44 protein-coding genes (1 of these 44 running past the window's edge) are annotated in these 57671 nt (G+C 46.2%); 17 read left to right on the top strand and 27 right to left on the bottom strand.

From position 1 onward, the window contains the following. Positions 1 to 72 carry the 5' portion of an OsmC family protein gene (locus LZG72_RS20815; protein ID WP_233876729.1) on the bottom strand. 357 nt of this gene lie to the left of the window's left edge, so only the first 72 of its 429 coding nucleotides appear in the window; it begins with the start codon at positions 70 to 72; its stop codon lies off the left edge, out of view. Between the two features lie 171 nt (positions 73 to 243). Between LZG72_RS20815 and LZG72_RS20810 the strand changes: the two genes are divergently transcribed. From LZG72_RS20810 to LZG72_RS20780, 7 genes are read left to right on the top strand one after another with little or no spacing between them, the layout of a single operon-like run. After that, positions 244 to 675, top strand: a complete 432-nt coding sequence (locus LZG72_RS20810) for a hypothetical protein (RefSeq protein ID WP_233876728.1) — start codon at positions 244 to 246, stop codon at positions 673 to 675. Positions 676 to 698: 23 nt separating this feature from the next. Beyond that, complete coding sequence (locus tag LZG72_RS20805) at positions 699 to 941, top strand: 4a-hydroxytetrahydrobiopterin dehydratase (protein ID WP_233876726.1); 243 nt, start codon at positions 699 to 701, stop codon at positions 939 to 941. Between the two features lie 45 nt (positions 942 to 986). Further along, a complete protein-coding gene (gene rsmI / locus LZG72_RS20800) occupies positions 987 to 1700 on the top strand; it encodes a 16S rRNA (cytidine(1402)-2'-O)-methyltransferase (protein WP_233876724.1) in 714 nt (237 codons plus the stop codon). Next, positions 1684 to 2889 carry a DUF4105 domain-containing protein gene (locus tag LZG72_RS20795; RefSeq protein WP_233876722.1) on the top strand — a complete coding sequence of 402 codons (1206 nt, stop codon included), beginning with the start codon at positions 1684 to 1686 and terminating at the stop codon, positions 2887 to 2889. Before rsmI ends, LZG72_RS20795 begins: the two co-directional genes overlap by 17 nt. A gap of 5 nt (positions 2890 to 2894) precedes the next feature. Then, on the top strand, positions 2895 to 3689 hold the full coding sequence (locus LZG72_RS20790) for an inositol monophosphatase family protein (RefSeq protein ID WP_233876720.1): 795 nt from the start codon (positions 2895 to 2897) through the stop codon (positions 3687 to 3689). Positions 3690 to 3732: 43 nt separating this feature from the next. Then, positions 3733 to 4269, top strand: a complete 537-nt coding sequence (locus LZG72_RS20785) for a YfiT family bacillithiol transferase (RefSeq protein WP_233876718.1) — start codon at positions 3733 to 3735, stop codon at positions 4267 to 4269. A 17-nt stretch (positions 4270 to 4286) separates the two neighbouring features. Next, positions 4287 to 4430 (top strand): FeoB-associated Cys-rich membrane protein, encoded by a 144-nt coding sequence (locus tag LZG72_RS20780; protein WP_233876716.1) that lies wholly within the window; start codon positions 4287 to 4289, stop codon positions 4428 to 4430. A 59-nt stretch (positions 4431 to 4489) separates the two neighbouring features. Here LZG72_RS20780 and acs read toward each other — a convergent pair whose 3' ends face one another. Next, entirely contained in the window at positions 4490 to 6379 is a 1890-nt protein-coding gene (acs, locus tag LZG72_RS20775) for an acetate--CoA ligase (RefSeq protein WP_233876714.1), read from the bottom strand. A gap of 77 nt (positions 6380 to 6456) precedes the next feature. On the opposite strand from acs, the gene LZG72_RS20770 reads away from it, so the two are divergent. Next, on the top strand, positions 6457 to 7656 hold the full coding sequence (locus tag LZG72_RS20770) for a class I SAM-dependent methyltransferase (RefSeq protein WP_233876712.1): 1200 nt from the start codon (positions 6457 to 6459) through the stop codon (positions 7654 to 7656). On the opposite strand, the gene LZG72_RS20765 is transcribed toward LZG72_RS20770, so the two are convergent. Together LZG72_RS20765 and LZG72_RS20760 are read right to left on the bottom strand one after the other, a co-directional pair. After that, a complete protein-coding gene (locus tag LZG72_RS20765; protein ID WP_233876710.1) occupies positions 7649 to 8005 on the bottom strand; it encodes an ArsC family reductase in 357 nt (118 codons plus the stop codon). The genes LZG72_RS20770 and LZG72_RS20765 overlap by 8 nt on opposite strands. 324 nt (positions 8006 to 8329) lie before the next feature. Next, positions 8330 to 9721, bottom strand: a complete 1392-nt coding sequence (locus LZG72_RS20760; RefSeq protein ID WP_233876708.1) for a dicarboxylate/amino acid:cation symporter — start codon at positions 9719 to 9721, stop codon at positions 8330 to 8332. Between the two features lie 341 nt (positions 9722 to 10062). Between LZG72_RS20760 and LZG72_RS20755 the strand changes: the two genes are divergently transcribed. From LZG72_RS20755 to LZG72_RS20745, 3 genes are read left to right on the top strand one after another with little or no spacing between them, the layout of a single operon-like run. After that, entirely contained in the window at positions 10063 to 10914 is an 852-nt protein-coding gene (locus LZG72_RS20755; RefSeq protein ID WP_233876706.1) for a universal stress protein, read from the top strand. 9 nt (positions 10915 to 10923) lie between these two features. Next, positions 10924 to 12054: a magnesium/cobalt transporter CorA gene (gene corA / locus LZG72_RS20750; RefSeq protein WP_233876704.1), complete on the top strand. Its 1131-nt coding sequence runs from the start codon at positions 10924 to 10926 to the stop codon at positions 12052 to 12054. Further along, positions 12045 to 14501 carry a bifunctional UDP-N-acetylmuramoyl-tripeptide:D-alanyl-D-alanine ligase/alanine racemase gene (locus tag LZG72_RS20745; RefSeq protein ID WP_233876702.1) on the top strand — a complete coding sequence of 819 codons (2457 nt, stop codon included), beginning with the start codon at positions 12045 to 12047 and terminating at the stop codon, positions 14499 to 14501. Before corA ends, LZG72_RS20745 begins: the two co-directional genes overlap by 10 nt. Before the next feature lie 2 nt (positions 14502 to 14503). Here the strand turns inward: LZG72_RS20745 and ppk1 are convergent, their stop codons facing one another. From ppk1 to queG, 13 genes are all read right to left on the bottom strand, one after another. Beyond that, positions 14504 to 16816: a polyphosphate kinase 1 gene (ppk1, locus tag LZG72_RS20740; RefSeq protein WP_233876700.1), complete on the bottom strand. Its 2313-nt coding sequence runs from the start codon at positions 16814 to 16816 to the stop codon at positions 14504 to 14506. A gap of 168 nt (positions 16817 to 16984) precedes the next feature. After that, a complete protein-coding gene (gene gyrB, locus LZG72_RS20735) occupies positions 16985 to 18940 on the bottom strand; it encodes a DNA topoisomerase (ATP-hydrolyzing) subunit B (protein WP_233876698.1) in 1956 nt (651 codons plus the stop codon). A 128-nt stretch (positions 18941 to 19068) separates the two neighbouring features. Next, complete coding sequence (locus LZG72_RS20730) at positions 19069 to 20712, bottom strand: hypothetical protein (RefSeq protein WP_233876696.1); 1644 nt, start codon at positions 20710 to 20712, stop codon at positions 19069 to 19071. Positions 20713 to 20793: 81 nt separating this feature from the next. Further along, positions 20794 to 23352 (bottom strand): beta-galactosidase, encoded by a 2559-nt coding sequence (locus tag LZG72_RS20725; RefSeq protein ID WP_233876694.1) that lies wholly within the window; start codon positions 23350 to 23352, stop codon positions 20794 to 20796. Between the two features lie 281 nt (positions 23353 to 23633). After that, a complete protein-coding gene (locus LZG72_RS20720) occupies positions 23634 to 26810 on the bottom strand; it encodes a PVC-type heme-binding CxxCH protein (protein WP_233876692.1) in 3177 nt (1058 codons plus the stop codon). A 40-nt stretch (positions 26811 to 26850) separates the two neighbouring features. Continuing rightward, positions 26851 to 27729 (bottom strand): ThuA domain-containing protein, encoded by an 879-nt coding sequence (locus LZG72_RS20715; RefSeq protein ID WP_233876690.1) that lies wholly within the window; start codon positions 27727 to 27729, stop codon positions 26851 to 26853. 117 nt (positions 27730 to 27846) lie between these two features. Continuing rightward, entirely contained in the window at positions 27847 to 28272 is a 426-nt protein-coding gene (locus LZG72_RS20710) for a DUF6157 family protein (RefSeq protein WP_233876688.1), read from the bottom strand. 46 nt (positions 28273 to 28318) lie between these two features. Continuing rightward, entirely contained in the window at positions 28319 to 29044 is a 726-nt protein-coding gene (locus tag LZG72_RS20705; RefSeq protein WP_233876686.1) for an outer membrane beta-barrel protein, read from the bottom strand. Between the two features lie 144 nt (positions 29045 to 29188). After that, entirely contained in the window at positions 29189 to 32488 is a 3300-nt protein-coding gene (locus LZG72_RS20700) for a VCBS repeat-containing protein (protein ID WP_233876684.1), read from the bottom strand. Between the two features lie 114 nt (positions 32489 to 32602). Beyond that, entirely contained in the window at positions 32603 to 34150 is a 1548-nt protein-coding gene (locus LZG72_RS20695) for a SusD/RagB family nutrient-binding outer membrane lipoprotein (protein WP_233876682.1), read from the bottom strand. 19 nt (positions 34151 to 34169) lie between these two features. Then, entirely contained in the window at positions 34170 to 37262 is a 3093-nt protein-coding gene (locus tag LZG72_RS20690) for a SusC/RagA family TonB-linked outer membrane protein (protein WP_233876680.1), read from the bottom strand. Positions 37263 to 37641: 379 nt separating this feature from the next. After that, entirely contained in the window at positions 37642 to 38055 is a 414-nt protein-coding gene (locus LZG72_RS20685; RefSeq protein ID WP_233876678.1) for a DUF1761 domain-containing protein, read from the bottom strand. Positions 38056 to 38131: 76 nt separating this feature from the next. After that, positions 38132 to 39079 carry a tRNA epoxyqueuosine(34) reductase QueG gene (queG, locus tag LZG72_RS20680; RefSeq protein WP_233876676.1) on the bottom strand — a complete coding sequence of 316 codons (948 nt, stop codon included), beginning with the start codon at positions 39077 to 39079 and terminating at the stop codon, positions 38132 to 38134. A gap of 111 nt (positions 39080 to 39190) precedes the next feature. Between queG and LZG72_RS20675 the strand changes: the two genes are divergently transcribed. From LZG72_RS20675 to LZG72_RS20665, 3 genes are all read left to right on the top strand, one after another. Continuing rightward, the gene (locus LZG72_RS20675; RefSeq protein WP_233876674.1) at positions 39191 to 39808 is read left to right on the top strand and encodes a nucleotide exchange factor GrpE; all 618 of its coding nucleotides are present in this window, start codon (positions 39191 to 39193) and stop codon (positions 39806 to 39808) included. A 41-nt stretch (positions 39809 to 39849) separates the two neighbouring features. Then, positions 39850 to 41013 (top strand): molecular chaperone DnaJ, encoded by a 1164-nt coding sequence (dnaJ, locus tag LZG72_RS20670; RefSeq protein ID WP_233876672.1) that lies wholly within the window; start codon positions 39850 to 39852, stop codon positions 41011 to 41013. A gap of 106 nt (positions 41014 to 41119) precedes the next feature. Then, a complete protein-coding gene (locus LZG72_RS20665; RefSeq protein WP_233876671.1) occupies positions 41120 to 42298 on the top strand; it encodes an endonuclease/exonuclease/phosphatase family protein in 1179 nt (392 codons plus the stop codon). 66 nt (positions 42299 to 42364) lie between these two features. Here LZG72_RS20665 and LZG72_RS20660 read toward each other — a convergent pair whose 3' ends face one another. From LZG72_RS20660 to LZG72_RS20625, 8 genes are all read right to left on the bottom strand, one after another. Beyond that, positions 42365 to 45337: a DUF2723 domain-containing protein gene (locus tag LZG72_RS20660; RefSeq protein WP_233876669.1), complete on the bottom strand. Its 2973-nt coding sequence runs from the start codon at positions 45335 to 45337 to the stop codon at positions 42365 to 42367. Between the two features lie 141 nt (positions 45338 to 45478). After that, positions 45479 to 46804 carry an ABC transporter permease gene (locus tag LZG72_RS20655; RefSeq protein WP_233876667.1) on the bottom strand — a complete coding sequence of 442 codons (1326 nt, stop codon included), beginning with the start codon at positions 46802 to 46804 and terminating at the stop codon, positions 45479 to 45481. A 32-nt stretch (positions 46805 to 46836) separates the two neighbouring features. Further along, entirely contained in the window at positions 46837 to 47751 is a 915-nt protein-coding gene (locus LZG72_RS20650; protein WP_233876665.1) for an ABC transporter ATP-binding protein, read from the bottom strand. A 167-nt stretch (positions 47752 to 47918) separates the two neighbouring features. Continuing rightward, positions 47919 to 48353, bottom strand: coding sequence for a hypothetical protein (locus LZG72_RS20645; RefSeq protein ID WP_233876663.1), 435 nt, complete (start codon positions 48351 to 48353; stop codon positions 47919 to 47921). Positions 48354 to 48508: 155 nt separating this feature from the next. After that, positions 48509 to 48913: a hypothetical protein gene (locus tag LZG72_RS20640; protein ID WP_233876662.1), complete on the bottom strand. Its 405-nt coding sequence runs from the start codon at positions 48911 to 48913 to the stop codon at positions 48509 to 48511. A 414-nt stretch (positions 48914 to 49327) separates the two neighbouring features. Next, positions 49328 to 50554 (bottom strand): alanine dehydrogenase, encoded by a 1227-nt coding sequence (locus LZG72_RS20635; protein ID WP_233876660.1) that lies wholly within the window; start codon positions 50552 to 50554, stop codon positions 49328 to 49330. 38 nt (positions 50555 to 50592) lie between these two features. Then, positions 50593 to 51009, bottom strand: coding sequence for a tRNA (adenosine(37)-N6)-threonylcarbamoyltransferase complex ATPase subunit type 1 TsaE (gene tsaE, locus LZG72_RS20630; RefSeq protein ID WP_233876658.1), 417 nt, complete (start codon positions 51007 to 51009; stop codon positions 50593 to 50595). 143 nt (positions 51010 to 51152) lie between these two features. Continuing rightward, positions 51153 to 52436, bottom strand: coding sequence for a Gfo/Idh/MocA family protein (locus LZG72_RS20625; protein ID WP_233876657.1), 1284 nt, complete (start codon positions 52434 to 52436; stop codon positions 51153 to 51155). Positions 52437 to 52677: 241 nt separating this feature from the next. Here LZG72_RS20625 and LZG72_RS20620 point away from each other — a divergent pair, with 241 nt between their 5' ends. Together LZG72_RS20620 and LZG72_RS20615 are read left to right on the top strand one after the other, a co-directional pair. Further along, positions 52678 to 53634, top strand: a complete 957-nt coding sequence (locus LZG72_RS20620; RefSeq protein WP_233876655.1) for a sugar phosphate isomerase/epimerase — start codon at positions 52678 to 52680, stop codon at positions 53632 to 53634. Positions 53635 to 53655: 21 nt separating this feature from the next. After that, complete coding sequence (locus LZG72_RS20615; protein WP_233876653.1) at positions 53656 to 55755, top strand: PQQ-binding-like beta-propeller repeat protein; 2100 nt, start codon at positions 53656 to 53658, stop codon at positions 55753 to 55755. A 15-nt stretch (positions 55756 to 55770) separates the two neighbouring features. Here the strand turns inward: LZG72_RS20615 and LZG72_RS20610 are convergent, their stop codons facing one another. Both LZG72_RS20610 and LZG72_RS20605 read right to left on the bottom strand, forming a co-directional pair. Further along, a complete protein-coding gene (locus LZG72_RS20610) occupies positions 55771 to 56166 on the bottom strand; it encodes a type II toxin-antitoxin system VapC family toxin (RefSeq protein ID WP_233876651.1) in 396 nt (131 codons plus the stop codon). Further along, entirely contained in the window at positions 56166 to 56366 is a 201-nt protein-coding gene (locus LZG72_RS20605; RefSeq protein ID WP_233876649.1) for a hypothetical protein, read from the bottom strand. Before LZG72_RS20605 ends, LZG72_RS20610 begins: the two co-directional genes overlap by 1 nt. Positions 56367 to 56502: 136 nt before the next feature. On the opposite strand from LZG72_RS20605, the gene LZG72_RS20600 reads away from it, so the two are divergent. Next, entirely contained in the window at positions 56503 to 57540 is a 1038-nt protein-coding gene (locus LZG72_RS20600; protein ID WP_233876647.1) for a Gfo/Idh/MocA family oxidoreductase, read from the top strand. Positions 57541 to 57671: the final 131 nt, after the last annotated feature.

Here is a 57671-nt window from a genome sequence, read left to right as displayed (position 1 = left end):
TACTTTGATTTCAGAGGAGCCAGAACCTTCGAAATGGAAGGCGTCATTTACACGTACTAATTCAACTTTCATAGAGTTCTCTCCTGCTACCGGCAGAAGTCAATTGGTTTAAATTGGTAAGGATTTCTACCAAAACAAAGTTCAAATATACTGACCAAAAAGCGATTCGGACAGCATTTGCCCCATTTAAAAACAAGGATAAACCCGTATATTCGTTCACCAAACTTACAGCCCTGTTCCGCCATGATCAAATCCTTTACCGCTGTTCTTTTTTCTATCGTTCTGCTTTGCTCCTGCAAGAAAGATACTGAACAGGCACCGCCCGTAGTAGAAGAGAAAAATGTGGAGAAAGAACTGGCCGGTACATACGAAGGCTTTAAATTCTTCAATAAATCGACCAAAGATTCGCTGGCGGTAACACTCAAAGTGAGCTGGGTCGCTGATAAAAAACTGGATCTGGAAGAAATAAAACCATTTAATCATTTCAAAAAACTGGACTTGAATGGCATGGATTTTACTTATGATCGCGGCACCGGGGAAGATGATTGCGGACGTATTTCCATGAAGGGAACCGGCAATTTTAAAGGGAGCCGTTTATACGTGATTGAAACCATTACCTGCACCAGCGGAAATGCTGCCGACAAGTTTGTCGAGTACAAGGTTACCAAAATTTAGTTTTTACCTAAACAGCGGGAAAAATGTGGAAGGAAGAGGATAATAAACTAAAAAAGGACTTCACCTTTAAAGACTTTAAAGAAGCTTTCTCGTTTATGGAGGAAGTCGCGGAAACCGTCGATGAAATGGACCATCATCCGTTCTGGACAAACATGTATAATAAGGTCACGTTCGAACTCAATACCCATGATGCCGGCGACATTGTGACGGATAAAGACAAAAAGCTGGCAGCCGCGATAGATGCAATCTTTGAAAAAAAGAAATAAATTACACGCCGGCTTTCTCAACCATTGTGCACCGGTCAGATTTAAATGAAACTTTATATTGTTCCCACGCCCATCGGCAACCTGGAAGACATTACACTTCGCGCCATTACTATTTTGAAAAGCGTGGATGTGGTTTTAGCCGAAGATACCCGTACATCGGGCACTTTGCTGAAACATCTCGGGATCTCAAAACCGATGCACAGTTATCACATTCACAATGAACATCAGACCGTTTCGCGGGTTGTTGACCGTATTTTGAAAGGTGAAACCATGGCATTGGTATCCGACGCCGGCACTCCCGCCGTTTCCGATCCCGGCTTTTTACTTGTCCGTGAATGCATTAAGCAGGGCATTGTGGTGGAATGCCTGCCCGGGCCAACCGCGTTCGTTCCCGCATTGGTCAACTCGGGGTTACCCAGCGACCGGTTTACTTTCGAAGGTTTTTTACCTCACAAAAAAGGCCGGCAAACCCGGTTACAAAATCTTGTTTCCGAAGAACGGACGATGATCTTTTACGAATCGCCGCATCGGTTGATCAAAGCATTGCAGCAGTTTTCCGAGTATTTTGGCGCCGATCGCCAGGTGAGCGTTTCCCGGGAGTTATCGAAAATTTATGAAGAAAATATCCGGGGAACGCTGGAAGAAGTGATTGCTTATTTTTCCCAAAAAACAATAAAAGGCGAGATTGTGATCGTGCTGGCAGGTAAGGCAGAAGAAAAGAAAAAAACTGATAAATATGAGGATGAAGATCCTGACTGATATGAACCCGAACTACCGACGTTTCGTCTTAATTATTGCATTGATCCTGAGCGCAAACCTTTCCACATTTGCGCAGTTTGGCACATTAAGCCCGGAGACCAAAGTCAGCCTGGTCACATTTGGCCCGGGGACGGAGCTTTATTCCGGTTTTGGGCACAGCGTGCTCTGGATTTACGATCCCGTGCAGCGCATCGACAGAGCGTATAGCTACGGAACATTCAGTTTCGACAAAGGTAATTTCTATGTCAATTTTATGCGGGGCTACTTGCCTTACAGCATTTCAGTCGCACCGATGGCGCCGCAATTTGAGTATTACCGTTCAGAAAACCGTTCCATTGCCGAGCAGGTATTGAATCTGAGCCAGACACAAAAACAGCGGTTATTTAGTTATCTGGAGACCAATTATCTGCCCGAGAACCGGGTTTATAATTACCGGTTTTTCTACGACAACTGCGCAAGCCGGCTCGGATTGGCCGTTCAGGAAGCCTGCGGCGACAGCATTATTTACAAAGGTTATACTCACGAAAAACTGAGCTTCCGGCAATGGATCGACCGTTATGCTTATAAACAAAATCCCTGGGCCGATTTTGGAATGGACCTGGCGCTCGGAAACCCGGCTGACGTGATCGCGACACCGGAACAAGCCACGTTTTTGCCGGATAATCTGAGTACCGCATTCAAAGATGCGCGCGTGAAAACCGCCAACGGGCTTGCGCCGCTGGTACTCTCTACCCATGACTATTATGAGGCTGAACCGATCGTTTATGCCGGCATATTCACGCCGACCGTCGTTTTCTGGGCACTGGCGATCATCACGCTGGCATGGACTTATTGGCAGACCAGCAAGGAAAAGGTAAACTTCACTTTTGATAAAGTGCTTTTCTCTGTGGTTGGACTGGCAGGCTGGCTGCTGGCATTGTTATGGTTTGCGACGGAACATGCGGATACGAAATGGAATTACGATCTGCTTTGGGCATTTCCATTCTGGATGCCGGCGATTTTCTTCATTTCGGAAAAGAAGAAACCTTACTGGTTTCAGTTCTTGTTGATTTTTTATGGATTTCTCTTACTTTGCGCAACTGGCAACGTTATGAAACATAACTATGTGGTAATACCCATTATATTGACATTGATTATCAGGGTTTATTACATCAATAACTCACTTTCTAAAATCCCCCAAAAAGGATAATATATATGGATCTGGAATTGCTGACACAGAAAGCGATAGAAATAGTAAAGCAGGCTTCAACTTTCATCCAACAGGAAGCTGCCCTTTTTTCAAGAGATAAAATTGAATATAAAGACCTCAACAATCTGGTTTCTTATGTTGATAAAGAGGCTGAAAAGCTTCTCGTTGCAGGTCTAAGCGAACTGTTGCCCGAGGCCAGCTACATCACCGAAGAAGGCACCACGGGTACTGAGCCGGACCCGACTGCATTAAACTGGATCATCGATCCGCTCGACGGAACCACCAACTTCATCCATGGGATACCGGTTTACTGCGTAAGTGTGGGGCTTGCCCGGGGCAAAGAGTTACTCGTGGGGATCATCCACGAACCCAGTCTGGACGAATTATTCTATTCGTGGAAAGGCGGCGGTGCCTGGTGCAATGGCAAGCAGATCCATGTTTCGAATGTGCCGAACTTACAGGATAGCCTGATCGCTACCGGCTTTCCGTACTATAAATTCGAAAAGCAGAAACGGTACATGTATATTTTGGAACTGCTGATGCAGAGAACGCATGGTATCCGTAGAATGGGTGCGGCGGCAGTGGATCTGGCGTATGTGGCGGCGGGACGTTTTGATGGTTTTTATGAATATAACCTCAATTCCTGGGATATGGCGGCCGGTGTGTTACTGATCAAAGAAGCCGGAGGAAAAGTAACCGATTTTAATGGCGGCGACAACTACCTTTTCGGCGGAGACATCATTGCGACGGCCGGAGCCCAGCACGAAGAGCTTGTTGGTGTCATTAAGGAAAATTTTTGATTCCCGTTCCACGGCGGACTCATTCACTCATTCAAAATTGACAATGGACATCGAACAGCTTAAATATCCGATCGGGAAATTCATACACCAGGATTCATACACTCCGGCGGAAGTAAGGTCGAACATTCAGATCATCAGTGCATTACCTTCTAAATTCATCAATCTGCTTGCGCATTGGGAAGACGACCGGCTGAATACTCCTTACCGTCCCGACGGCTGGACGGTCCGGCAGCTGATTCACCACGTGGCTGATAGCCATATCAATGCCTACACGCGTTGCAGGCTGGCTTTGACGGAGGACAACCCGGTTATCAAGCCGTACGAGGAACAATTATGGGCGGAGTTACCCGATGCAAAAACGGCGCAAATCGATCTGTCGATTCAATTGCTTCGGTATGTGCATTTACGCTGGGTTCTGTTGTTGAATTCAATGGATGAAACGGATTTGGCGAGGACGTATACTCATCCGGCAACAGGCCGAGTTTTCAGGATGGATGAAGTGATCGCGAATTATGCGTGGCATAGTGAACATCATTACCAGCATGCCTATCAGCTGGCGGCGCGGAACAATTGGGTGTAGGTGAATGTTTCTAAATCATGACCGGACAAGAGATCATCATATTAGCATTATTCATCATGGCAGCTGGCTACATTGGCTGGCGCTTTTGGAAGAATTTTGATAGTCGGAATAGTGGCGGGTGCGCGAAAGGGTGCGGCTGCGCCGCGGATAAGGCTGTTTAATAGGAAAGAGACTTACCAAGTCTAAAAAGACTTGGCAAGTCTTCCCTTCCATCCTCCAATTACAACGCTCCTTTTTTAATATCCTCAACTACCGCTGGATCGAGCAGCGTTGAAATATCTCCAAGATTACTCATATCACCCTCTGAAATCTTTCTCAAAATCCGGCGCATGATTTTCCCGGAACGGGTTTTAGGTAAACCTGTCACAAACTGAACTTTATCCGGTTTTGCGATCGGCCCGATGATCCGGGAAACCGTAGCAGCAATGTCTTTTCTGAACATTTCAGCATCGTGTACCTCGTTTTCCACAATTACATACGCGTAAATGCCCTGGCCTTTAATGTCATGCGCATAACCCACCACAGCCGATTCTACCACACCCAAATGCATGTTGATCGCGTTTTCCACCTCCGCCGTTCCAATCCGGTGGCCTGAAACATTCAACACATCGTCCACACGTCCGGTAATGCGGTAGTATCCGTCTTCGTCACGCAGACAGCCGTCGCCGGTGAAATACATACCGGGATAAGTAGAAAAATAGGTTTGTTTAGCACGCTCGTGGTCGCCATAAGTAGTGCGGATGATGCCCGGCCAGGGAAATTTGATACAAAGGTTTCCACTCACATCATTTCCCTCGATTACGTTTCCGTTTTCATCGACAAGTACCGGCTGGATTCCCGGCAATGGTAATGTGGCAAATGTTGGCTTTTCGGGCGTAATGCCTGCGAGCGGGGAGATCATGATCCCGGCAGTTTCCGTCTGCCACCAGGTATCAACCAATGGACAATGATCGCCGCCGATATTGGTTTTGAACCAATGCCACGCTTCTTCATTAATCGGCTCTCCTACCGAACCTAGTTTTGTCAGTGACGAAAAATCATGTCCATTTACATAATCCAGACCAAAGCTCATCAGCGAGCGAATGGCAGTTGGAGCAGTGTATAGAATGTTAACCTTGTGTTTTTCGACAATTTTCCACAAACGGCTGGCGTCGGGATAGGTGGGTACACCTTCAAAAATTACGGAAGTAGCGCCGTAACAAAGCGGACCATATACAATGTAACTGTGACCGGTGATCCAGCCGATGTCGGCGGTACAGAAATGGATTTCTCCCGGCTCATATTGAAATACATTTGCAAATGTGTAGGTCGCAAAAATCATATATCCGCCGCAGGTATGCACCACACCTTTTGGCTTGCCGGTCGAGCCGGAAGTGTAAAGAATGAAAAGCATATCTTCCGCGTCCATCGGCTCCGCAGGGCAGATCGAATCCACGTGCTTCACCTCTTCCTCCCACCATAAGTCCCTGCCTTTGAGCATCGAAACCGGCGTGCGGGTACGGGTCATCACGATCACATTCTCCACGGTATCGCATTGTACCAATGCTTCGTCCACCGTTGCTTTCATCGGAATTACCTTATTTCCTCTGAATGCTCCGTCGGAAGTGATCACCATGGTGCAGGCTGCATCATTAATACGATCCGCAATGGATTTGGCTGAAAACCCCCCGAAAACCACCGAATGCACAGCTCCGATACGGGCGCAGGCAAGAATGGCGACAGTCAGCTCGGGAACCATCGGAAGGTAGATACAAATACGGTCGCCTTTTTTCACCCCGTGCTTTTTCAATACGTTGGCAAACCGGCAGACCTGGTCAAATAGTACGCGGTAGGTAATGGAAACGGCTTTATCCTCGGGATCGTTCGGCTCCCAGATCAGCGCGACCTGATCGCCTTTTGTTTCCAGGTGCCTGTCGAGCGCATTTTCGGTAATGTTCATCACACCACCTTCAAACCATTTTACATTCGCCTCGTTAAAGTCCCAGTTCAGGACTTTTTTCCATGGTGTACGCCACTGAAATTGTTGGGCTACTTCGGCCCAGAAACCTTCGGGATCGTCTACACTGTGTTTGTAGGCAACCTGATACTCTTCAAAGGTCTTAATTCTCATGATAAATTAAAGGTTAACTTAGGGAAACAGGAAATTGGAGGACAAGTTATAATTTTGGTTTGGATAAAAGAATTGAAATGGAAGAAACCAGCCTCTCAGAAGCGGAGATCGCATTTATCAGAAACCACCGACACGAGCAGGCAAGTCAGCTGATACTAAAAGCCAATCAGTTTAAAGGATTGGATATCAAGAAGCTCGCCGGTCAGATATTATCACGGCAAAAAGCGGCAAAGAAGCTGCCCGACTGGTATGCCAATGAAAAACTGATCTTCCCTCCCGCACTGTCGGTAGAACAATGCTCGTCGGAAGCCACAGCTCTTTACAAGGCAAGTTTGGTTTCCGGGCAAACTCTCATTGACATTACCGGCGGAATGGGCGTCGATTGCTTTTATATGAGTCAAAAATTCAATAAGGCGCATTATTTCGAAATGCAGGAAGTAGTTGCCGAAACCGCTCATTATAATTTCCGGCAGCTTGCTGCAGATAACATTCAGGTTCACGCATTGGATTCACTCGTCGCATTGCAGGAAAATAGCATTGTCGCTGACTGGATTTACGCCGATCCGGCGCGGAGAAATGAGCAGCGGGAAAAGGTAGTACTTCTGTCGGATTGTACGCCGGATGTAGTTTCAAATCAAAAGCTTTTGTTTGCACATGCACCCCATATTTTATTAAAAACTTCTCCATTGCTGGACATTGATCTGGCATCGAGGGAACTGGAGAATCTGAAAGAAGTACATGTGATCGGTTATGAGCAGGAATGCAAGGAATTGCTTTTTGTTTTAGACCGGGATCATCAATCCGAAGATTTTACCATTCACGTCCGCATTCTGGATGAAAAAGGTTCAGCATTTAAATCGCTTGATTTTAACCGGGAAACGGAACGAAATGCGATTGCTACTTATTCAGACCCTGCGCATTATCTCTACGAGCCGCATGCAGCAGTTTTAAAAGCAGGTGCATTTAAAACCATTTGTAAAAGATATAATATGAATAAACTGGCTGTGAACAGTCAGCTTTATACTTCCGAAAACCTGGCCGAACATTTTCCCGGACGTTCGTTTAAAATCGTCGCCGTTTGCAAACCGGATATGAAGGAAATTTCAAAATACATTGGCGGCGATAAAGCCAATCTTACCACCCGCAACTTCCCCGCAAAAACGGAGGATCTGAGAAAGAAATGGAAATTAAGGGAAGGTGGTGATTACTATCTGTTCGCCACCACCCTCGCCGACAACTCAAAAGTGGTTATCGTGACGGTAAAGCCTGCTATTTAAGAAAAGTCTCTTCGTAGATTTTCTCGGAAAATCCAAGTGTAACCGCTTTTCCGGATGCATCTTCAATTACCGGACGTTTAATGACAGTGGTATGCGCCACAGCGAGTTTAGCGGCTGATTTTTCGTCGGTCACCGCCAGCTTTTCTTCGTCTGAAAGTTCTTTCCAGGTGGTGGAAGCCTTGTTAATCACTTTCTCCCAGGGAAAAACTTTGAACCACTTTTTAACTTTATCGGTGCTGATACTTTCCTTCCGGTAATCGTAGAAAGTGTATTCAATGTGGTTCTTTTCCAGCCAGGTCCGGGCTTTTTTAATGGTATCGCAATTAGGTATTCCGTAAACGGTTATCATGATTGATGGAAAGGGTGAAAGGTGTGAGGTGTGAGATGTTAAATGTGAAAGGTGAAAGGTGAAAGGTGAGATGTGAGATGTGTGAGATGCGAGATGTGTGAGGTGTGAGGTGTGAGATGTGAAAGGTGAGATGTTAAATGTGAAAGGTGAGATGTTAAAGGTTAGATGTGAAAGGTGAAAGGTGAGATGTGAAACATAAAAAGGCAAGATTAATTTAGCCGTCTATAAGCCTTCTCACATCTCACATCTCACATCCCACATCTTACATCTTACATTTTACATTTTACATTTTACATTTTACATTTTACATCTCACATCCCACACCTAAACAACCGCATCGTCTTGTACCAAATCCGAATTGTGCATTTTCTCATCATCCAGCTCACCTTCCCAGCGAGCGATTACCGCAGTAGCCAGGCAGTTACCGGTCACATTTACCGAAGTCCGGGCCATGTCCATTAGTTCATCAATACCCATAATCAAAAGTACCGGCCATTCGGGCATTCCAAAATTCGCGATCGCGCCAAGTAAGATCACCAGCGTGGCGCGGGGAATACCTGCGACACCTTTACTGGTTAACATTAACAATAAAACCATCGTCAATTGCTGCCCGATCGACATTTCGGTGCCGGTAGCCTGGGCCACGAATACGGTAGCGAGTGCCAGATAAAGCGTGGAACCGTCGAGGTTGAAGCTATAACCTGTCGGCATTACAAACGAAACGATCTGCCTCGGAACACCGAATTTCTCCATTTTCTCCATCGCTTTCGGCAATGCAGATTCTGAGCTCGTGGTAGCAAAAGCAATCGATACCGGCTCGAAAATGGCTTTGGCAAACTTGATTACCGGGATCCGGGCGAACAATGCAATCGGAATAAAAACAATGAGAATGAAAACGATCAATGCGCAATATAACGTAGCCAAAAGCAATGCAAGGTTCTTCAAAACGTCAATACCCATGTGCCCCACCGTTTCTGCGATCGCTGCACCTACTCCGATCGGCGCGAAATACATGATGAGTTTGGTTAGTTTGAACATCACCTCAGCCAGAAGCTCGACGCCATGGACAAATTTTTCTTTCTTCACACTCGGTAACAAAGCCAGACTAATGCCGAAAAGCACGCTGAAAACGACGATCTGCAACACCTCTCCGTGGTAAATCGACTTCGCTATATTTTCCGGAAATGAATGCAGCACAATATCCTGCCAGGTTTGCTCAGCTACTTTCGGAAGCGCCGCATTCAATGTTTCAGGAGGGATAATGCCAACGCCCGGCTTAAACCAGTTCGCAAAAAACAGACCGATCAGCAATGCAAATGTGGTTACTACCTCAAAATACAAAAGTGATTTCCAGCCCATCCGGCCCACTTGTTTCAGATCCGAATGGCCGGCGATACCCGTTACCAGTGTCGCGAAAAGCAATGGAGCGATCACCGTTTTGATCATCTGTAAAAATATCTGTCGCAGGAAATGCAGCTCAGTCCCCATTTTCGGGAAATCATAACCGATCTCAGTACCGATCAGCATGGAGATCAGGATCGAGGTAGTCAGGTTTTTTTTGAAAAACGCAAATACGATAAGCCCGGCCAACGCTAACCAGCGAAGCCCTACCAGAACCGGATCAGAGATGGCGATGACATCGTAAGCATTTAAAACCGTGGCGATAGCCGCAATGGTAATCAGTACAAAGTTGATGATGGTAATTTTGCTCTTCATATAAAGAATCAGGATGAGGATCAGTTTGTGATAGTAAACTTATAAAAAATCAACTGAAGGCCAACTATCGCGATGATTGGTAGCCGAGCCAAATACAAAATTTAATATATGTTCAACAGATAATTATTGAATGAATATATTAAACAACCTTTACTTTTTAGAATAAACAATGGTTTTTGAGTTGTGAAAGATACAATGGGTAACACGGCACAAAATTTGTCAATCCATTTTAAATTACTGTTATGTTCGCCGAATTTCTCAAAAGCCTGACCAAAATCCTTGGTTTCAGCACCTAAAATCGATATGTTCGGAAATCAATCAAACGCAATCACCTACCCGATATGAACCGCATACTTATTCCGATTGATTTCTCCGAAAACGCGGAACGCGCGCTTGCAGCCGCCAAAATCATTGCCGATAAAGAAAGTTCAGAATTACTTGTCCTGCACGCATACCAACCCTACATCGCCGACGTAAACCTGACGCCAGGAAATGTATTACCCAACATCGGAGGTTCTGATTTTTTAACCATGACGGGCGAACTGGAAGAAGAATTTCAGAAAAAACTGGATCAGTTTACTGACACGCTTGTGGCTGAGGGATACCGGGCAAAGTCCATATGGGCATTCGGCAGTGTAAATTCGGCTGTGGATGAGGCAATCAAAGAACACAACCCATCGATGGTCGTGATCGGCCGCACCGGCACCGGCGGTTTTCTGGACAAGCTGATCGGAAGTTCGGCAACTCACATTGCCCTCCATGCTACCTGCCCGGTACTTGTGATCCCGCCTCAGATCAATCCGGGAAAGTTCAGCAAGGTCGTATATGCCACTCAGTTTGAATACGATGAGCAGGATATCCTGAGAGAAGTATTTGTGCTGATGAACCGTTTGGGCGCAAGTCTTACCCTATTAAAAATCCATTCCGATTCTCAGCCTGATATTCAGCCGGATAACCAATATATCGATGATATAAAAGGCGCATTTGACATTTCCGAGGGGCAGATCGTAGTCAAAAAAGCAAAACATGTGTTGGATGGGATTGAAGATTACTGCGACGAGGTGCGGGCGGAATTACTGATCATGTCGTCACGCGAGCGTTCTTTCATCGAAGAATTCCTGATCAATCCGAGCGTGACGAGGAAGTTGATCATCGATACACACGTTCCGCTGCTTGTTTTTCATCTTAAGTAACCTTTCGTTTTGGATCAGAAAGACAACATCCAGCCTTCGGGGCCGAAAAAACCGGAACCGATCATCAGCAGGTCAAAGCGCTACAAACGTCGGAACCTGCTGACTTCCCCGGGTACGCTGACTTACATTGGTCCGGAGATTGCGCTTAAAACCCAGGCGCGGAGGATCCAGTATAACGACAAAGTGTTTCGCGACGAAAAAGTAAAGTCTCTCGCGGATTGCATTCCTGCGTCGCCGGATGAAAACATCATTACCTGGCTGGACATCGATGGGATCCATGAAATTGAATTAATTGAAAAACTGGGGAAGCTTTATAAACTTCATCCGCTCCTGCTGGAAGATGTTGTCAATACCGAGCATAAACCCAAGCTCGAAATGTACGATACCGGGCATTTGTTCGTGACGCTCAAAATGTTGCACGTAGAGACAGAATCGCCCATTTGCATTTCTGCGGAGCATGTGAGCTTTGTTTTGGGCAACAATTACCTGCTTTCCTTTCAGGAAGAGCTGAGTAATGACATTTTTGAACCGGTATTGAACCGGCTCGCAGCGTCGGTCGGCAAAACCCGGCGAAATGGCCCGGATTACCTGCTGTTTGCATTGCTGGATGTGGTGGTTGACAATTACTTTATCATTCTCGAAAAGTTCGGCGACAGTCTCGACCAGGCTGAGGATCAGATCATCACGGGTGCAGAGGATTTATCCCTCAAAGACCTGTATAGCCTGAAACGGGAGCTTACTATGGCCCGGCGCGTGATATGGCCACTGCGGGATATGATCAACCAGATGCTCCGGGAAGATAATTTTCAGATCAGCAAAGAAGCAATCCCCTACTACCGCGATCTGTATGACCATGTAATGCAGGTTTTGGACACCATCGATTCGTACCGGGAACTCGTCGCCAGCCTTGCAGATGTGCATTTATCCACGATGAGCAACCGGATGAATTCGGTCATGAAAACGCTCACAATTTTCTCTGCGGTGTTCATGCCACTCACATTCATAGTCGGTATTTACGGAATGAATTTTGACTATATGCCCGAACTAAAGTGGCATTATGGCTACTTTTACGTCTGGGGACTGATGGTCGTCGTTACCATCGGGATGATATTTTATTTCAAGTCAAAAAAATGGATGTAGGTTCCTTACCGCAAACTGCTCACCTTCTTACCGATAGCCGTCAAGTTTCATTTCCAGAACAAAGTATATTTTTCGCCATTAAAGGTGAAAGGCACGATGGTCATCAATTCATCCAGGATTTGTACGCGCAAGGTGTCCGGACATTTGTCGTAGAAGATGCGGACTGGGTGGAAAAAAATCGGCAGGAGACTGCGGCCTGGACGGATGCAAAAATCCAAATCGTACCGTCGAGCATTCGAGCCCTGCAAAAGCTGGTGACGGAAAAAAGAAAACAGTTCAGCATTCCGGTAGTAGGCATTGCGGGAAGTAATGGAAAGACAATCGTGAAAGAATGGCTGGTGCAACTTCTGGCTCCCGGGCAACGCATTGTTGCTAGCCCCAAGAGTTATAATTCGCAGATCGGGGTTCCATTATCAGTCTGGAACATGGGCGCTGAACATACCCTGGGAATTTTTGAAGCCGGGATTTCGCAGGCGCACGAAATGGAATATCTACAGCCTGTAATGCAGCCTACCCTCGGGATTTTCACCAACATCGGTTCCGCACATGATGATGGATTTAAAAGCCGGAAGCAAAAGATCACCGAAAAGCTGCGTCTTTTTACCAAAGTCAAAAAACTCATTTACCGGAAAGATTATAAAGATATTGATGCAGAGATAAGCCTGATCCTCAGACCAGTAAATCCTTTCCTCGAAACAGTTAGCTGGGGAGCGGCGAATTCCGGTGCGAATGTTCAGGTTAGTTATGAGTTAACGGGTGAAAAAGCGGCGATTTCGCTGAAAGGGAAATTTGGTAATCATACTTTTGAAACTGCATTCCGCGACGAAGCTTCTCTCGAAAACCTGACACATTGCATTGTTTTCATGCTTGATTTTGGTTTGAATGCAGCAACCGTACAAGATCGGATACTGCTTTTGAAACCGGTTTCGATGCGACTGGAACTAAAAGAGGGCATTAATCACTGTTATGTGATCAACGACGCTTATAATAATGATATTCAGGGGCTTTCCATGGCATTGAACTTCCTTTCACAGCAGGAACAACGCCAGAAAAAGACGGTAATCTTGTCGGACGTGCTGCAAACCGGCCAGACACCTCAGGAACTATACCTGATTGTTTCCAAACTATTAAAGGAAAAAGGAGTAAATCAACTGATTGGAATTGGTCCGCAGGTCAGCAGCCAGTCCGAACTTTTTGATCTTGCTGAACACTCGTTTTTCTCGGATACGGATACATTCCTGAAAGAATTTGCATTTCATACGCTTACGGATAGTGTGGTACTTGTCAAAGGCGCCCGGCCTTTTTCTTTTGAGAAAATAGTTCAGCGTATTCAGCAAAAGGCCCACGGTACCGTACTGGAAATCAACCTCGATGCATTAGTCCACAACCTCAATTACTACCGCTCGAAAATTGGTCAGCAAACAAAGATCATGGCCATGGTAAAAGCATTTGCCTATGGAAGCGGCAGTTCAGAAGTGGCTTCTTTGCTTCAATACCATCGTGTTGATTATCTGGGAGTTGCTTATACGGATGAAGGTGTCATGCTTCGCCAAAATGGCATTACATTACCGATTATGGTGATGAATGCGACTGTTTCCGCATTTGATCTGATCTGGAAACACAGGCTGGAACCTGAGGTTTACAGCCGCCGGGTTTTCATGGACTGGGTGAATTATGTGAAAACAAAAAATGACGGTCCAAATGCGCCGAAAATCCATTTGAAACTGGATACCGGCATGCACCGGCTGGGGTTTGTTCGGGACGATTATCCCTGGCTTCTGGATCAGTTACAGCGAAATCCGTCCATTCAGGTAGCGAGCATTTTTTCCCATCTGGTCGGCGCAGACGAGGGCGTTCATAATGAATTTTCGAAAAGTCAGTACAAGCAGTTTACCGATGGTGCGGCATTAATCGAACAAACGCTGGGTTACTCCACCATCAAGCACATTTTAAATTCTGCCGGGATCGTTCGTTTTCCTGATTACAGGCTGAATATGGTGAGATTGGGAATTGGACTTTATGGCGTGGAAGCTACGGGGCAGGATCAGCGGTCACTCCAATCTGTCGGGACTTTGAAAACCATCGTTTCTCAGATCAAATACCTTTCGTCCGGCGAAACGGTGGGTTACAGCCGCAAAGGAGTTGTGGACCACGATTCAGCCATTGCGACTCTGGCCATCGGGTATGCTGATGGGTACGACCGCGGTTTGGGAAATGGGATCGGCCGGGTTTCCGTAAATGGCATACTTTGTCCTACAATCGGTAACATCTGTATGGATATGACGATGGTGGATGTAACCGACGCCCAGGTGGAAGAAGGGGATGAAGTGATCGTTTTTGGGAAAGAAATCCCGATTACCGAGATCGCCAAAAATATCAACACCATCCCCTACGAAATATTGACCGGCATTGGTGACCGGGTCAAGCGGGTATTTTACAAAGAATAATCTTATTGATTTTCAGTCTCTTCCGGGATGTGAATTTCCGGTTCAACCGCTCCGGATAGTAGAGCCTGTTCTTTTGCCTGGTCTTCTTCTACAAACAAATGCGTCGCCATTACTTCTTCGAGCGTGATATCGTAAAAAGCCGTATGCACATTCAGAGGTTCTACGCCTTCCGGGATCTCACATTTGATGTAGTTACCATCTTCCTGCAGCTCATATGCATTCACATTGTCTTTTAAACTATAATATAAAATGTGAATCGCCTCCTGTTTCACCCTCGGATCAACGAGCTTGAAAAGTGATTCGATGCGCCTGTCGAAACTTCGCACCATTGCATCCGCACTGCCGCCGTACAACAACGGATTTCCATTCTGGTGAAAGTAGAATATTCTCGAATGTTCCAGAAAATCCCCGACCAGCGATCTCACGGTAATATTCTCACTCAAACCGGCCCGTTTTGGACGCAGGCAGCACATTCCCCGCACAATAAGCCGGATCGGAACGCCAGCTTCGGAAGCTTTGTAAAGTTCTAGGATCGTATCCTTATCTTCCAGGGAGTTTATTTTAATACAAATTCCACTTTTCAATCCGGCTTTTGCATTCTCCGCTTCCTGCTGGATCAACTCGATCAGTTTTGCACGCATATAACGCGGCGCCGTGATCAGGTTCTGGTATTCAGAAGGAATGGAATGTCCCGTAATGACATTGAAAAACTCCGAAATATCGTGGGTATACTCCTCATTCGAGGTTAGCAAACCGGTATCGGTATATAACCTGGATGTATCTTCATTGTAATTTCCGCTGGATAAATGTGCGTAACGCAGAACCCGGTTGCCTTCATTTCTAACGATCAGCAGAAGTTTCGTATGCGTTTTTAGTAAGCCGATTCCATAGATCACAAAGCAGCCGGCTTTCTGCAAACGCTGCGCCTCGCGGATGTTATTCTCCTCATCAAACCGGGCTTTCACTTCGAAAAGAACGGCAACGTGCTTGCCATTTTCAGCAGCGTGAAGTAATGCTTCCGTTACCCTCGAATTTTTGGCTAACCGATAGATTGTCAGTTTAATGGACAATACCTTCGGATCTTCCGCAGCCTGTTCCAGGAGCTGCAAAACTGGCTCAAAGTTATTATATGGATGATGCAGAAGAATATCACGTTCACGCATCACCTCAAAAATATCAGGTATGCGGTCGCGGTCCATTCCCAATGCAGGGACTGGAGGACGGACCGGCGGGATCTGATCTTTAAATTCCGGATGCTTGATAATGCCCCAGAGAGCGGTATAGTCGATCATTCCCTCTGTTGGGAAAACGTTATAATCATCTATTTCCCACCTCTTTTTAATCAAATTCAAAAGGTCGGGGTTGGTATCCGGCTCAATGGAAACCTGCACGACACGCCCGAGACGCCTGTTTTTAATTTTTTGTCTGATTTCGTCAATGAAATCCGCTTCGATATCATCACTTTCTTCCAATGTAAAATCGCCATTTCGAAGGATCCTGAACAGATTGGTAGAAACAATGTCCACGTTTCTATAAAGTTTGTTTATATAGGCGCGGACTATGAATTCAATCGGAAGGAAAAGCAGCTCATCTTCCCGTTCAATCACATAAAAGCGGGGCAAATTAGACGGCAGCTGTACAAATGACAGTTTCCGGTCCTCCTCGGATGTAGTACCTTTTACCTGGGTAATTACGCCGAGCACCAATACTTTGGCCAGCAAAACCGGAAATGCGTGCGTGTAATCAAAAAGCATGGGTGTGAGCATCGGGTAGATCGTCCGCTCGAAATATTCTTCCACCGCCGCCTGTTCCTCCGCAACAACCGCATCGAGCCCGACAATTCGAAAACCGTGGGACGCAAACAACGGCTCCAGCTGGTTTGTATAGCATTCATTCTGGCGGCGAACGTAGTCATGCAATTCGCGCATTAACACTTTCCGGAAAGGGATTTCTCTCAGCCCCGAATAATCAAGCCGCTCTTTCCCAAAATCGAGGTAATTGTAAAGACTACCCACGCGGATCGTAAAAAACTCATCCAGGTTGGAAGCTGTAATGGCCAGGAATTTCAGACGGTCGAACAAGTTGCGTTCATTATTTGTCGCCTGATCGAGTACGCGCTCATTGAACTTAAGCCAGCTCAAATCGCGGCTAATCATATCGCTCTGCTGAACCTGTGTGATCGCTTTTCCGGTGGAGCTTGCCGCTTTGTTGTCGTCAACCGGATCCGGTTCTTTTGAGCTTTTGAAAAAAGCAAAAAGGCTGGTGAATTTGCCTTTTTTCTCATTGCTATATGTAGTCTCTTCTTGCACTGGCATAACTCGGTTCAATTATCGTTCAATTAATAATAGTCCTTAAATTTCAACGAATCTAAACAATCTATTGTTTTCGGCTACGTGAATTTTGTGTTATCATTGGGACCAAAAACAAGAACGGATGACTGTAAATGACAGCCATCCGTTCCCAATATTTACTGGAATTAACAGCTACACGTCGACGCGTGCGTATTTGGCATTTTTCTCAATAAAATCACGCCGAGGAGCAACTTCGTCGCCCATCAGCATTGAAAATAAGTGATCTGCTTCCGCTGCCGATTCAACTGAAACTTGTTTGAGGCTCCTTTTGTCCGGATTCATTGTCGTTTCCCACAACTGCTCGGCATTCATTTCACCCAAACCTTTATATCGCTGCACGTTCACAGAATCTTCTTTTCCGGCGGCTATTTCGCGAATTGCTTCCTCTCGTTGTAGTTCGGTCCAGCAATAACGCTCCTCCCGGCCTTTTTTGACCAGGTACAGAGGTGGCTGGGCAATGTAGATATAACCGTGATCGATCAGGATCTTCATATATCTGAAAAAGAATGTCAGGATCAGCGTACGAATGTGACTACCGTCGATATCCGCATCCGTCATGATCACGATTTTGTGGTATCTCAGTTTGTCAATATTCAATGCACGTTCATCGCCATCTTTTCCGATCTGCACGCCCATGGCAGTGAACATGTTCTTGATCTCCTCATTTTCGTAAATGCGGTATTCCTGTGCTTTTTCCACATTCAGGATCTTACCCCGGAGTGGTAAAATGGCCTGGTAGGCGCGGTTACGGCCTTGTTTGGCAGTTCCACCCGCAGAATCCCCTTCGACCAGGTACAATTCACATACGTTAGGGTCGGTTTCAGAGCAATCCGAAAGCTTTCCGGGAAGTCCGGTACCGGTCAGTACGTTCTTGCGCTGAACCATTTCACGCGCCTTTTTAGCAGCGATACGTGCCTTGGCAGCCAAAATAACTTTATCGATAATAACCCGCGCTTCCTTCGGATGTTCGTCGAGATAGGTATCAAGCATTTCAGCCACAACCTGACTTACCACCCCGGTTACTTCCGAGTTACCTAACTTCGTTTTCGTCTGACCTTCAAACTGCGGCTCCTGAACTTTGATTGAAATAACGGCTGTAAGTCCCTCACGGAAATCATCCCCGCTGATCTCGATCTTTTCCTTTGCAAGGATACCCAGCTTTTCCGCGTAGTTTTTCAGTGTTCTCGTCAATGCGGCGCGGAAACCGGAAACGTGCGTTCCGCCTTCGATGGTATTGATGTTATTCACATACGAAAACACATTCTCGCTGTAAGATGTGTTATACATCATGGCAACCTCCACAGGAACAGTTCCTTTGTTGGTTTCCATGTGGATCGGCTCCGGGATCAGCGGTGTACGGGTAGCATCGAGGTAGGCAACAAATTCATTTAAACCGATCTCGGAATAGAATTCCTCGCCCCGGAATTTACCGTCTTCATCCTCTTCGCGCTTGTCTTCCAGGGTAATGCGGATACGCTTGTTCAAATAGGATAATTCCCGTAAACGGGTTGCTATCGTTTCATACTTGAATTCGGTAACCGTAAAAATGGTCGCGTCCGGCAAAAAGTGTATGAAAGTCCCGGTCTTATCAGAATCCCCGATAACCCTGGCCGCATACAGAGGCTTACCTTCACTGAACTCCTGCTCAAAAATTTTCCCCTCGCGGTGGATCTCCGCACGGAGGTGTATAGAAAGTGCATTCACGCAGGAAACCCCCACGCCGTGCAAACCTCCCGAAACCTTGTAAGTATCTTTATCAAATTTACCACCTGCGTGGAGTACCGTAAGTACCACTTCCAGAGCAGATCGCCCCTCTTTTGAGTGCATTCCGGTCGGGATACCGCGACCATTGTCCTGAACGGTAATGGAATTATTTTTTTCAACCGTTACATTGATGGTGTCGCAATAACCGGCCATTGCCTCATCAATGGAGTTGTCGACAACTTCCCAAATTAAATGGTGAACACCCTTGAAACCGGTATCACCGATGTACATCGCCGGACGTTTCCGTACAGCCTCTAAACCTTCAAGAACCTGGATATTTTCAGCGGAATAGCTGTTTACTTCAAGCACTGTTTCGTTTGACATATAGTTTGTTTTTCACTTGGATAAAAAGAACCAGTTTCTGGCTTTTTAGGCATGTAAAGATAGGATTTTTTTACGTCTTAACCTAGGGATAACACCGCTAAAAACGAACCGTTGAAGGCAGTCCGTCGTTATTTCTGTATTGTTACCACACTGGCTGTCCACCCAAACTGATTATCGTTCAGAATACCAATCCGGTAATCGCCGGCGGGAACATTTTCGGTGAGAAATTCAGCAGTAAATCCAGGCTTGTAAAGCTCCCGGAATGTGATCAGGCGGCGTATTCCCACGTTTGCGAAGCGTGTTGCGAGCCAGTAGCCTTTCTGGTCGAGGCTGTTTTGCAGGTATAGAAAGGAAGCCCCCCGAAGACTTGTGTTTGCTATTTTAAAATAATCGCGCTGATAACTTCCGCTGGCATCCTGTTCGGTAAGTATCTTTTTTTCAACGGTTACAATCGCATTACCGTCCGCCAGCTTACCCTTCCCTTCGATATGCAGCACCGAGGGCACTTTTGCACAAATCCCTTCATTTACAGCGTCCGTATAAGGCTCTTTGATGTTTTGATTGAAGGATGATGCATAGTTTAAAAAGACGTGATTGGCAGCCCAGTTTTCTGCATCCGCAACCAGTCCGTTTTTCCGGTAAACAATCTCTTCATTGTAAACAAAATAGCATAGCCCGTTAAAGAGAACTGCCGCCAGAATGAACGCGGAGGCAACGATATTTCTCAGGCTTTTGGCTGTTACCAGAATCAAGACCAGATATACCCAGCATGCGACAAATGGCGCGTAATGCTGATACCGTGGCGCCATCACATTCTCGACACCGCCCCAGCTTCGGGAAACGCATATCAAAGCCGCTGTAATGCCTACGAAAAGCACATTTCCCAGCAAAAGCTTTTCAAAAAAAGTGAGTTCCCGTTTTTCGGAAAAATAGGCTAGCAGTTTTGGTATCAAAAAAACACCCAGTACCAGCACGAAAATTGCCCCGCAAAGAACCGAGTACAAGGCATTCGTAAGCTGAACTTTGGTCAGAGCCCCAAAAAAGGCAAAAAAAGCCGCGATCAGCCGGCCCGGATCCGAAAGGCTTTTCTGAAAATCTGCATTCTGGCCTTTTTCAAATCCCCAGAAATAAATGAGACCTACCAGGATAAGAACGCCCAGCCATTTCAGGGCACCTTTCCAGTTACGGTCGAGGGATAGGAAGGTTATACCGATCAAAAAACTAAAAATGCCATTACCGTGTGTAAATGTGGCCATTACAGCTACGATCAACGCCTGTTTGTACAATCTTTTGGCACACAAAAAACAAAACAACCCAAACCAGAATACGATCACGGATTGTTGCAGAATGCTGATCGACCAGGTTACATTGTCAGAATACTGGGGCTGTAAAAAGATCCAGGGAATGGGGATAAACATCCAGAAAGGCACATTCAGACTTTTGAATGCTTTCCAGAAAAACCAAAGGACCGCGATCCAGAGAAGATTGCCCACCACTATCAGCGTCGGCCAGTTGATGTGACCTTCCAGCTTGTAATCGAGGTATGTGAGCAACCGGGGCACCACAATGCGGTGCTCGTTATGCTGCTGGATCAGCAGTTTGAATTTCTCGGACAGACTGTCCGTATCGTGCATCCAAACCACCGTTTTCAGCAAATGAAAATCATCGGCGAAAAACAACGGACTGGAATTTGTGAAAGCGTAAATGAGGTAAACGGCAACAGGTAACAGGGTGAGGATAAATGGAATAACAGATTTCCAGAATCTTGACATAGGTGTAAATATGTAGGACAACCCTCCTGCCCAAAATCCGGAGAGGGGCAGGAAGGCAGCCAAATTTACAAATCATTTGTCTTAATTTACCACTACAACCTTGTATCTGACCTGTTTTGCACCATAACCCGCAGTTAAAATGTAAAGCCCGGGATTGAGTTTGGACTGTGTTCTCACCGATAGCTTATCATGCTCGGTCTTTTCGGTCACAACCGGAATTTCGACACCACTCATGTCGGAGAATGTAACGTCGGGCAATGCACCTGCATATTGAAGCTGGATGTGATTTCCAACAACCGGATTGGGATACAAAACCAGCTTATCCACTCCGTCGACGCTCACCGAAATAATTTTTGAATAGGCAAATGTGCTATCCTGATCGACCATTTTCAACCGGTACAGGTTTTCACCCGCCGATGGGTTGGCGTGTGTAAATGTGTATTTCTGCAAAACGGCGCTTTCTTCCGAAGCCGCTACCCTACCTGCCAGGTTCCAGATTTTCCCCGATTCGCTGTGCTCGATCTCGAAGTGATCGCTATGAGTTTCCTCGGAAGTTTCCCATTGCAGCGCGACCGCATTTTCGATATTTTCACCAGAAAAACGAACCAGTTTTACAGGAAGCGGCGTGGCGCTTTCGGCAGTAATGTAAAAGGAAGATACGGTGTTCACCGTGAAGGTGATTCGCCATAATCCTAAGACCGAATCCCATTGGATCGCAGTGTCAGCCGGGTCGATAATGGCCGGAGTTCCCGACATTGTCTTGCCCGCCCATTGAAATATCCGCAACTTATTTTTGAAATTATCGCTGTCAGCGGCATCCTTTGGCAGCTTTACCGAACTCACGGCATTGAAAGCGCTCAGCTCCGACTGGCCCACATAAAGCGTAACATTCTTCTCGGAAGGATTTGAATTTGCAGGCGTAAAGTAAAAATGCCGCTGAACCAATGGCTGACCCTTGTAATTTTTCACATCGTTATCGATCGTCACGGAAGCCGTCAGCGGCGTATTTCCATTACTCAGACCATTCCCTTTTACGGTAGCAATAACGCGGCAGTCGTTTCCCGTCACGTGGATATCACGGTTATTAGGCACCATCACGCTCACTTCCTGGCCATTTGAAGCAAGTTTCAGGTCTTTGTAAAAACATCCCTGGGGCGTAACATCGTCGTTGAGAAAAATATTTACAGGAATATTTCCGCCATTATTGTACGCATTGCGCCAGTTCTTGTAAGCATCACAATCGTCTGAGTAATTATCCCGATTGGTGGTGCAACCGTCTCTTGCGATCATGTCCGACAACGTAAAGCTGCTGTTGTTGGAGGGAGTTGGCTTTGTCACCTGCTTGTTTTTAACCCAGGTATCTGTAAGGTCCTGCAACGCTTCCTCCGTTCCCGAATGCTGCAATGCATTTTCGAGATAGAAGATACATACCACATTCGCACCGTGGGTAAAGCTTTCCCGCGCCTGCCTCACGACTGTCTGAATGTTATCTATATACGCAGCCTCATTCACATACAATTTGCCCGGCATGTTGCTCCTCAGCAAGTCCAAAGCAAACCGATGATCGTATTCTACACCATCGTTAATTTTTATCCCATCAAGATTTGCAGCGATTTCGTTGAAATGCAATGTGCCGCGCCCCCGGGATAACCTGTCGTAAGACGAACCGTGGTGACTGATCACCTTGATGCCTGAGTTAACACTTTTCACCGCATCTTTAAAAATGTCGTTTACCTCTTTCAGGAGCGCCGTGCGGAACACAAACCAGTCTGTCCCCGCCGGGCCTGTAAAAGTCGAATTGGAAGGTTTGTTGGGATGGACATCATCAAAAGAGGAGTAGGAAGTTCCCCATGCCGAATTCAAATAGGTAATGGTACCATACTTACCTTTCAGCCAGTTACGATAAGCCGAGGCTGTAACACCCGAATAATCTGCCAGGGCCGAACCCATGTCAAGCTGCTGGTTATAATGGTATTTCGTGCTGCCCATTTCGAATTCCCCCTCACCCTGGCGTGAGAAAATCACGTTGGTATAAAGCAGGTTACCCGCAGTTTGAAGATAATTGTATCGTTGAATGACCTCTTTTGTAAAATTCGTGATCCTGTCTCTGGTAGACTGGGCCGAAAGTGATGTCATGACAAACTGAAGATTGATCCCTGGCCGGATCGCGCCGCCGTATTTTTGCATTACCGCTTCCTGGCCATCGTAATTGGCTACAACCATGCGGTCCTCCTTCAGCCAACCATCGGCGGTATTAACCCCGTACCGGTCGCTGCTACTGTTTGATGCGTCGTCGCCGGTACTCACCGCAATGTTGATCGCGACCTTCATTCCGAGCGAGACAGCCTTGGCGATCTGCACGTCGTACTGGTGCCACAGGTTGGCGGCATCTCCCTTTTCAGCCTTGGTGATACGCGACATCTTGCCGTGAATGGCTCCCCACTGGATCGTCAGCGCCACTGCGTTGCAACCTACTTCACTGGCAGACTCAATGGTTTCCAGGTTTGGGTAATCGTTTTCATTTACGAGGGTGACGGCGAAGTACCGTTGCTGCGCAGAAAGCTCAGAAATGACAAGAGTAAGAGCGAGCACCATGCACACACGCATAGTACTCCACTTAGAAAGTACAGTTTGTTTCATAAATCACAATTGACCATTGACGAAAAATGGCATGATGCCGATGAGAAGAAGAGGGTTTTTCTTACGCGGGATGGAAATGCTTGCAACTTTGTAATATTTATTTTATCTCGAAATTAAAATTATTCTATAAATATATTACAAAGTAGTTAATGAAACAGTAAATATTTTTTTATGTCACGATATAACCACATGAAAAAATACAAAGCAAAAAGGACTTTATACCAGACGAATAAGTGCCAGATACAAAGTCCTTGATTTACTACAAGAAAAACTTAATATAACTACATTTTCTCCATTGGATGTTCTTTTAAAAGCTGATCGGGCGAATAAAAGTCCTTTTTACTTTCGGTTGCTGCGCGCACCTGCTTCACTTTTTCGGGTGTAATGACCGTTCCCTTGTTTCCAAACGAATTCCGTACATAAGTCAGCACTGCTGCTACTTCTTCATCTTTCAACAAACCACCAAACGGGGTCATCGGCACCTGGCCCGGATACTTCTGTCCATTCACTTCGATCGGGCCGAGCAATCCTTTTAATGTTAACTTAATAAGCCTATCATCACTTCCCAGTACCCATTTGCTTGAAGTAAGCGGCGGGAATCCGGAAGCCGCAAGGCCCTTCCCGTCAGGCTGGTGACAGGTTGAACAATACCCTTCTTTGGCATAGATTTCCTTACCTGTATTATAGAGTGCAAGTTCGGTGCCTTTCAGGTTTGTTTTGGCAACCTCCACTTTTTCTTTCTTCACATTCTCTCCTTTCAAATGCGCTTCCGCAGCATCGTATGCGTGGATCATCCAGCTATCCAGCGGCATCTTTTTAGCTTCCGCCAAAACCGGCAACCCTTTTTCTTTCCCGATCCAGGATGCGGCCACAATAGCGACAAGACGTACGCGGCCATTTTCATCGCGTACTGCCTGGGTAAGCAGCTCGGCCTGGTCGGGCACCTGATGTCCCGTGTAGCGTAAAACCTCTACCGCAGCCGCGCGGGCGTGGAAGTCTTTGGCTTTCAGCATTTGTTTGAGCAGCTTTTGATCCACTTTATTTAATCCCCAGCTTACCCACAATCCTTCTAACACATGATGCTCGTACCGTGGATCATTCTTGTCGAGACTTGCTACCCAGGCAGTGAGTTTCGGCAAAACCTCCGAGGCATTCCGGCCTCTCAGCTCACGCCGCGTTCTGTAACGGGTTCTGTATTCAGGCAACTTCAAATTACCTAGAAGTTCTTCTACACTCGCGCCTGCTACTTTTGCCGGTGTTACCAGGGGCCTGGAAGGGTACGTTATACGATAAACGCGGCCGTGCGAATGGTCACGCAACGGGTCACGTGCATTGTGCTGCATGTGCCCGATCAGGATGTTGTGCCAGTCGATCACATAGAGGGAACCGTCCGGCGCAAACTCCATATCCACCGGACGGAAGTTGCGGTCTTCGCTCACCACCAGATCCTGGCGGTGCTGACTTTTGTAACCTGTGCCATCATCTTTCAGGGTATGTTCTTTGGTACCCAGAAACCCAATGGTGTTATTGATCAGAAAATCGCCTTGTAATTCATCCGGAAAATGGCGGCTCGACACGAATTCCAAACCTGATGTCGGTCTTACCCGATGTTTTTCCTCGATCAGCTGTTCCGATTTATGCGTAGCTTCCCCATACCTCGGCAAAACACTGCCCGGAAGCATCCAGCGCACATCCGGGCTCGATGTTTCGGCAAAGAAGGGTTGCCCCCAGTCGTCAAATGCGATTCCCCATGGGTTTGGAATTGAAAGCTGCGCAGTACGTTCCAGTTTTTTGCGCTGCGGAGTGTAGCGGTAAAATCCGCCATTTGTGGCGCGCACCGGCCCGTAAGAAGTTTCAACATTGGTATGCAGAAAAACGCCTTCACCGGAGTAAATGGCACCAGACGGATCGACCGTGAATGCATGGCTGTTATGATGGGTATCGTGATCATCAAAGCCGCTCAGCAGAATTTCACTTTTGTCGGCTTTATCATCCCCATTTGTATCGGTAAAAATTTTCAGGTTCGTTCCCTGCGAGACGTAGACACCTTCCGGCGCGATCTCAAATCCCAATGGTAAATGCAGACCATCCGCAAAAACGGTTTGTTTGTCCGCCTTGCCGTCGTTGTTGGTATCTTCGAGAATAATGATTTTGTCATTCGGTTTGGTATCACCCGGCTTGTAATGCGGGTAACTTGGCATGGTCGCTATCCACAACCGGCCTTTATTGTCAAATGACATTTGCATTGGTTTTGCCAGATCGGGGAATTCTTCTTCCGACGCAAACAGCTCAATCTTATATCCGTCGGGAACTTTCAGTTTTTTCAATGCATCCTGTCCGTACAGATATTCGAGGCTTCCGTTTTTCTCAGGGTTGTAGTTTGTCTTAACTTCCGGTAGTGGTTTTGTGTTTTTGTCTGCCGCTGCCACATCCATTTTTTCACCTTTCGAGGCCGCAAGCCACACCGCTTTGTCGCGTATATCGGTCATCTCACGGATTTTCTCGATTTCCGCAGGGTAATTGTCCTGGCCAAACGGATTGTAGCGACGACCATACACGTGCACTCCGTTTGGAATTTTGAAGTCATTGTGCCACATCCAGTTTTTCTCCATAACTGCGTCGTGGACCAGCTTTCTGTTTGCCTCGGCTTTTAATGACGATTTTCCAAAGATCTGATCCACCAGCAATACGCCCAGTTTTTTATAACCTTCGTCGTTCAGCTGCGAACCGTCGATCGTCAATGCCGCTTTGCTTTCTGCATACCATTTTTGCGAAGGCGTGAATGCATCGACGAACAAAACTCCTTTATTTTGACCTACAACCTCTTTCATTGCCTTGGTATAAAGCGCGAGATTTTCATTTTCCTTCTTTCCATCTGGCAAATCAAATTGTGAAGAAAGGTCTTCGAATGCGATGGGGGAAACAATGGCGAGCTGCGGCGATGCAGTACCATTGTATTTTTGGCTTAATGTATATTTTATGAATGCATCCAGCTCGGCTTTGTAATTGGCCAGCCCTTCTTTTCCTTCAAATGACTCGTTATACCCAAAAAAACCGATGATCACATCCGTTTTCAGGCGGGTCAGCCATTGGTCAGGTGTTTCAAAATGACCTTCACTTTGCGAAGGATTAGCTAGTTCGGTCTGGAACTTCTCAGCCCCCGGAAATGCCCAGGGTGAGTTTCTGCTCGCATGCGGCCGAAATCCGGGAGTGTCCCCGCCGTCGCACATATTACGGATGTACAGATTGTTTTCAGGATAACGCACGTGCAGCTCCGTTTCGAAGTTGTCGTAGTTCATCATTCTGGAACCTAGGTTGTTGCCTATTAAAACGATGTGAGAACCTTTGTTAACCGCAATGGCAGGTGCCTGGTTGAATTTGAAAGCACTGAATGCAATGATGGCAAGTCCAAATACGATGACTGAGATCTGGACGCTGATTTTCCTGGGTTTAGACATTTTCTTATACAATTGTTTGGATTTAGGAAGTATGCGGGACTTATTTAGCCTCTCTGTATGGCACCTGGATATCCATTTTGCCTTTCCACGCCTTTGGGATTTTAAGGCCAAGTTCCCAGTGAATTGCATTGATAACCAATCTTTGAAACGGTTCTACTCTAAAATCCTCGGGATGGCCCAGCGTGGTCATGAAAACTTTCCCTCCAAACGAATTGGTACCTGTCCAGGCGACCGGATTTTCGATTGCTTCTTTATCAGGATTCACTGACTTTCCCATCAAAAGCCAGGTAGAACCTTTGGTGGGATAGTCGGGCAGCACGCGGTACAACCAGGAACGTACGTGGAAAGGGCCGGTCACGCCCGTCAGAATTGGGTTTTTTGCCTGCTCGGGAATCACCGTGACGTCGGTACTACTATTATGTCCATAATGGGTATGCTTCGCGGCCCCGCCCCAGCCCGGAGGTGAGTTCAGTGCAAATTCTCCGAAGGCATTCCATTTTTCACTTTCATCTCCTTTTGGGAAGTTAAATGCGTGTGTCGTGGTGCGAAAGCCCATTACCGGTTTGCCGGTTTTGAGGTACGCGTCGATATGAGCAAGCTGATCTTTGGGTAACTGCCGCCAGCGAAGGTAGAAAACGGCGAGATCAGCATCCTTTAATGCTTCGAGGCCGGGAATATTTTTTTCGCTGTTGTGGTCGGGAGAGGCTTTGAGAAAAATGGTTCTCATTCCGTAATTCTTTTCGAGTTCGGCGGCAACGAGAGGCAATGTTTCTTCTCCGCTATACTCATGGTCGCCGGTCACAAAAACAACCAGCGGCTTTTTATTTTTACTTTTTTGAGATTGTGAAAAACCAGGCAGCGAGGTTAATCCGGTTGCAAGAACAGCCAGAAAGCAAATTGCAAAATGCTTTATTTTCATTCGTAAGGGATTTAGGTGGTTTTGGGCTAGGAAGATACTACCTCACACAACCAATCACAAAAACAAGACTGCTTTGTCCAACTTTTCCCCTACTTATTTATAAAATATTACTTGCATTCAAACTCGTTTCGAACGCATGGCGCGGGTGTGTTTTAACTTTTCGTCGGCAGTGAATTGATTATATTCCTGCGATTCAACGGCATAAATGGCGATTTTGCCATCCTGGTTACTATGTACTCCCCAGCCATAGCGTTTACTCAAAGGAGAGGCACGCATACAGGCCTGGCCTTTTGAAAAAAACTTTTCCCTTTCCTCCTCCATGTCGCTCCGGCTGATCTTGTTTTTTGAAGCATAAACGCCGAAAATGACGTCGTCCGACGTGTATTTATAGGGATTCTCATAAATCATATCGAACTGCAGTCCCGCTACCGTCTTATCGTCTCCTTTTTGTGGTGGCATTTCGGCTTTGGAAACCGGGCTATCTTCCGCAGTCTCTATGAATGTATCGAAGTAATTAGTTGTATGCGTTTTGCTTTCTGCCATGATGAAGTTGATTTCGTGTCTTAAGTCTGGTCACAATTCTAACAAATCATTTTAAAAAACCAAATCCTAATGTGACTGAAAAACGGGAGAGATCCACGCTGTCGTCTTTGGACAAATGCAATGTGGCGGTGTTGAGATCTGTTTTTCTTTTTAGTTTATAAATGGCGCCCATCATTGCGGTGCCGGTCAGGTTGAGACTGAATTTTTCACCCAACCTATGCTCCAATCCCACACTTACCCCCCAGCCCATGGTGTTGCCGCTGAAATCCAGCTGCTCCTCTCCCACTTTGGTTTTGTTTTGATAAGGCTGATAACCAAGCAATAACGATGTGAGTACGGCCGTTTTGTGGTTTTTTAACATGGACCGGTACGTGAACAGTCCGCTCAAATGCTGGATATTTACATCTTCGCTGATTTCTCCCTCGGTCTCAGCCTGGCTTTGATACTTTTCATACCGAAGCCCGAAACCGAATCTGGTCCATGGGTAGTAGCTTAAATGGCCGCCATAAACAATGCCGGACTTTAAACTTTTAATGTATTTTTCATTGGCAGCGGTTGTTACATTCCCAGCCCGGAACAACCGGTATCCATATCCTCCGTTTATTCCAAAAGTCCATTTGGGCAACGCAGATTTCGCTGCTTCCTGTTCTTTCGGCACCGGTTTATGTGACGGCTGATCTCTGCCTTTTTTCCACTCGGCCTGGGTCGATTGCGCATGTAAGCCGGGGGATGCAAGGTACCAGGTGAGGAAAAATAAGACAAGTATCCGCATGGATTTTGGAAGCAAGAAGAACACAGTTGATTTCAAAACTACCTATTTCACTATAAAATCGGGAAAATTAAACCCCTTAATTTTCCCGATTGGCGGCTTGACGATGTTACTTTTTGATTTCTGAAATACTGACACGCCGGAAAATCAATTTTTGGCCGCTCGCAGTTTATAACTGATCACCGCCGAATTATTCACCGCACCAAGCAGATACACTGCATTTTTAGCGTTGATGACGGCCAGGTCCCGCACATCGCCATTTACATAAAAGCCGCTTTTGGATTGAGGTAAATATCTGAAATTCAACCCGCCGGCATTCAAAAACACCTGTACCAGACTGGCGTCATTTTTCCCGATCCGAACCCGTGTTTGCTTCACATTGCCGCCGATAACGATGTCGGACTTTCCATCTGCATTCATATCGGTAATGGAAATCGCATGTACGGGCGCGAATTGCGCCTCCACCGGCAGCGGACGAAATACCAGCTTACCCGACTTATTTTCCAGAATGCCATTCCTGAACTCCCGTGCTCCCAATTTTAAAGCATTTTTCAGTTTTTCGCCCGGAAGCATTTCTTGCAGTGAGGCTTTGGAGTAGTCCACGTAATTGGTGTATTTCTTTTTCAGGGACGGGATCTGGTCGAGCAGCTCGTCGCGACTGGCGTAGGGATATTCTTTTCCCTTTTCAATCACACTTACTACCGGCACTAGCCGTTCCAGCTTATCAAAATCAGACGCATAGAGCGACAATCCCTCAGGAGAAGTAAGGTTCCATTGCCAGTTTGTTCCCATATTTCCGACTACAAAATCAATATCGCCGTCCTGATCCAGGTCGGCCGGGTGCAGTATATTCCAGCAGCCATTTGAATTAGCAGTACCCCAGGTTTCACTCGCATTTGTCAGTTTTCCTTTCGCATTGCCATACACCTGAATGTTCTTCCAGTCAGCAGTCAAAATCAGCTCGGGATAACCGTCTTTGTTCAGATCCTGAAATGAAGCATCGGTAACCATTCCAGCTTCCGACAATTGCGGCGCCATGTTTTTTGTCTGATCCGTAAACCTTCCTTTTCCGTCATTGATCAATAAAATCCCTCCCGTACTTTCAGGGAAGCGGCCGGGCGTGACGCGCGTGCCGAGAAACAGATCCTGATCGCCATCTTTATCCACATCGGCGGCCGTTACGGCGGCCGCATTCACGCCGACTTTGGGCAAATCAGTTTTTTTGAAGTTTCCATTTTCATTCAGATACAAACGCGGCAGCAACAATGGGTCGCCTGCATTCAGCTCATAACCCGCACTGGTTACCAGCAAATCCGAATCGCCATCGTTATCCGCATCAAAAAATACCAGATCCGCATCTTCAAATGCGGCATCCTGCACGAATTCCGGCTGGGGCGACTTCCTGAACGTCCCCTCCGAACTTAAAAACAAGGAACCAGCCTGACCTCTGCCGCCGCCAACATAAAAATCGTCCGTACCATCGCCATTCAGGTCTTTTTGTTCGATATGCGGGCCTTGAATGGAAAGCATACCGGGCAGCAAAGTCTGGATCCGGAAATCGTTGCGCAGGTCTTCGGCATGTTTGAAATCGACCAGTGAAGTTTGCTCCCAGAGTGCCGCAGGCTTAGTAACAGGCGATTCCGGATACTTCCCGGCGTCGGTATATTTCAATGTCAGAAGTTTTTCGAGCGGTGGATTTTTCAGGACTTGTTTATTACCATCCGCCCAGGTTATAATCAGGGAATCAATGGTTTTATCATTTCCCAAACCAAAATGAACCTTATCCCATTGTGCAGACTGAAAGCCTCTCACAGGCATGAACGTTTGGGTTTGAGAGAGCGAATCCGAGTATACTTCGATTCTAGCCCCGGCCAGAAACGCATATTTTGGCGATTCCAGCTTCACCTGCAGGGATCTGTTAGCAAGTTTGGTTTCCGCGTTATTCCGGTATATAAATGCTTTTTGATTCACATTATTCGCGACAAGATCAAGATCTCCGTCGTTGTCCAGATCAGCATAAACCGCTCCATTGGATTGATTTTCTTTATCAAAACCCCATTCAGATGTTTTTTTGGTAAAAGTCAGGTTTTTCTGATTCTGAAAAATATAGTCCGGTTCGTTGATCGGCGGCATTTGGGCGATTACCTCCATTTGCGTTGGTGATTTGCCACTTTGTCCAGCTTCGAGCTGCTTGTCCGTCGAGTATTTGAGAAATTCCATATTGGTATAATCTCTCGCATAACCGTTCGACACAAAAATATCCTTCCAGCCATCGTTATCGAAATCGGCCATTAATGCCGCCCAACTCCAGTCCGTATTGGAAACACCCGCCAGCTGCCCGATTTCGCTGAAAACGGGGACGCCATTTGGATTTACTCCATTATTCAATTGCAGCATATTACGCATGGTCTGATCATGAAAACCAGCCCGGATAAGCTGCTGATACTTGTCATAATTATCATCGCCCGAAGTGAGCTTAATGCGTTCATTCGATGCGGGGAGCATATCCAGCGTGATGATGTCGGGCAGACCGTCGTTGTTGATGTCGGCGGCATCAGTACCCATTGAAAACATGGAAACATGTCCGGTTGCTTCCCGGATCACTTCTTTAAATTTGCCGTTTTTCAGATTTAAATAAAGGTAATCGTTTTCATTGTAATCATTCGCAATGTAAATATCCTGCCAGCCGTCGCTGTTGAAATCATTGATATTAACCCCCAAACCGAAGCTGAGAATATTCGAAACAATGCCCGACGAATCGGTGACATTGGTGAACTTTCCGCCATCGTTTCGCAAAAGCTTATTTCCATATGCATCGTTTCGCTGCGCCCGGTATGTAGCGAGCAGCGTACTGAAACCCGCATATTGCTGCACCGAATGGTTCAGTAAAAAACAGTCTGTATCACCGTCGCGGTCGTAGTCGAAAAATACAGCCTGGGTTGTATAGGAAGGGTCGTTCAGACCATACTCTGCTGCTTTCTCAGTGAATGAGGGAATTCCGTCAGCTGTTTTGCCATTGTTGACGTAAAGTAGTTTCGTCCTCAACCGCGGATCTTGTGCGCCCGCTCGGGAAACGTAAATATCGATCCAGCCATCGTCATTGATATCCACGACGGATACGCCTGTTTTCCAGCCATCATTCAATCCGGTACCTGATTTTTCGGAAATATCCTCGAACTCAAAATCGCCTTTATTGAGATATAACTTGTTGGCGACCATGTTGCCGGTAAAATACAGATCGATCAGGCCATCATTGTTGAAATCCGCCGCCGCGACGCCCCCGCCATTGTAGAAATAACCATATCGCAACACATTATTATCCGCGTCTTCTTCGACATAATTATTAAAGTCAATACCTGTTTTCCCCGAATCCAGGCGGGTAAACAAAGTTTCTTTTTTGTCGCAACCTGCGAGCACGATCAGTAGAATGAAATAGAGGTACCTCATAGACTGAAAAATTGATTTTTGAACAGATAGAGAAGGATAGAACAGCAAAAAGGCAGACGAAAGTCTGCCTCATGCTTTATTAACATCGGGACCACCGAATATCAAAATACCAAATCAGGGCTTGTCCCACCACAATCTCGTGCTGGATTTATCCGCGCCACCGAGCAAACCAACTGCCGCCTCAACCGCCGCTGCATTGGACTGGTATTCGCCTGTTACAAAAGGAGTACGACGAACCACCGCATTGGCCGGTGAATCCGGATTGTCCGAGTTAACCCTCGCGTAAAGCTTGGGATAACCTGTTCTTCTGTACTCCGCCCAAGCCTCGTGTCCGTTCGGATAGTTGGCCAACCATTTCTGGGTAATGATCTGTTCAAGCTGTTTAGTCGGATCCGCCGAAAATTTCACGGGAACGTCCGTCAATGCAGGCGTTTTTACCATGTCGTTCAGCGCAACCGGCGACGTTGTACCATTGGCGTAAGCGGTAATGGTTGCCGCGTCGGCAATTCCCCATTGCTTCATAGCTGTCTCAATTCCTTTCTCATACATGTCTTTGGCAGTTCCACCCATATTCCAGCCTTTCAATGCTCCTTCCGCTTTTAGGAAGTAAGCTTCAGAAGCATATAAGATCGCGAATGGATTGCTTTGCTGCACAGCAGGAAGAAATGCGTCCGCGACATTGGAAGTTTTGTTTGCATTGTTTTCTTCTGCTCCCAGCTGACCTTGCGTATAACCGTTCCGCAAACCTTTGTAGGTGTTTGTGGTTCCCGGAACCGGCGCATAGAATTTACTGATCCGCGGATCCGCATATCCTTTCAAAACGCTTTCCATGGCAGCGCTCATACGGAACTCGTTCCATGCCGTAGCCTGGTTCATCGGATTGAAGGAGTTGGCAGTCACTTTTAGGAATGCATCGTCCGCATTGGTAGCCAGTGTTCCGCCGGCAACGGCTGCTTCCGCCTCTGTTTTGGCTAATGCAGGCTCAACCTTAGACATACGCATGGCAATACGCAGGCGCAGGGTATTTGCAAAAAGGATCCATTTGTCGACACTTCCGGCATAAATCTGGTCGTTGGTGGCGTATACATTGGTACCTTTAAAAGCACCCAATGAAGCTGTGGATTCTGCGAGTGTTTTTACGAAATCCTTGTAAATCGCTTCCTGCGTGTCGTACTTAACGCTGCTCAAACCGTTTCCAACCTCCGAGTACGGGATTGGTCCCCAGTAGTCGGTACGGGGCAGATACATATACACTTTCCAAATGTTCGCAATGGCATATTGCGCTGCATTCTCGTTCGGGCCACCCGGCTTAGTCGCGTCCAAAACCCCCAATAACGGCGGTATGGCAGTTCCGTAAAATCCACTCCACGCACCATTCAGCCAGTTACCCACCATTACGTTCCTGTCGGAAGAAAAGTTTTGGGCGATGTTTGCAAAATATTGTCCCTGCAAATCGGCAAAAAGGCTTTGGTACGTTTGCCAGCTGGCCTGGATCGAACGGTATTGTGCGGCTGCAAAAGCATTACCGATCGCTGAACCATCCAGTTCGGTCAGCTTCGTTTTATTTGTATTAATCTCTTCGTAACTGTCGGTACAGGAATAGGTACCCGTGGCAACTGCCACAACGAGAGCGAATGATATTAATTTATGACTCCTTTTCATAGGTCTCAATATTTAACAATTAAAATGACAAGTTCAGACTCACACCAATCGTGCGTGTCGGCGGCATCGAAAACGACTCCAGACCAACCGTAGTATTAGCCGAACCAGCTACCAGCTCAGGATCGAACCCTTTTGCCTTATTCATCAAAAAGAACAGGTTACGTCCAACGAGCGACAGCGAAACTGCCTGAAATGGCGATTTGCCAATGACACTTTGCGGCAGGCTGTAACCCAATGTTGCTTCTCTTAACCGGATGTTGGAAGCGCTGTACGTAAATGCTTCTCCGATCGGCGTGTTACGTCCGCCTACAAATTTCCAGTAAGCTTCAGAAGTTATGGAAACGGTGTTAGCACTTCCGTCTGCCTGTACTCCTTCTACCACCATTCCATCGCGGCCCGCAAGGGTTTCTTCAGTTACACCATCTGCATAAATAACCGCATTGGTGAATGACGTTACCACACCACCGATCCTTCCGCTGATGAGGAAGCTCAGGTTAAATCCTTTGTATGAAAACCGGTTGGTAACACCGCCCGTCCAATCCGGACGGGAAGTTCCCAATGGAACTGTGGTTCCATCACTAACTTTTGGCAGACCCGTTGGGTTAACAATCACGCGGCCCTGATTATCTCTCGCGAATCCGCGGCTGTAAATCTGTCCAAGTGGTTCTCCTTCCTCGGCTCGCATGAAGTTCATGAAATCACTTGTCAATGGAAGGATTTTCAGCTCGTCCGACAGCTTGATGACCTTGTTTACGTTTCGGGCATAGTTCAGGTCAATATTCCAGGTAAAATTGTTGAGTTTGACCGGGGCCAGGCTCATAGTCAGCTCTATACCTTTGTTCTGTACATTTCCTGCATTGATATACTGCGTTGTCCAGCCGGATGCAGGTGGCAATGCGAGCTCAAACAGCTGGTTTTTCGAATTGCTTTTATATAAGGAAAGATCAAGTCCGATCCGGTTTTTGAACAATTTCAATTCTAACCCAACTTCCTGAGCAGTTGTGATTTCCGGTTTCAGATCAGGGAAAGGTTTGATGTTGTCTCTGATAATGTAACCATTGGCGCCGCCCGCCACGTAAGAATAGGTTTGCGCAAGCAGGTAAGGACGGGCATCATTCCCTGTAAGTGCGTAGCTTCCTCTCACTTTTGCAAAAGAAATCGCCGCAGGTAATTGGAAAAGGCTTGAAAGCACCGCGGCCGCACCTACTGACGGGAAGAAATACGATTGGTTTTCCTTAGGTAGTGTAGACGACCAGTCATTTCTTGCAGAAGCCGATACCGTCAAAGCGTCTTTCCAGATGAAGTCAGCAGAAGCAAACACACCTTGTTTGCGAGTTTGTGTGATGGTTCTGTTGGTAACCGAGTTTCTTGCATTGGTTGTCACGAACAGGTTTTCACGGTTCAACTGATTGTTCAGCGTTTGATGGTTTACATAATCTCTTTGAAGGATGTTACCACCGATCGTCGCTTCCAGTTTGAAGTCTTCACTGAATTGCTTGCTGACCAAACCGAACAAGTCAAGGTTCAACTCTGAATTATCCCGCCAGTTGGTTTGATAATCACCGAAATCAGCAATGGTGTAGGTATTGGTGTACCATTTACCTTCAAACTTATCGATGTACTTGTCATACCCTGCGCGGCCCATTAATGTAAACCAGGGTGTAAGCTTGTAGTTAAGTGAAGTAAAGCCGTAAATACGGTCCCGGTTGTCAATTGCCAACACACGGTTTTTGATCCAGTAAGGGTTTTGGCCACCATTGGATCCCGGGTTCCAGTAGTTTTGTTTCAACTGGCCTGTGGAAGGATCGACATAGTCATAATTTTGTGCCTGTTCCAAAGAAATGCTTCTTGGCAAACGCAGAATGTGACGCTGCAGGTTGGCGAATGACTCTCCGGTTTGTTGTCTGTTATCGATCTTTTCACTCAGATACGTGATCTTACCATCAAATGACAATTTGCTGTTGATCTGGCTCGACAAACGGAGGTTAAAGTTATGGCGGCTCAGCTTGTTGTTTGAAACAATACCTTTCGCATTCGTATTCGTATAAGAAAAGTAAGTCTGAACCTTCTCGTTACCCGCTGTCAGAGAAAGCGAATTGGCGAATGATGTTCCTGTGGAATAAAAATCCTTGTAGGAATTCGGATTGGGAGAATAAGCAAATGTTTTACCCTGGGTTTCAGGATCCGGCCCCCAGGCAGCCACTTGCTGGCCGTCCATTTTTGGGCCCCAGCTGAACTCGCTGTTCGGGAAAAACTTACCTTCTACCCCTTGTCCATATACATTCTGGAAGTTTTGCAGCTGCATCGCATTTTCTGCCTGGAACGTGCTGTTGATATTTACGCCGATCCCCTTACGTACAGTGCCTTTTTTGGTAGTGATCAGCAATGCACCGTTTGCTGCGCGGCTACCGTATAATGCAGTTGCAGAAGCTCCGCGCAAAACGTTAATGGATTCTATGTCGTCCGGATTGATGCTGGAAAGACCATCGCTCGCATCACGGCCACCATTTCCGTTCGTCGGACTGAAATTGGAGTTATCGATAGGAACACCATCCACGACGATCAGAGCCTGGTTATTGCCTGTGATTGAACGATCACCACGCAAAACCACTCGGCTTGAACCACCCACACCGGAAGACGAACGCACAATGTCCAAACCGGCAACCCGGCCAGACAGTGAGTTTGCGACGTTCAATTCACGGGCTTTGGAGAAGTTTTCCGTGTTAATCACCTGCGTAGCGTAACTGAGCGTCTTCTGCTCCTTTGAAATACCGAGCGCAGTTACTACCACTTCCCCGAGGTTACGAATATCGGGATCCAGGCTAATCGTCAGATTTGACACCGATGGCGTTACTGAGATCTCTTTGGAGGAATAACCCACAGACGAAACGATCAGGATACCACTTCCGTCGATCGATAGGCTAAAATTTCCCTCTGTATCGGTATTCGTCCCACGTGTCGTGCCCTTAATCAGGATATTTGCCCCCGGCAATCCTGCGCCGTTTTCATCATTTACCTTTCCCGTTACTTGCCGGTCCTGGGCTTCTGATGTGTAAATAAAAAATACTACCTGCATTAATGTAAGTAGCATCACCCGTAAAGTTCTTCTCATAGGTTTTAATTGGGATTTTTGATTTTTTATGAAATTTAAATTTATTAAACATATTAAGCAATTTATTTTGCGAAATTTAATTGCACTAAACTAATATTTTGAAAGAAGTCAGTTTTTAGACGCCAAAACGCTATAAAATGCCTATACATAAAATATTATTTGTCGAAATAACAGTTAATAAATATGCGAATATTTTGTTGCGTGCTCGAAACACAAATTAATATTTGGCACTTCCTGGGCACCGGAATGAACTTCGTAAGGGTCGAAAATCAATGCATTGAAAAAACAAGGCAAACCTGAAAAGCAAGAAGTGATCGGCACTAAATCAGGTATATTGAACTAGCACTATAATAAGAAAGGAAATAGATAACGGGAGGGACTAGTCGTACTTGCGCCAGATGCCCAGGATACTACCGGTAATTGTATAGACGATCACACTCACACCGCCGTTGAGCAGCGACAAAAGAAGTGGTTTCAGGGCGAACATGTCTTTCACGATCGTCTCAAAAAGAACGAACACAATGCCAAAAAGCAACCCGGTAAGAAATCCGAAGAGGAGTGATTTAATGGGTATCTTGGTAAAAACCCACGCGATTGTATATGCGGTAAAAGAAGAAGAAACAATGCTGGCGAGGTAGGGAGCGGGGCTGCCGGCTGACTTCATTTGCTCCATCGTGAAGCCGTTCAACGCCATCCACTTCTCTGAAAAAAAGCTATACCACAAAGCTGGAATCACTTGTCCTATCACCACACAAACAAGCACCGCCCAAAGATTGACAGATTGTTTTCTCATGTTTTTGAGTCTTTTATTCAGTCATCGAAAGGAACTCCCGAACTCAAATATAAGAGGTTTATATTAATTGTGCTTTTTATTCAGAGGATATGACAAATTCGATATTTCGTCTCAAACCAGCGTATTTTGTCCGTTTCACGGGAGAACGGCGAAAGATTTCAGCGAAAATTTCTTCGGTAATTTCAGTCCAGTCTGATTTGGTAAACCCTGCCAGATGCTCCGGCAAAGCGAATTCCTCTGTTGTGTTCGGTTTCGAAAAACGGTTCCAGGGACACACATCCTGACAGATGTCACAGCCGAAAATCCAGTTCCCTAACTTGCCCGCTGCGTCCGCGGGAATGGCGTCTTTCAATTCAATCGTATAATAGCTGATGCATTTGCTTCCGTCCACGACAAATGCTTCCGTGATCGCGTCGGTCGGGCAGGCATCCATGCACCGGGTACATGTACCGCAGTAGTCGCCGATCGGACCGTCGTACGCCAGGTCCAGGTCGCAGATGATCTCGCCGATAAAAAAGAAGCTGCCCATGTCGCGGTTCAGCAGGTTGGAATGCTTGCCAACCCAGCCCAACCCACTTTTTGCCGCCCATACTTTATCCATTACCGGCGCGGAATCCACAAAAATCCGTCCCGACACCTCGCCGATCTCCTGTTGAATGGCCAAAAGCAGCGAACCCAGCTTTTCCTTTAATACAAAATGATAATCGGTACCATAGGCATATTTTGAAAGTTTGAGATCTTCCTCACCTTCCGGCAGCCTTTTTTCGGGATAGTAATTGAGAAGAACGGAGATGACACTTTTGGCACCGTCTACCAGTTTGCGGGGATCGAGTCTTTTGTCGAAGTGATTAGCCATGTAACCCATCGCCCCGTTGTAATTCCGGTTTAGCCAGTTTTCGAGCCTCGGAGCTTCACTTTCCAGAAAATCCGCTTTTGATATACCACAGAAATCAAACCCGTTTTCGAGAGCTTTTGCTTTGATAAACTGACTTCTTTCCTGCCTTACGAGATCTTCGGTAGTCATACTGCAAAGTTACAAATTGATTGTAAAATGCCATCTTGTCAGTATTTTAGCACTGGCAAAATAATTTAGGGTTAATGAGGTCGTCGAAAAACTTACGTTATTTTAATAGTTATGCCGGAAAATACAGAATTCAACATAGATCAAGACAAAAAATACGAGATGAACGAGGACAAAGAGCCAGTAGAAGCTGACAATCTGGTGGGCGAAGAAGAAGCAACCAATTCGGTTCCCTTGGACAATGCCGGTCAGGAAATTAATAATGAAGCTGCACCAGCCTCAGATCCGCTGGATGCTGCCAAATCGGAGATCGCAGAGTTAAAAGATAAATATTTACGTCTGTACGCTGATTTCGAAAACTTCCGCAGACGGACTGCAAAGGAAAAACTGGACATGATCTCCGGTGCCAGCGCTGACACTGTGAAACTTATTCTGCCGATTGTAGATGATTTTGAGCGTGCAAAAGTTTCTTTCGATTCTTCGACAGATATCGAGGCGTTAAAAGAAGGTGTTGACCTCATTTACACCAAACTTTTTAAAGCGCTTGAATCAAAAGGTTTAAAACCGATGGTATCGAAAGGTGAAAGCTTTGATGCTGAGATACATGAGTCGATTGCGCAGTTTCCCGCCCCCAGCGAGGATCAGAAAGGGAAAGTGATTGATGAGATTGAAAAAGGGTATTACCTTAACGATAAAGTTATTCGCTACGCCAAGGTGATCGTAGGCTCCTGATCTGGCCCAACCTTCCTTACAGCATTTATTAAGCAACTAAAATGGCAAAGAAAAGAGATTATTACGAGGTACTTGGAGTGGATCGTGGTGCGAGCGCCGATGACATTAAGAAAGCCTACAGAAAGCTGGCAATCAAATTCCATCCGGACAAAAACCCGGATGATCCTACTGCCGAAGATAAATTTAAAGAAGCGGCGGAAGCATACAGTATCCTGAGCGACGAAAACAAGCGCGCACGTTATGATCAATATGGTCATGCCGGTGTGAGCGGTGCATCCGGAGCAGGTGCAGGCGGATTTGGCGGCGGATTCTCCATGGATGATATCTTCTCCCAGTTTGGCGATATTTTCGGAGATAGCAGCCCATTCGGCGATATTTTCGGACGCCAGGGTGGCGGAAATGGCCGTCGTGTGAGAAAAGGGTCGGATTTACGTATCAAATTAAAACTGAACCTGGAAGAAGTTGCGAACGGTACTGAGAAAAAAATAAAGGTAAAACGCCACGTAACCTGCACAACCTGCGGCGGAAACGGCGCGAAACACGGTACTTCATTAACGAACTGTAACGGTTGTAATGGAACGGGACAGGTACGAAAAGTGGTAAGTACCATGCTCGGACAAATGGTTTCGACCAGCACCTGCCCGACTTGTAACGGCGACGGAAAGATTATCAGCGAACGCTGCGATTCGTGCGCGGGAGAAGGAAGATTATTGCAGGACGATCTGATCACGCTGAACATCCCGGGTGGTGTGGCAGAAGGAATGCAGCTTTCAATGTCTGGCAAAGGGAATGTTCCTGCGCGTGGCGGAGTAGCCGGCGATCTGCTGATCGTAATCGAGGAAGAAGAAGATGCGCAATTGAAGAGAGATGGCAATAATGTGGTGTTCGACATGCATTTAAGCTTTGTAGACGCTGCATTGGGTACTTCCGTGGAAATACCGACCATCGACGGAAAAGCGAGGATTACCGTAGAGCAGGGAACGCAGGCCGGCAAAATCCTTCGTTTGAAAGGCAAAGGAATTAAAGACCTGAATGGGTACGGAAAAGGAGATCAGCTGGTCCATATCAATGTATGGACGCCTCAGCAACTTTCTGCCGACGAACGCGAAACGCTCGAATCGTTGCGTCATTCTCCGAATTTCCAGCCTAAGCCGGGAAAGAACGAGAAGGGTTTTTTCGATAAAATGAAGGATTTCTTTCATTGATTAATAAAAACTTAATATACAAAAAGAGCCATTTCTGCATTGAAGTGGCTCTTTTTAGTTTGATCAAACCGTACTTTTGACAAACAATTGTCATCAACCCAATGCAATGAAAAAAGTCATCCTTACTTTCCTTATGTTTAATTGTGGCACATTATTCGCCCAATCTCCCGCTCCTGCCGAGCTCACATTCGCGACTTACAACGTGAGTATGGAGGCTGAAAATTACTTTCCTCGCGGCACTCCCGGCAATTCGGAGCAGGTTTTGGTCAAAGAGCTTGCATCTGGCCAGAATGCGCAGATCAAAAATATCGCGAAGATTATTAAAACGGTTCGGCCGGATGTGATCCTGCTCAATGAATTTGACTACATCAAAGATCCTGATGCAGGTGTTCTGCAATTTGTAAAAGCTTATTTGAAGGAAGATGCAGATGGATTGAAAGGCATTGACTTCCCGTATTACTATTATTCAACTGTAAATACCGGCCAGCCAAGTCCCTACGATTTGAACAACGACGGAAAAATGGACCAGTATGGAAATGATGCATGGGGATTCGGCAATTATCCGGGGCAATACGGAATGGTACTTTTATCGAAGTACCCGATTGAAACGGCGCAGGTCCGCACATTTCAGCATTTCAAATGGAAAGACATGCCAGGTGCATTAACGATTAAAAAAGCGGATGGAAGTGACTGGTACGTGCCAGACGCCTGGAACCAGTTTCCGCTTTCGTCCAAATCGCATTGGGATATTCCTGTAAAAGTAGGTAACGAAACGATCCACTTTCTGGCCAGCCACCCAACGCCTCCGAGCTTCGACGGCGCCGAAGACCGCAATGGAAAACGTAACCATGACGAGATCCGTTTCTGGAATGACTACATCAACGAGGGAAAGGCCGGATATATTTATGATGATAAAGGCGCAAAAGGCGGCTTGCGAGCAGGTTCGCGTTTTGTAATACTGGGCGACCAGAATGCCTCACCTGACGAAGGCAATGCGATTTCGGCCGGGATCAAATCACTTTTAGCCAATCCAAATGTGAACAGCTCCATGGCGCCGGCAAGCAAAGGCGGAGCGGAACATAGTGCCTCGAATGCATTCAGCAGAAATCACACCGCTTTCTGGAGAATGCGGGCGGATTATGTGTTACCGTCAAAAAAAGGGTTTCAGGTCCTGGATAGCGGGGTATTCTGGCCAGCCAAAAACGAGCCGATGGCCGAACTTGTCGAGAAACGCGAGTCAAGTTCTGACCACCGGCTGGTTTGGGTGAAGGTAAAGATGGATTAGAAGTAGCGTTCTTCGACTGCGCTCAGAATGACAATTCGTTGTCACCCTGAGCGCAATCGAAGGGAGCTACTGCCCGCCATACATATTAAGAGCGGCGAGGTGTTTTTGGAATACAAGCTCGTATTTCTTAGCGGCTGCTTCCTGTTTAGCTTCGCGGCATTCCTGTACAATGATTTGCAGGATATACAGGTACACATTGCTGTCACGACGTTTTGTTGTGCCGTTTTCTTTGGCCCACGTCAGCACTTCGTCGGCGCGGTTTGCCATGGTTTCAGCGATCTCCAAACCACGTTTCGTTTCTCCAAGGTCGAATAACGGCCCGATGAAGTTTGCCGAAAACTGATCGTATGGAATGCTCTTGTCCGGCATGGTAGCCAGCGACTTATCAATCGCTTTTTTGGCTTCGTCTTTTCTGCCGTCTGCAATCAGCTGGCCAGCTAACCTTAAAAATGCAATACGCGCAGTAGCTACCGGCGAGCCGAGATATGTGTTGTCGTAATACGTGTTCGGATTATCCAGTTCACGCCAGAACATTTTGGTCATCAAGTTGTTGTACATCACATCCGCATTCACGTAGCCATCGCTCGCACCTGGTACTTTTACCGGCAACAACCGATATGCGTAACCTTCCAGCTGCATGTATTCTTTGAGGTTCAAATAGCTTGACCCGCCTAATGTAGATGAGAAATAGATCGGACGTTTCCAGTCATTGGTTGCGATGATATCCAGCATGATCAGGTCCGATTTATACAAATCACCTTTCCCGATTGTCCAGCTGATCGAATCACTCACAAACGGAAGCAGGTCGCTTTTAATGATATTCATTTTCTTAACCGCTTCTGCATTCACAGGCAGGAACAAAACCGACGAAGGAAGAATGGAAGTCATATCGCCACTCGTCAACGGAACCTGGATCGCTTTGTTTTCCTGTTTTACAAGGCCAAGGTATTCTTTCAGATTAATCCCGTTTTTGACACTTGGAATCTCATAGAAAGGCACAATATCGTTTTTACCAAAAGCATAATTGCCCTTTTCCAGTGAAATCGGCAATGCTTCCGACAGGTATGTTTTGCGTTTCATCTGATCGATATACCAGTCGGTACCCAGCAAGCTAAGGTTACACACACGAACATCGGTACGGAAACCTTCCACTTCCTGAACGTACCATAATGGAAACGTATCGTTATCCCCACCGGTAAACAGGATCGCATTCGGTGCGCACGAGTTCAAGAGGTTTTTGGCAAAATCCACAGAGTGGTAGCGATGGCTGCGATTATGGTTATCCCAACCTTTGGCGCCCATAATGACAGGTACAACTAACCCCAATGCAGTTGCAACGCCAGCACGCGTGGTAGCATTCTGAATGAATTTACTGATCGCGTCAGCAATAGCGATCACGCCATAACCGATCCAGATACAGAATATATAGAATGACCCAACATAAATGTAATCCCTTTCGCGAGGCTCGGTAGGCGGTGAATTGAGGTAAACCACCAATGCGACTCCGGTAAGAAGAAACAAAAGCCCGAGCACGAGTAAGTCGCGTTTTTGTCGGAAATAAAGGATCACGACGCCAAATAGTCCCAGTAAAAACGGCAGCATAAAGAAGTTATCATGCGCCTTGTTGTTCTCAATGGGCTCCGGATATTTCTTGCCGGCATTCCAGGGAAGCATATTTCCCGCACCTTCCTCATCACTTTCTCTTCCCACAAAATTCCAGAGAAAATATCTCCAGTACATGTGCCCGATCTGATGCCTGAACATAAACGACAGGTTGTTGACCATCGTCGGCTTTTGTCCCTCTGCAAGTCCGGTCATTTGCTGGTAAAGCTGCGGGTGCCCGGATTGGGTACTGTACATCCTTGGCAACAACATGCTGCTTCCCGGTTCGTACTCATATTCAGGACGATAGTCGTAAATGGCATATTTGCCATCCTGCTTGCGGTACATCGGCGCACCACGTTTCTGGCTGATTGGTCTTGAAACAAAAGAGGGCCCGTAAAGCAGCGGGCGGCTGCCGTACTGCTCTCTTTTCAGGTATGAAACGAAGCTCAGAACATCATTCGGATTGTTTTCATTAATGGGCGGATTGTACTCGGCACGAACTAAAACCATCAGGTAACTTGCGTAGCCTATCAGGACAAATGCCAGCGAAAGCAGGCCGGTATTTAATAGAACTTTCTCTTTCTGATGCGAATAACGGATTCCCCAGATGAGCGCGCCGATGAAAATAACAATGAAGAAAATCACACCGGACTTATATGGCATGCCCAGCGAATTGACAAAAAAGATCTCGAATTTCCCGGCAACACTTGGCAGCCCGGGAATAATACCGGAATTAATGATCGCCAGAACAACGAGCCCACCGACAAATGCAAGAATCCCTCCGAAAACGCTTGTCTTAGGGTATTTTTTGAAATAATAAACCAGCGCCAATGCAGGAATTGTTACCAGGTTCAGCAAATGGACGCCAATGGAAAGTCCCACCAGGTAGGCGATCAGGATCAGCCAGCGGTTCTCAGCAGCAGGATCTTCGACGCGCTCCCATTTAAAAACAGCCCAGATCACAATGGCGGTAAAGAACGATGACATCCCGTAAACCTCGGCCTCAACCGCGGAAAACCAGAAGGAATCGGACCAGGTATAAGCAAGTGAACCGACAATCCCCGCGCCCATTAAAAGTATGATATCACCCTGGGTCAGTTCGGAATCAGTCTTTGAGATCAGTTTGCGAACAAGCAGCGTGATCGTCCAGAACAGGAAAAGAATGGTAAATGCGCTGCTCAGCACGGAAACCATGTTGATCCAGTAAGCTACATTAGTGAGATCACCGAATGCCAAAAGGGAGAAAAGGCGGCCAATTAATAAGAAAAAAGGTGCACCGGGTGGGTGAGGAACCTGTAACTTGAATGCACAGGCAATAAACTCGCCGCAATCCCAAAAACTGGCTGTTCGCTCAACTGTGAGTGCGTAGGTGACGAATGCTATTGCGAATACAATCCAACCCGTAAGGTTGTTGTAACGGTTGAAACGGGTCATCTGAAAGAAAGTAAATTTGAAAAGTTTAAATGCACAACGTGAAGATAGTCGCTCTCACCGGGCAGTTTTATCAATGATCGGCAAAATTAGCAATTTTACCACAACGGCAAGGTTTTCACTCTCTTAAAAAGTGTTAAGAGATCATTTGTAGAATATCCATTTTGCCAGCTCTTTATACGTGACTTTCTTTCCATACATCAATATCCCAACCCTGTAGATCCGCGCTGCAAGCCAAGTAGTACCCATAAAACCTAAAACCAGCAGTACCATCGACAGAGCAATTTCCCAAGCCGGCACGCCGAAAGGAATCCGGACCATCATGATGATGGGCGACGTAAAAGGGATCATGGACGTCCAGAAGGCGAGTGTACCGTCCGGATCGCGGAGTACGAATTGAGCAAAAACAAAGGAAAAAATAATAGGTAATGTAATCGGCAGCATGAATTGCTGGGTATCGGCATCGTTATCAACAGCCGCACCTACCGCGCCGAAAAGTGCGCTGTAAAGCAGGTAGCCACCCAGGTAGTAGAATAAAAAGCATCCCAGGATCAGCGGAATATTCAAACTGTTTACAGCTCCGAGAACTTCGGCCACCGGATTTTCCACATTGCCGCCGGGCATATTCTGGTTAGGCATACCTTTCTGTATCATGTCCATTTCCTGCTGCATCTGCGGCGAATCCTTTGGCATCCGGCTACTCAAAACCGCCGAAGTCGCGCTGGTTAATGCGGTTGTAAGTAAGATCCAGAGTACAAATTGGGTAAGACCTACGAGCGCGACGCCAATGATCTTTCCGAGCATCAGTTCAAATGGTCTTACGGACGAAATAATCACCTCCACAATGCGACTGGTCTTTTCTTCAGTAATTCCACGCATGACCTGGGTACCATATATAAAAACGGACATATAGATCAGGAATGCGCAGATCCCGCCGATTACGGTTGCCGCACCCGAGCTGCTCGTTTTTTCACCTTCCTCGCTCAGGCTGATTGTTTCAGAGCTCACATTCACCCTCGAATCTTCCAGAATTTTATGCGTAATCCCGGCTTCCGACAGTTTAATGTCTTCGATTTGTTTCTCAATAACCTTTTCTATCTCCGATTTCAAATCCATGCTGACGTTCTTTGCCGCATAAATCCGAACACCTTTCGGTTCTCTGATCACATTTTTTGGAATAAAAACCAATGCATTGGCATCGCTGGCTTTAAATGTCGCTTTGGCTGAATCGATGCTGGAATCCACATAAACGAATTTCAGGGTTTCGGAATCTTTGAATTCTTTTTTGAACAAGCCGCTTTCATCCAGTACCTGGACGGTTTTTTTATCGACGGAACCGAGGGCAACCCAGATTACGGTGGCATAAAAACCGACAAACAGCAATGGAGCAAGTAAAGTCATGATCAGAAACGACTTTTTCTTAACCCTCACCAGGTATTCTCTTTTTATAACAAGAAAAATATTGCGCATTTGGAAGAAGTTTAAATGGGAGAAGTGGTTGGTCAGGCTTCGGGTACTTCGTTGACCGAACGCATAAAAATGTCGCTCATACTCGGGATGTTCTCACCAAAAGCCCGGATCTCAACGGTCGGTAACAGGCTAGATAACAACGCGTTGGGGCTGGTATTCTCGTCCAGGTGAATGGTTGTTCGGCGGTAACCGTCTTCCAGTTCTTTTTCGCTCAAAATTTGGTAGTTGTTTTCCAGCCCGTTCAAATTCCCCTTATATTCTACAAAATAAGAGTTCGTTTTGAACTGTTCCTTGATCCGCTTTTTGGGGCCATCGAGCACCTTTTTCGATTTATGGATCAATGCAATGTAGTCGCAAAGTTCTTCCACCGTTTCCATTCGGTGGGTGGAGAAAATAATGGTACTTCCTTTTTGTTTCAATTCCAGGATTTCGTCGCGGATCAGGTTGGCATTGATCGGATCAAAGCCGGAAAAAGGTTCATCCAGAATGATGAGATCGGGTTCGTGAAGTACCGTCGAGACAAACTGTACTTTTTGCTGCATTCCTTTCGACAGGTCGGATACGCTTTTATCCCACCAGGTTTTGATATCGAATTTCACAAACCAGGTTTTCAGCTTTTCCATGGCCTGCTTCTGCGAAAGTCCTTTTAACTGAGCGAGGTACAGAAGTTGCTCACCGACTTTCATTTTTTTATAAAGTCCCCTTTCCTCCGGGAGGTAACCGATCCGGGAAATGTGGCTTTGGTTTAATAATTGCCCATCAAAAAGAATTTCACCTTTGTCCGGCCCGGTGATCTGGTTAATGATCCGGATCAGCGACGTTTTTCCAGCTCCATTCGGACCAAGTAAACCGAAAATACACCCTTTGGGAATCGAAATGCTTACATCGTCCAGGGCAACGTGGTTGGAGTATTCCTTGGTAACATTCCTGACTTCTATAATATTCATAAGTTGTAGGTGGTGAGTTGGCCCTTCCGGGCTGGGCCTAATATGCAAAGTATAACCCCCATAAATAAAGTTACAAGTAAGAAAGCGCAATTTGACGGATTAGCGGCAAAATAAAAAAGCGGGCGGATGACCGCTCGCTTTCACTTTCAAAGAGATTGAGGACAATCTCAGATGTATTTCCCACGGATTTGAAACAGTACCCAAAATCCGATTAATGCCCCGATTAACGCTCCGATAATGTTCAGTTGGATCAATTGAGTTACCACATTAATCAGCGAAGCATAATACAAAAGGTTCCAGCCTGATCTTTTGCGTGCCCTGAGGGGTGTAAATGCCATCAGGTACATGATCAGGGTGATGACGATCAATACGACCCCGACATAAAAATTGAATCCCATCCCGATCGAAACCGCTCCCATTCCCATGGCTGCGCCGCCGATTCCAAATGCCGTCAATAAACCAAAAAGGCCGAAAACGGAAAGTATGAGAATGAAATACGGGCCGTACTGGACTAGAAATTCCTTAACACTGTCTGAGAAAGGGGGGAATTTTTCAAGGAAAATAGGCTCCAACTCTTTTTCTAAAAGTAATTTAGTTTCCATAAAGGGGCAGTTTAATCTGATTATCAATATTTTGTTGATAAATCTATACTTTTTTGACTAAACTTCCTTCGCCACTAACCATTGAATAATGATTGTTTATTTTGCGGCATCTGATCCATTTCCCTCGTGTACGGCCCGGAAATGAAGTATTGATATCAATCTTCGGGATAAGGCACGAATACAAATCCGGAGAATTCGCCGATCAATACAAAAAGACAGCAGTACTCGTCTGCATTCTTATAGTTCTCGGTAAACATTTCCACCGACTCCTCACCTACCAGTTTACGGTCGACGAATTCCTGCAAAAACGACGCGCGATACGAATATAAGTTTGCTAACTCCTGGGAATCAATGAGAAGTGCACCGATTTGAAGTTCATTGTTTGTCACGGCAAAAACCGGATAATCCGAAAAGCCGCGTTTGCGGATCTGGTAAGAAGCTTCCTTTAACTGGTCAGCGACCTTCACAAAATCCTGAGATATATTCCCCATCAATTTTTGATTCAACTCGGGAGAGTTGGCATCATCCATCAGGGCATTTTCGTTGCTGTTGTTGATCATTGGTTTTTAGCTATTAGCTGTTAGCTTTTAGCCGTTAGCTTTTTAATTAAAATTATTCTTTAAGTTCGGCATAAGCTGTCACACTGCGAGATCCGCTCAAAAAAGCTAAAAGCTAATAGCTAATAGCTAATAGCCGTTAGCTTTTTAATTAAAATTATTCTTTAAGTTCGGCATAAGCTGTCACACTGCGAGATCTGCTCAAAAAAGCTAAAAGCTTTTAGCCGTTAGCTTTTTAATTAAAATTATTCTTTAAGTTCGGCATAAGCTGTCACACTACGAGATCCGCTCAAAAAAGCTAAAAGCTAATAGCCGTTAGCTTTTTAATTAAATTATTCTTTAAGTTCGGCATAAGCTGTCACACTACGAGATCCGCTCAAAAAAGCTAAAAGCTAATAGCTAATAGCTAATAGCCAACTACATCCTCGCCGCCAGCAGCAATGTCAAATCCTTGTACCGCATATTGAATGTTCTTGCGATGTGGGAATTGGTTAATGTTCCTTTATGGCAGTATACTCCTTTCATAAACCAACGATTGGCGTAAATCATTTCTTCTATACCTCCGATTGTGCCCGTTTGCAGCAAAAATGGCAGAAAAACATTGCTTAATGCAGTGCTGGCCGTATGTGCAACCCGGCTCGGAATATTCGGGACGCAGTAATGGATCACGTCATTGTATTTAAAAATCGGGTTTTTGTGCGTGGTCATACGCGAAGTTTCAAATGAGCCTCCCTGATCGATACTTACATCGATGATCACCGAGCCCGGTTTCATCTGGGAAACCATTTCCTTTGTCACAACCAATGGACTGATACCATATTCTGCCCGCATTGTCCCGATCACCACGTCGGCGCGCGCAATGGCTTCCGCAAGAATGTCCGAATCGATAATGGAGGTATATAAGTTTTGCCCGATCGAATATTTAAGTCTTTGCAGACGATAGATATGTTTGTCGAAAACCTTAATGTCCGCTCCCACGCTAATGGCAGCGCGGGTCGCATACTCGGCGACTGTTCCCGCTCCCAGGATCACAATTTTGGTCGGCGGCACTCCGGTAATGCCGCCCAGAATGATACCGCGGCCACCGTTTGGCGTAGAGAGATACTCCGCGGCTATTAACAGAACAGTACTTCCGGCAATTTCACCCATTGCGCGGATAATTGGCTTTCCGCCCACTTTATCTTCAATCAGTTCATAGCCTATACCCGTGGCTTTCAACTCATTGAGTTTTTCAAAATAATGTTTCTCCAGAGCCGGGAGATTCAATGCCGAGATCAGTGTCGTACCCGATTTAATGTAACGAAACTCTTCTTCCACCACCGGCTCCACTTTCAGGATCACTTTTGCCTGGTATACTTCCTCCGGGCTATACACGATTTTGGCACCCGCCTCACTGTATTCATGGTCCGAGAGGTTCGCTCCTTTCCCGGCATCATTTTCTACCCAAACTTCATGTCCATTCCGTACTAGAATCCCGACAGCATCCGGTGTGAGGGCAATGCGATTTTCCTGCAGAGAAACTTCCTTCGGCAAACCGATATGTAGTGAATTCTGATCCTTGCGGACTGCCATCAACGATTCTTGCGGATATAGCACCGATTGCTTGGCAAGTTCTTCAAAACCAGTAATCTGAGGTTGCGCCATCAATTAGCAAATGAAAGTGTAAATCAATTTTAATACCTCTAAACTTTTACTACTTCTAACACTCTTATACCACTTTCATCGGCCTGAAGATGTAATTTCAGATAGCTCGCGGGCCATAAAGATTCGATTTTATCCGGCCATTCCACGAAACAATATTCTCCCGAATCAAAGTATTCCTCCACTCCCATATCCAGCGCTTCGGTCTCGTCCTTAATGCGGTAGAAATCAAAATGATACACGAGCCTGTCACCGGCATCATACTCATTAACCAGTGAAAATGTAGGACTTTGAACATGTGATCTGACACCTAATGCTTTGCAAAGCGCTTTGATCAATGTGGTTTTTCCAGCCCCAATTTGACCCTCAAACAACCAAACCGGAATATTTCCGCCGGTTTCGAGCAGTTCCGCAGCCACGCGGTCCAGTTCGTCAAGTCCTTTGAAAGTTATGGTCATAGGCTGGGAGGTCATCTTACAAAAATACACATTTTGGAAAAACTCGCTGGAAATTTATCGCAATGCGCCCGGCATGGTTGAGAAACAAAAACCGGAGATACTGTACAGCACCTCCGGTTTTGTCAAAAAGAAATGTAAACCTATTACACCTTCCATTCCTTCCGCATACTTCTGCCTAGCAGCTTATCCGCCTCTTTGTCATTGAATGTCTCTTTTTGAGGGTCCCATTTCAACGACCGTTTCAGCCGATACGCAATGTTGCCGATGTTGCAGACGGATGCAGTCCGGTGACCGGTTTCTACATCACAAATCGGTGGTTTCCGCGATTTAATCGAATTCAAAAAGTCTTTGTAATGACTTTCACTCACATACACGCCCGCATCTCCCGCTTCAAAAACTTTGTCCTTTAAAGTTTCAGGCGTCGTTCTTAATTCTCCCCTGGCTACAAATATTTCTCCGTCGGTACCTACAAAATGGCAATGCTGCTTTCCCTCGATAGGCCTGTGTACCACCTCAATCCCATTCGCATATTTGTAAACCAACCCTTTGCCCGGTTCGCTGTAAACGAGTTCACTTGGCCCGGAGCTATCCATATTTAATCCCCACTGGGCGATATCCAACATATGTGCGCCCCAGTCTGTCATTCCGCCGCCGCCAAACTCAATATAATCCCGCCATTTCGGCCAGAAAGTCGCGTCCATGGCCGGAGCTAGCTCATTATTGTAAGGTCTTTCCAATGCATTTGGGCCCATCCATAAATCCCAGTTCAAACCTTCCGGTTTTGTTTCGCTCTTCAGATCCCACTCTTTTGGAGGTCCGCCGACATTGACATACACCGTTTTTACTTTTCCAATTGCCCCACTCCGCACCAGCTGGACAGCTTTCGTAAATTCCTTGGAAGAACGCTGCATGCTGCCCGTCTGGAAAACGCGGTTGTGTTTCCGTGCCGCATTCACCATCGCCCGCCCTTCTTTAACAGTTAATGACAATGGTTTTTCACAATAAATATCCTTACCTGCTTCCGCTGCCCGAACCGCCATGGCTGCATGCCAATGGTCCGGAGACGCGATCACAACCGCATCTATATCTTTTCTGGCCAGTAGTTCCCGAAAATCTGCATATCCCGTCGCCGACTTATAGTTGTTCTGAGGTTGCTTTTCGGTGTACCACTTGTTCACGTTATTCACAAATGTTTCGAGTTTGACACCATATACATCCGAAGCTGCGACGACTTGTGTATCGGGGAGATCGATGAACCGGTTTCGCAGGCCGTTTGCCTGCCTTCCACAGCCTATAAACCCGAGGGTAACTTTGTCGCTCGGAGCAACGAAGCCCCTGCCAAGCACATGCCTGGGGACGATCATGAAAGAGGAAATGACGGCGCCAGCTTTCAGGAAATCGCGCCGGTTGAGGTTTTCAGTCTTCATATAATTATAAAAAATGAGGCCTTGATTAAAGTAATTTAAAGATCAAAGTCTGCGATTCTACTGAGATGAGTCCTTTATTTCAAACTACTTAAACAGCCGGACGGTCAATCATTTTTTATATTCACCGGTAAAAAAGAGGATTTGCTCACTTATGATAGCGATCCCATTCGAATGATTTTTTTGAAGCATTAATAGACTAACTAAAAGCAAAACACCGTTTTGTGACTTCTAAACCCAGATTATGACCAACCAAATTTCCCGTCGCGACTTCCTGATTAATAGTGCTATCGCCGGAAGTGTGATCCCGATGATCGCCAATGAAGCTTTTTCAAAACCAAATCCTTCATTTGCTGATGTACCCAAGATCAACGTATTCTCGAAACACCTGCAATTCCTGAATTACCAGGATATGGCGGAGGCTGCAAAAGAAATCGGATTCGACGGTATCGACCTGACTATCAGACCAAAAGGCCATGTACTTCCTGAAAAAGTTGAAAATGACCTGCCAATGGCTGTCGAGGCCATGAAAAAGGTTGGATTCACGCCACTGATGTTTTGCACGGCGGTTGAAGATGCAGGTAATCCGCTCGATAAGAAGGTATTGGAAACCGCAGCAGGCCTGGGTTTCAAATATTACCGGATGAATTGGTATAAATACAATGAGCAAAAGTCCATTCCTGACATACTCACTGAATATCAGGAAAAGATGGCCGGATTGAGTAAGCTGAACAGTAAGCTCGGATTAAACGGATGTTATCAAAACCATTCGGGCCGGATGGTAGGCGCGTCGATGTTTGAGATCTGGACCATTCTGCAAAAAGCTAATAAACAGACAATGGGCGCACAATATGACATTCGTCACGCCACGGTGGAAGGCGGGCTTTCGTGGCAGACCGGTTTCAATCTCATACGCCCGCATATTAAAACCGTCGTTCTCAAAGATTTTGTCTGGGATAAGAATGCGAGCGGCAAATGGGCAGTGAAAAGTGTGCCATTGGGAGAAGGAATGGTTGATTTCAAAACATACTTCAAACTGCTGAAAGATAATAAAGTGGATGTGCCGATCTGCCTTCACCTGGAATATCCATTAGGCGGGGCCGATCAGGGAGCGGATAAAATTACAGTCGATAATAAAGTTGTTTTTGATGCGATGAGAAGAGATCTGCAAAAAGCAAAAGAACTCTGGACGGCATCCTAATCCCATCATGAATCCTTACTGATGAAGCATTTACCCATTTTATTTATAAGCTGCTTTTTATTCATTAGCAGCTTTATTTTTGTTTCAGCGCCAAAAACGCAGGATTGGCCTGAATACAATGGCGACGGCGCGCGAAGTCACTACTCCCCGCTGGAACAGATCACAAAAGAAAATGTAGGCCAGCTAAAAGTCGCGTGGACCTATGCCTCCGGTGGCGCGGACACTACACGAAATCGCTCGCAGATCCAATGTAATCCGATCATTATCAATGGAATACTCTATGGGGTTTCTGCCGATATCCAGGCGTTTGCGATTGACGCATCGACTGGAAAAGAAATCTGGAAAACCAACCTGGCAGAAACTGGTGGCACACTCAGCCGCGGGGTAACCTACTGGAGTAATGGGAGCGACAAACGGATTTTCTTCGGCGCCTCCAAATGGCTTTATGGAATCGACGCCAGTACTGGAAAACTGATCCAAACTTTTGGCGAGAAAGGAAAAATCAATCTTAAAAATGGCATCGAACGACCGGGAGCCGATGACTTCGTCTCTTCGAACACACCCAATACGATTTATAAAAACCGGATCATCGTCGGTGCGCGTGTGGCCGAGTCTGAAAGCGCATTGCTGGGCGATGTCCGGGCATTTGATGTGGTTACCGGCAAGCTTGTCTGGACTTTCAAAACCATTCCTGAAAAAGGTGAATTCGGCTCTGAAACCTGGCTATCCCAACCCGCCAGGAAAAATTTCGGAGGAGCAAATGCCTGGGCAGGCGTCGCAATTGACCGCGAGCGGGGCATCGTGTACGTTCCTACCGGATCGGCTGCCTACGATTTTTATGGCGGAAACCGGCCGGGTGCCAATTTGTTTGCCAACTGTCTTATCGCAATTGATGCCAATACTGGCAAACGTTTGTGGCATTTCCAGCTTGTACATCACGATATATGGGACCGGGATCCACCAACAACGCCTAACCTGATCACCGTTACACATAAAGGAAAACAGGTCGATGCGGTCGCACAGATTACCAAGCAAGGTTACACGTTCGTTTTCGACCGGGTGACCGGCAAGCCACTATTTCCGATCAAGGAAACTGCATTTGATTATGAAGCCATTCATGGTGAGAAATTGCATCCAACGCAGCCAATTCCCACTTTGCCGGTGCCGTTTACCCGCCAGAGCTTTACTTCCAAAGATTTCAATGCATTTGTAGCAGATCGCGACTCACTGGAAATTTTGCTCAAAAACGCCAACTCGGGTAGCGCCTACATTCCGATCACCTCCAAAATGACGGTCTTTTTCCCCGGAACCGACGGTGGGGCACAATGGGGCGGCGCAGCGGCTGACAAAGACGGAATACTTTACATTCCGGCCAAAGAACTTCCGGTTTACACTTCATTAATAAAAAAAACAAATCCTAAAAACCGGAATGGCGCAACCGGCGCTGAACTATACAAACTCAATTGCGCAGCCTGCCACGGCGCTGACAAATCCGGCAATCACGACGGCTCCTACCCTTCCTTGCTAAATGTTGGCAACCGGCTCAAAAAGGAGCAAATTCAGGCTATCCTGCAAACCGGAAAAGGAATGATGCCGTCATTTTCGCACATATCACTTGCAGAACGCAATGCGATCATTGAGTTTTTGAATAACAAAGATTCCGGTGAGCTCGTGGCCAACAGTTCCGCGAGCGACGTTCCCTACCAACATACCGGCTACAATCGCTGGTATGACCGGAATGGCTACCCGGTAAGCACGCCGCCGTGGGGCACATTAACTGCACTGGACTTAAACACGGGACAACGCCGCTGGCAGGTTCCGTTAGGTGAATATAAGGAATTGACAAAAAAGGGAATTCCACCAACAGGGACGGATAATTATGGCGGGCCGCTGGTTACGTCAAGCGGTTTGTTGTTTATCGCCGCAAGCCGTGATGAACAAATCCGGGCATTTGATAAAACAAATGGAAAAATCCTCTGGGAAGCACAGTTACCCGCAGCTGGCTATGCGTCTCCAAGTACTTATTCAGTGAATGGGAAACAATATGTCGTCATAGCCTGCGGAGGCGGCAAGCTCAACACAAAATCGGGAGATAAGTATGTCGCGTATGCATTGCCTTGAAAATTTAAATTAGAGTCAATTCAAAAAAATGGAAACCCATTGCTCGTAAAGTTTAAATTTTTGATCCTGTGTAATGATGGTCAAATCTTCGGAAATAGCTTGCGAAATGATAAGTCGGTCAAATGGGTCGGCGTGTAACAATGGGAGGTTTTCAAGGGTCTGAAAATGCTTGAAATCAATGGGGATCGTGTAGAAAGAATTTCTTACTGCAGAATAATAGAAGTCGGAAATTGGGACAGCCAAATCCAGTTTACCCAAACTTTTCTTTATTGTCATCTCCCAGTATGTGGCCGTACTAACTAAAAGCCGGGTTTCAGGAGAATTTAGTTTTTCAAGAGTTTCTCCAGAAAGCTTTCCACTACCCGCTGAATGCCAAAGCAAAATGTGTGTGTCAATTAAGTAACTCTTCATCAGGACGGAAATTCAGGGGGAATAAAATCGTTGAAATCGTCGGAAATATGGTGGATCATTCCTTTACCCCAGCCGGGTTTTCTGGAACTAACTTCCTGAGTATTGCCCCTAAGCAATTCGTTAACCATGTCTATCAGTTCATCGCTTTCAAGCTTTACAATCTTCCCGATCAGATCGATTTTCTTTTCCTCGGTTGTCATGGCAAAAGAAGTTAGTATTAGTCAAATATACAGTCAACATATTAATTCTCAAAAACTATCCCTTTTATGCTGTAAACTAGCTCTTGACTCTTTAAACCTAAAAATTACCTTTGTCTTAAAGTAAAAATTTAAAACTATGTCTTCAAAATTTCTTAATGTCGGATTGATTGGGTTTGGGTTGTCCGGCCGATATTTTCATTCTCCGTTTTTGAGTACTAATCCGGGGTTTAAAATCAAAACGGTTGTCGAAAGGACCAAAAACGAGGCACAGGAATTTGATCCTGAGATCGGCAATGCGAGATCGATTGATGAGCTGCTGAGCGACCCGGAAATTGATCTTGTATTTATCTGTACCCCCAACGACACGCATTTTCCATATGCGATGGACGCGTTGGAAAATGGCAAACATGTGGTGATCGAAAAACCCTTTGCCGCAACAGAAGCCGAGGCAAGACAGCTAGTGGAACTCGCCAAAGAAAAAGGATTGATCCTGACAGCTTATCAAAACCGTCGGTGGGATTCCGACTTTTTAACACTCAAAAAACTGATCTCTGAAGGCAAACTAGGCGATATCGTGGAATATGAAAGTCGCTACGACCGTTACCGGGAAGTGGTGCCGACGGAATCCTGGAAGGAAAAAAGCGTTCCGGTCGGTGGTAACCTGTATAACCTGGGCCCGCATTTGATCGACCAGGCATTGGTATTGTTTGGCGAGCCTGAAACGGTGACGGCTGATGTAAGATCGGTGCGCCCGCACAGTGAAATTGACGATTATTTTGATGTCCGTCTGGGCTACAAAGACAAACTGGTGATTTTGAAATCCAGCCTGATGGTTTATGAAAATCAACTCAGATATGTGCTCCACGGCACAAAAGGTTCTTTTATAAAAGGCGGACTTGATCCCCAGGAAGAAACATTGCGCAAAAACATTTTACCGACTGAAAAACCGTGGGGTGTAGAACCTGAGAACCGTTGGGGGAAATTATCCAGCCAGGAATTTACCGGGATCATCGAAAGCGAAGCCGGCGATTATGCGCCATTTTACCAGAATGTATATGATGCGATTGTCGACGGTGCCGAACTGGCTGTAAAGCCGGAGGAGGTGGTCCGCACAGCACGTGTCATTGACCTGGCGTTCCAAAGCAGCAAGGAAAAGAAGGTAATGGCTTACTAATAAGCACTTTGAGTGTCGCGTCCTAAAATAAGTTGACGGTTTTAGATTGAGTTTAGGCCTTGGGGTGTTTCTCCAAGGCTTTTTTATGTACTGCATTCGGGGTCATCATTTTGAGACTAAGATGAGGCCTG

The sequence above is a fragment of the Dyadobacter sp. CY323 genome, from assembly GCF_021390245.1.
In the GTDB taxonomy this organism is placed as follows: domain Bacteria; phylum Bacteroidota; class Bacteroidia; order Cytophagales; family Spirosomataceae; genus Dyadobacter.
Note: the sequence above shows the minus strand (reverse complement) of the source record. Positions and strands in the feature narration are given on the sequence as shown.

What these genes read in the sequence shown, in the direction of transcription:
- LZG72_RS20650 (WP_233876665.1), bottom strand. Translation starts at nt 47,751, where the DNA reads ATGAATATTATAGAAGTCAGGAATGTTACCAAGGAATACTCCAACCAC.
- LZG72_RS20655 (WP_233876667.1), bottom strand. Translation starts at nt 46,804, where the DNA reads ATGCGCAATATTTTTCTTGTTATAAAAAGAGAATACCTGGTGAGGGTT.
- LZG72_RS20805 (WP_233876726.1), top strand. Translation starts at nt 699, where the DNA reads ATGTGGAAGGAAGAGGATAATAAACTAAAAAAGGACTTCACCTTTAAA.
- LZG72_RS20665 (WP_233876671.1), top strand. Translation starts at nt 41,120, where the DNA reads ATGAAAAAAGTCATCCTTACTTTCCTTATGTTTAATTGTGGCACATTA.
- LZG72_RS20615 (WP_233876653.1), top strand. Translation starts at nt 53,656, where the DNA reads ATGAAGCATTTACCCATTTTATTTATAAGCTGCTTTTTATTCATTAGC.
- LZG72_RS20685 (WP_233876678.1), bottom strand. Translation starts at nt 38,055, where the DNA reads ATGAGAAAACAATCTGTCAATCTTTGGGCGGTGCTTGTTTGTGTGGTG.
- LZG72_RS20675 (WP_233876674.1), top strand. Translation starts at nt 39,191, where the DNA reads ATGCCGGAAAATACAGAATTCAACATAGATCAAGACAAAAAATACGAG.
- LZG72_RS20625 (WP_233876657.1), bottom strand. Translation starts at nt 52,436, where the DNA reads ATGAAGACTGAAAACCTCAACCGGCGCGATTTCCTGAAAGCTGGCGCC.
- tsaE (WP_233876658.1), bottom strand. Translation starts at nt 51,009, where the DNA reads ATGACCATAACTTTCAAAGGACTTGACGAACTGGACCGCGTGGCTGCG.
- LZG72_RS20720 (WP_233876692.1), bottom strand. Translation starts at nt 26,810, where the DNA reads ATGTCTAAACCCAGGAAAATCAGCGTCCAGATCTCAGTCATCGTATTT.
- LZG72_RS20730 (WP_233876696.1), bottom strand. Translation starts at nt 20,712, where the DNA reads ATGTCAAGATTCTGGAAATCTGTTATTCCATTTATCCTCACCCTGTTA.
- LZG72_RS20705 (WP_233876686.1), bottom strand. Translation starts at nt 29,044, where the DNA reads ATGCGGATACTTGTCTTATTTTTCCTCACCTGGTACCTTGCATCCCCC.
- LZG72_RS20610 (WP_233876651.1), bottom strand. Translation starts at nt 56,166, where the DNA reads ATGAAGAGTTACTTAATTGACACACACATTTTGCTTTGGCATTCAGCG.
- LZG72_RS20700 (WP_233876684.1), bottom strand. Translation starts at nt 32,488, where the DNA reads ATGAGGTACCTCTATTTCATTCTACTGATCGTGCTCGCAGGTTGCGAC.
- LZG72_RS20785 (WP_233876718.1), top strand. Translation starts at nt 3,733, where the DNA reads ATGGACATCGAACAGCTTAAATATCCGATCGGGAAATTCATACACCAG.
- rsmI (WP_233876724.1), top strand. Translation starts at nt 987, where the DNA reads ATGAAACTTTATATTGTTCCCACGCCCATCGGCAACCTGGAAGACATT.
- ppk1 (WP_233876700.1), bottom strand. Translation starts at nt 16,816, where the DNA reads ATGCCAGTGCAAGAAGAGACTACATATAGCAATGAGAAAAAAGGCAAA.
- LZG72_RS20635 (WP_233876660.1), bottom strand. Translation starts at nt 50,554, where the DNA reads ATGGCGCAACCTCAGATTACTGGTTTTGAAGAACTTGCCAAGCAATCG.
- LZG72_RS20690 (WP_233876680.1), bottom strand. Translation starts at nt 37,262, where the DNA reads ATGAGAAGAACTTTACGGGTGATGCTACTTACATTAATGCAGGTAGTA.
- LZG72_RS20770 (WP_233876712.1), top strand. Translation starts at nt 6,457, where the DNA reads ATGGAAGAAACCAGCCTCTCAGAAGCGGAGATCGCATTTATCAGAAAC.
- LZG72_RS20605 (WP_233876649.1), bottom strand. Translation starts at nt 56,366, where the DNA reads ATGACAACCGAGGAAAAGAAAATCGATCTGATCGGGAAGATTGTAAAG.
- LZG72_RS20795 (WP_233876722.1), top strand. Translation starts at nt 1,684, where the DNA reads ATGAAGATCCTGACTGATATGAACCCGAACTACCGACGTTTCGTCTTA.
- queG (WP_233876676.1), bottom strand. Translation starts at nt 39,079, where the DNA reads ATGACTACCGAAGATCTCGTAAGGCAGGAAAGAAGTCAGTTTATCAAA.
- LZG72_RS20725 (WP_233876694.1), bottom strand. Translation starts at nt 23,352, where the DNA reads ATGAAACAAACTGTACTTTCTAAGTGGAGTACTATGCGTGTGTGCATG.
- LZG72_RS20620 (WP_233876655.1), top strand. Translation starts at nt 52,678, where the DNA reads ATGACCAACCAAATTTCCCGTCGCGACTTCCTGATTAATAGTGCTATC.
- LZG72_RS20760 (WP_233876708.1), bottom strand. Translation starts at nt 9,721, where the DNA reads ATGAAGAGCAAAATTACCATCATCAACTTTGTACTGATTACCATTGCG.
- LZG72_RS20745 (WP_233876702.1), top strand. Translation starts at nt 12,045, where the DNA reads ATGGATGTAGGTTCCTTACCGCAAACTGCTCACCTTCTTACCGATAGC.
- LZG72_RS20780 (WP_233876716.1), top strand. Translation starts at nt 4,287, where the DNA reads ATGACCGGACAAGAGATCATCATATTAGCATTATTCATCATGGCAGCT.
- dnaJ (WP_233876672.1), top strand. Translation starts at nt 39,850, where the DNA reads ATGGCAAAGAAAAGAGATTATTACGAGGTACTTGGAGTGGATCGTGGT.
- LZG72_RS20765 (WP_233876710.1), bottom strand. Translation starts at nt 8,005, where the DNA reads ATGATAACCGTTTACGGAATACCTAATTGCGATACCATTAAAAAAGCC.
- LZG72_RS20600 (WP_233876647.1), top strand. Translation starts at nt 56,503, where the DNA reads ATGTCTTCAAAATTTCTTAATGTCGGATTGATTGGGTTTGGGTTGTCC.
- acs (WP_233876714.1), bottom strand. Translation starts at nt 6,379, where the DNA reads ATGAGAATTAAGACCTTTGAAGAGTATCAGGTTGCCTACAAACACAGT.
- LZG72_RS20710 (WP_233876688.1), bottom strand. Translation starts at nt 28,272, where the DNA reads ATGGCAGAAAGCAAAACGCATACAACTAATTACTTCGATACATTCATA.
- LZG72_RS20715 (WP_233876690.1), bottom strand. Translation starts at nt 27,729, where the DNA reads ATGAAAATAAAGCATTTTGCAATTTGCTTTCTGGCTGTTCTTGCAACC.
- LZG72_RS20640 (WP_233876662.1), bottom strand. Translation starts at nt 48,913, where the DNA reads ATGATCAACAACAGCAACGAAAATGCCCTGATGGATGATGCCAACTCT.
- LZG72_RS20790 (WP_233876720.1), top strand. Translation starts at nt 2,895, where the DNA reads ATGGATCTGGAATTGCTGACACAGAAAGCGATAGAAATAGTAAAGCAG.
- LZG72_RS20695 (WP_233876682.1), bottom strand. Translation starts at nt 34,150, where the DNA reads ATGAAAAGGAGTCATAAATTAATATCATTCGCTCTCGTTGTGGCAGTT.
- LZG72_RS20810 (WP_233876728.1), top strand. Translation starts at nt 244, where the DNA reads ATGATCAAATCCTTTACCGCTGTTCTTTTTTCTATCGTTCTGCTTTGC.
- gyrB (WP_233876698.1), bottom strand. Translation starts at nt 18,940, where the DNA reads ATGTCAAACGAAACAGTGCTTGAAGTAAACAGCTATTCCGCTGAAAAT.
- LZG72_RS20755 (WP_233876706.1), top strand. Translation starts at nt 10,063, where the DNA reads ATGAACCGCATACTTATTCCGATTGATTTCTCCGAAAACGCGGAACGC.
- LZG72_RS20660 (WP_233876669.1), bottom strand. Translation starts at nt 45,337, where the DNA reads ATGACCCGTTTCAACCGTTACAACAACCTTACGGGTTGGATTGTATTC.
- LZG72_RS20645 (WP_233876663.1), bottom strand. Translation starts at nt 48,353, where the DNA reads ATGGAAACTAAATTACTTTTAGAAAAAGAGTTGGAGCCTATTTTCCTT.